This is a genomic window from Bacillus sp. Au-Bac7 (assembly GCF_021341655.1).
GTDB lineage: Bacteria > Bacillota > Bacilli > Bacillales > Cytobacillaceae > Niallia.
Genome location: NZ_JAJTTG010000001.1, coordinates 57,672 through 115,342 on the forward strand (window position 1 = coordinate 57,672; position 57,671 = coordinate 115,342).

The following is a 57,671-nucleotide window of genomic DNA, read 5'->3' on the forward strand; positions in this document are numbered from 1 at the left end:
AACTCGTTAATCAGCCAGAAAACAATGTCTATAATGGAGATATGGGAGAAATTGTATCCATCTTTTATGCAAAGGAAAATACAGAAAAACAAGACATGGTTATTGTCTCCTTCGATGGAATTGAAGCAACTTATACTAGGCAGGATTTAAATCAAATTACCCATGCTTATTGCTGTTCTGTTCATAAGTCCCAAGGTAGTGAATTTCCAATTGTTATTATGCCGATTGTAAAAAGCTACTATAGGATGCTGCGGAGAAACTTAATATATACCGGCATTACAAGAAGTAAACAATTTTTAATATTGCTTGGCGAAGTGGATGCGATGGAAATAGGGGTAGGCCGAAATGATGAGCTGAACCGCCAAACTTCCCTGCAGGAAAAGCTGAAAGAAGTCTTTTCGCAAAGTGATGCAGATATCGAGGCAGCAGAAGAAGATGTTTCCTTGTTTTACAGTGATCGGATAATGGAAATTGATCCGCTTATCGGAATGGAGAATGTCACTCCATATGATTTTATGCCAGCTCAAGAAAGCTGACACAATAAACGATTAGTGGAAATGTTTGTATCACATTGTTTTTATATAAAGAAGCAAGCTATAGATGTCATTCTAAAGGAATGGCATCTGTTTTTTTTTTGAGAAGAAAACAGCATTAAAAAGCCGGCTCCTATAAAAAAAGCAATGAGATGTTTATTTATGGTATGAATTGGACACACTGGAAACACCAGTGACAACCATTTTGAGAAATGGCTGTCTATAAACTTATTGTTAGAGGTGTTTTCAGATGTTAGTCTGTCCAAATTGCCAAAGCAAAGATATCGGGAAAATTGGAATCAGCCAGTATTATTGCTGGAACTGTTTTATTGAGCTGTCATTAGTAAAAGGGGTTATCCATACACATCAAGTGGAAGAGGATGGAAGCCTTAGTTCATTAGATGACTTGTTCGAGGAAGACAATCGCAGATACAGTTAAGAAATCAGGAGGCGTGTAATTCGCCTCCTTTATTTGTATAAATTACCTCCTTTTCACACAAATTATGGGTGGGAGGAGTGTAGAATGGAAATAAGAGTCAAGTGGTATTATCGCTTAGCATTTACACTATTGCTGTTTATTGTAGTTTTTATCTTTTTTAAATTATCTCCAATTTGGACTCCAATCTTGCAGCTGTTGATGAAGGTGATATTTCCTTTCGTCCTTGGTGCATTTATTACCTATTTGCTTCATCCGATTGTTGAAAAAATCCACGAAATGGGACTGCATCGCGGCCTTGCTGTGGCATTTATATATATCCTCTTTTTTGGAGGAGTCGGCTATGGACTTTATAAGTGCATTCCGATTTTCATTGAGCAGATGAGAGAGCTGACAGAAAATGCGCCAGAGCTTGCAAACCAGTACAGAAGCTGGATTGACTATATACAAGAGCGAACAAGGGCATGGCCTGATAATTTGCAGACGAAGGTTGATAAAGGGATTGAATCTTTTGAAGTTAAGCTGGATGGATTGCTGACAAAGCTTATTAAAGGTATCATGGGTTTTGTTAATTCATTCGTAATTATGATGTTAATACCGTTTATTTCTTTTTACATGTTAAAGGATATTGAAGCAGTAAAAAGAGCGGCCTTGCTTTTAACTCCTAACAAATGGCGTGAAAGCAGTGTTTTATTTTTGAAGGATGTAAATCAGTCTTTGGGCAGCTATATAAGAGGACAGCTGCTAGTTTGTTTTATCATTGGCAGTCTATCATCGATTTCCTTTTATTTTTTTGATTTAAAGTACCCGCTAGTATTAGGAATAATCATCGGAATTACCAATGTTATTCCTTACTTCGGACCCATAATAGGGGCAATTCCAGCCGTTATAATTGCAAGTACAATGTCTGTTAAAATGCTGATCATTGTTGTTATCATCATTGTAGTGCTGCAGTTTTTGGAAGGTAACATCCTTTCGCCCTTTATTGTTGGGAAAAGCTTGCATATGCATCCTCTATTTATTATGTTTGCCCTGCTCCTTGGTGGAGAGGTAGGCGGTATTGTCGGAATGGTAGTAGCAGTTCCTGTCCTTTCTATTTTGAAAGTAGCAATCATGCATTTGCACGTTCATTTTGGAAAAACCACTAATCCTTAGCATTCTTAAGTGATTCACATGTTGACAATTGCAGAGAAAAATCAGTATAATTCGAGAGAAGAACATAGTGACAAAATGATGATAGAATCAAGTAGATTATAGTCCACTTTAGGCGTATGCTAAATAGAGAGGTGTTCCCGTGGCTGAAAGGAACATAAGTGAAGGATAGTCGAAAGCTAATTCTTGAATGCAGTTAATACCTGCCGTCCATCCGCGTTAAGGAGATTTGAGAAATGGCAGTGTTTTGCCATAAATCAGGGTGGTACCACGAGCATACTTTCGTCCCTGTCCAGGGATGGGGGTTTTTTTTATGCTTTAAAATTATTACTCCTAATCAATATTTAAGGAGTCATACATAGAAGGAGGCAAACTTTTTATGAAAGTATTAACAGGGGCAGAAATTAGAAGAAAGTTCCTTGATTTTTTCCAAGAAAAAGGGCATAGTGTGGAACCTAGTGCATCATTAGTTCCTCATGAAGATCCTTCTTTGCTTTGGATCAACAGCGGTGTTGCAACATTGAAAAAATATTTCGATGGCCGTGTAATCCCGGAAAATCCGCGAATTACAAATGCACAAAAATCAATTCGCACAAATGATATTGAGAATGTCGGAAAAACCGCAAGGCACCAAACATTCTTTGAAATGCTTGGAAACTTCTCAATTGGAGATTATTTCAAAGAGGAAGCAATTGATTGGGCTTGGGAGTTTTTAACAGACGACAAGTGGATTGGTTTTGACAAAGAGAAACTATCTGTCACAGTGCATCCTGAGGATGAAGAAGCATATGCGTTATGGCGCGACAAAATAGGGATTCCTGAAAGCCGCATTATTCGTTTAGAAGGAAACTTTTGGGATATCGGGGAAGGTCCAAGTGGGCCGAATACAGAGATTTTCTATGATCGTGGTCCAGAATACGGAAATGATTTAAATGACCCAGAACTATATCCAGGCGGCGAAAATGACCGTTATTTAGAAGTATGGAATCTTGTTTTCTCTGAATTTAACCATAATCCAGATGGAACATACACACCACTTCCAAAGAAAAATATTGATACAGGGATGGGACTTGAGCGCATGGCTTCTGTTGTGCAAAATGTTCCAACCAATTTTGATACAGATCTTTTTACACCAATTATTGCGGCAACAGCACAAATTGCTGATGTGAAATATGGTGCAGATAAGGAAACAGATGAAGCATTTAAGGTAATTGCTGACCATATTCGTACAGTTGCATTCGCAGTAGGTGACGGAGCATTGCCTTCTAATGAGGGCAGAGGATATGTTTTAAGAAGATTGCTGCGCAGAGCTGTCCGCTATGCGAAAAAGATCAATATCCACCGCCCGTTCATGTTTGAGCTAGTACCTGTTGTTGGTGAAATCATGTTTGATTACTATCCGACAGTGAAAGAGAAAGCCGACTTTATTCAAAAAGTAATGAAGAGCGAAGAAGAGCGCTTCCATGAGACGTTGAATGAAGGTCTCTCCATTCTTGGGGAAGTAATGGAAAAGGCGAAGAAGTCTAACAGCTTGGTTATTTCAGGTGAAGATGTATTCCGTCTTTATGACACATATGGTTTCCCTGTAGAATTGACAGAGGAATATGCAGAAGAGCAAGGCATGAAAATTGACCATGAAGGCTTTGAGAAAGAAATGGAAAGCCAGCGTGACCGAGCTCGTAAGGCACGTCAAGAAGTGGGAAGCATGCAAGTTCAATCGAGTGTTCTTGGGGAAATCAAAGTGGAAAGTGAATTCGTTGGCTATCAATCTCTAACTGCTTCTGCTGTTGTATCTGCTTTGCTAGTAGATGGAGAGGTAGTAGAGAAAGCAGAAGAAGGCCAAGAAATCCAGTTCATTTTGGATAAGACACCATTCTATGCGGAAAGCGGCGGACAAATTGCAGACGCTGGAACCATTTCATCAGAAGCAGTTACTATTTTGGTCCAAGATGTTCAAAAAGCACCAAACGGACAAAACCTGCACCGAGGCATCGTGCAATCAGGTGTTATAACAGTTAATGACGAAGTGGAAGCTGCTGTTGACAGAAGCAACCGTTCAAAAATCGTTAAAAACCATACGGCAACACATTTGCTTCATCAAGCATTAAAGGATGTGCTTGGAACGCATGTTAACCAAGCAGGTTCTCTAGTACAAACAGACCGTTTGCGTTTTGACTTCTCTCATTTCGGGCAAATTACAGCAGAAGAGCTTGAAAAAATTGAAAAAATCGTTAATGAAAAAATTTGGGAAAGTATTGCTGTTCAAATTGATTATAAAGATATCGAGGAAGCAAAAGCGATGGGAGCAATGGCTTTATTCGGCGAAAAATACGGAAAAGTTGTTCGTGTTGTTCAAGTTGGCGATTACAGCCTTGAGCTATGCGGTGGGTGTCATGTTGATAACACATCCACAATCGGTTTGTTCAAAATAATTTCAGAAGCTGGTATTGGTGCAGGTACAAGAAGGATCGAAGCTGTAACAGGACAAGCCGCTTACCAGCAGTTGACAGATCAGCTTAACATCTTGAAGGATGCAGCAAGCAAGCTGAAAACAAACCCGAAAGATGTCGGCACTAGAATTGAGACAATTCAAGCAGAGCTGAAACAGCTTCAGCGTGAAAACGAGTCGCTTGCAGCAAAACTAAGCAACATTGAAGCAGGCAACCTAGTTGACCAAGTAAAAGACGTTAATGGAGTTAATGTTCTTACAGCAAGCATTAAAGGTGTGGACATGAACAACTTGCGCACAATGGCTGATGACTTGAAGCAAAAGCTTGATTCTGGAATCATTGTTCTTGGCAGCGTAAATGAAGATAAAGTAAACTTAATTGCTGCTGTTACGAAAGACTTGATGGACAAAGGTTACCATGCTGGTAAGATCATCAAAGAAGTGGCAACACGCTGCGGCGGTGGCGGCGGAGGACGTCCGGACATGGCTCAAGCTGGCGGAAAAGACCCTCAAAAATTGCAAGAAGCGCTAAACTATGTTGAGGAATATATCAAATCCATTTGATAATGTGGGCAAGTAGTGTAAAATGTAGGTATCAATTAACAGAATCTGTCTGAAAATAGGGGTGTTGTAAATGAGCTCATTCGACAAAACAATGAGATTCAATTTTCCTGAAGAACCATATGAACATGACGTAAAAGAAGTGTTGAATCAAGTATATGATGCTCTTCAAGAAAAAGGCTATAACCCAATTAATCAAATTGTCGGTTATCTACTTTCAGGAGACCCTGCATACATCCCGCGCCATATGGATGCACGAAATATTATGCGCAAACTAGAGCGTGACGAGATTATTGAAGAGCTTGTTAAGTTCTACTTAAAACAGCAGCGAGAGGATTAAAGAAATGCGAACAATGGGCTTGGATGTAGGCTCAAAAACGGTAGGGGTTTCAATTAGTGATGCTTTTGGGTGGACAGCCCAAGGCATTGAAACTGTAAAAATCGACGAAGAGAAACAAGAATTCGGATTAGACCGTTTAGGAGTATTGATTGTTGAGCATGATGTAAGTAAAATAGTGGTTGGCCTTCCAAAAAACATGAATGGCAGCATCGGCTTTCGCGGTGAAGCAAGCCAACATTTCGGCAAGCTTCTTGAAGAAAGATTCGGTCTACCAGTTGTATTTTGGGATGAGCGACTGACGACGATGGCTGCTGAAAGAGTCCTTCTTGAAGCAGATGTCAGCAGAAAAAAAAGGAAAAAAGTAATTGATAAGATGGCAGCATCTATGATATTACAAGGCTATTTAGATAGCCAGAAATGATGAGGTGAAAGTAATGGAACACGGAGAAACTAATACAATTACAGTAGTGGACGAGCAAGGAAACGAACAATTATGCGAAATTTTGTTCACATTTGAATCAGATGAATTTGGAAAATCATATGTTCTTTATTACCCAATCGGGGAAGATGACGGTGAAGACGACGAAATCGACATTCATGCATCTTCATTTATCCCGAACGAAGAAACTGGCGATGGTGAGCTATCTCCTATCGAAACAGATGAAGAGTGGGATTTAGTAGAGGAAATGCTTAACACATTCCTTGCTAACGAAGAAGAAGAATAAGAAACAGATGGGGGACAGCAATGGTGCTGTCCCTTTTTTTATGCTTGAAAACGGTCGTGGACAATGGCATAAATATGGAGGGTTTTGTTTGTGGATATTATTTCCAAACACTATTCTCCGATAGTAAAATAGACTTCATTCGCTATTTTTTTCACTTTCTTTGTTAGAATATAGTATAATTAGTCGAGATATGGTTTTATTATAGGTAATACATACCCGGTTTTAGGAGGGAAAGATAATTGTCAATAAAAGAGGGGAATAATGAAGGAAAAAATAAAAAAGAAATGTTTTTTGAGAAGATAGCGGAAAGACGAAATGAAGCAAAAACAATCAGGAGATTCGTTGGCTTAACCATTCTCGTACTTGCTGTCGTAATTGCAGCTGTGTCACTAACCAGTTATTTTTATATTAAATCAAGCTTAGAACCAGTGGACCCTGGCAGCAAAAAAGAAATCATTGTTGATATTCCAATCGGTTCAAGTGTCTCCTATATAGCTCAGACGTTAGAGGACAGCGGACTTGTTAAAAACGCGCGAGTATTTAAATACTATGTAAAGTTTAAAAACGAATCAGAGTTCATGGCAGGGGAGTATCATATGAATCCCTCGATGACTTTCCAGGAAATCATCGAAAGCTTAAAGACTGGTAGAATCATGCAGGAGCCGGTATTTACTATGACGATACCGGAGGGTAAACAGCTTGACGAGATAGCAGCTGTGATAGCTGATAAGACAAAGCAGCCTGAGAAGGAAGTTTTCAAAAGTTTAAATGATGAAAAGTTCATTCAGTCATTAATGGAAAAGTATCCGTCCATTTTGACAACAGAGGTTTGGGCTAAAGATATTAAGTATCCATTAGAAGGATATCTTTTCCCTGCTACGTATGCTTTCTACAAAAAGGACCCTAGCCTCGATGAGATTGTTTCTACCATGCTTGATAAGACGCAAAGCGTTGTGGAGAAGTACAGGCAGGATATTGAAAGAGAAGATATGACTGTTCATCAATTCTTGACTATGTCATCCTTGATTGAAGAGGAAGCAACAGAAAAGGCAGACAGAGATAAAATTGCGAGTGTGTTTTATAACCGCATAGATGAAGGAATGCCGCTGCAAACAGATCCGACGGTCCTGTATGCACAAGGCAAACATAAAGCAAGAGTCACATACAAGGATTTAGAAGTAGATTCTCCGTATAATACGTATAAAAATAAAGGGTTGACGCCAGGGCCTATCTCCAATTCAGGTACGATGTCCATGGAAGCAGCGCTTCATCCAGCTGATACCGACTTTTTATACTTCCTGGCATCCAGTGATGGAACTGTATATTTTTCGAGCACACTTGATGAGCATAACTCATTAAAGGCAAAATATATTACAAATAATTAAAACGATGTGGGGAGAGCATGATTAATTAGCTTTCCCCAGCGTTTTATGTTAAAATAGTACAAGTGTTTTTAAACAGGAACAAGTTATACGTAATTAACAAATTTGGCATACACCGCAAAGTTAGGTTCTTAATAAAAGAAGCTAACATTTTTCAGGTGGAGGGAAACAATTCCTGAAAATTTAGCCAATTAAAAAGAGACATTCAGTAACGTCTGGCAAATGTAAATAGAGGTGAATTCTGTTGCAGAATGAAGAACAAGTGCTGAAATATATCGAGAATTTAATTCCAGATAGAAGTGAAGCCTTTTTAGGTATTGAAAAGTATGCTGAGGAAAATGAAGTCCCAATTATGGAGCTTGTAGGCATTGAAACATTGCTTCAGCTGTTAAGAATGCAGCAGCCCAAAAAAATTCTCGAAATTGGGACAGCGATAGGATATTCTGCACTGCGGATGGCAGACGCTTTGCCAGAATGCAAGATTGTATCCATTGAGCGTGATGAGGACCGATATAATGTGGCCTTATCCAATGTGGAGACATTGAACAAAAGCTCACAAGTTCACTTCATTAAGGGTGATGCGTTAGAAGTGGAGAATCTTGTGCAGGAGCACGGTCCTTTTGATGCCTTATTCATAGATGCTGCAAAAAGCCAATATCGGAAGTTTTTTGATATATACTCCAAGATGCTTTCCCCTGAAGGCGTGATTTTTACGGATAATATCTTATTCCACGGGCTTGTTGTGGAGGAAAATATAGACAGCCGGAATGTAAGGCAGCTTGTCCGAAAAATTAAGGATTTTAATCAATGGCTAATGCAGCATCCAGATTACCATACAGCAATACTGCCTGTTGGTGATGGATTAGCAATTAGCAAAAAGAGGAGATAAAAAATGAAAAAACCTGAATTGCTCGTTACACCAATTACGGTTGAAGACATTATTCCACTGATCGAAAGCGGAGCAGATGCCTTTGTGATCGGTGAACAGAAATTTGGATTGCGTTTAGCAGGAGAATTTAAGCGCGATGATGTAAAAAAAGCGATTGAACTTGCCCATGGACGAAACAAGAAGGTATATGTAGCTGTCAACGGTCTTTTTCACAATGAAAAAATAGATGACCTTTATGATTATATTGCTTTCTTAAGAGATGTGAATGCGGACAGCATTATTTTTGGTGATCCGGCAGTTCTTATGGTGGCGCGTGAAGTTGCCCCAGACATGAAACTGCATTGGAACACAGAAACCACTGGAACTAACTGGTATACTTGCAATTACTGGGGGAAAAAAGGTGCTAAACGAGCGGTGCTCGCACGGGAACTGAGCATGGATGCAATCATTGAGATGAAAGAGAATGCAGAAGTCGAATTGGAAATCCAAGTTCACGGCATGACGACAATGTTCCAATCAAAGCGTACCCTTTTAGGGCATTACTTCCAACATCAGGGCAAAGAGCAAGATATGGCCGATAAACAGAAAGACAGGGATTACTTCCTCCATGATAAAGAGAGAGAGAACAAGTATCCGATCTTTGAAGACGAAAACGGCACACATATTATGAGTCCTAATGATATTTGCATTGTTGATGAATTGCAGGAATTGATAGAAGCAGGCATCGATTCTTTTAAGATAGACGGTATTTTAAAGGATTCTGCTTATATTCAAAAAGTGACGAGCATTTATCATCGAGCAATAACGATGTTTGTAAATAATCCTGATCAGTACGATGAGGAAAAGGATAATCTACTAGCAGAAATTGAACAGATACAGCCGGCAAATAGACCGTTGGACACAGGATTTTTCTTTAAAGAAACAGTGTATTAATAATTAGGAGGAGTACAGACGATGACAGCAGTGAAAACACCTATCTCTGAAATTCGAGACGGTAAAAGAATCATTGTCAAAAAGCCGGAGCTTTTGGCGCCTGCAGGCAATCTTGAAAAATTGAAGATAGCCGTTGCTTATGGAGCTGATGCGGTTTTTATCGGAGGCCAAGAATATGGACTCCGTTCTAACGCTGGAAATTTCACTTTCGAGGAAATGAAAGAGGGAGTGGAATTTGCAAAAAACTATGATGCGAAAATATATGTAACAACAAATATTTTTGCGCATAATGAAAATATCGACGGACTGGAAGAATATCTGCTTGGATTAAAAGAAGCAGGCATTCACGGCATTATTGTTGCTGATCCGCTCATTATTGAAACATGCCGCAGAGTAGCACCTGAAATAGAAGTACACTTAAGCACACAGCAGTCTCTTTCCAACTGGAAAGCTGTTCAGTACTGGAAGGAAGAGGGCTTAGAAAGAGTTGTGCTTGCCCGTGAAACCAGTGCAGAAGAAATCCAGGAAATGAAAGAAAAAGTTGATATTGAAATCGAGACATTCATTCATGGAGCAATGTGTATTGCGTATTCTGGAAGATGCACACTAAGCAATCATATGACAGCAAGGGATTCTAACAGAGGCGGATGCTGTCAATCATGCCGTTGGGATTATGATCTGTACAGACTGGAAAACACAGAAGAAAAGCCGCTTTTCTCTGAAGAGGATGCACCTTTTGCGATGAGTCCTAAAGACCTTAAGCTCATTGAATCGATTCCCCGCATGATTGAACTGGGCATTGACAGTCTGAAAATTGAAGGTCGTATGAAATCTATTCACTACGTGGCAACAGTTGTCAGCGTGTACCGTAAAGTAATTGATGCTTACTGTGCTGATCCTGATAATTTTGTTATTGACGAAGAATGGCTGAAAGAGCTGGATAAATGTGCAAACAGAGAAACAGCACCAGCATTCTTTGAAGGGCAGCCAGGGTATAAAGAGCAAATGTTTGGTAATCATAGCAAAAAGACAACTTTTGATTTTGTTGGACTTGTTCTTGATTATGACAAAGAGGAAAAGATTGTAACGCTGCAGCAGCGCAACTTCTTTAAACCAGGACAGGAAGTAGAATTCTTCGGTCCAGAAATATCTAATTTTACGACAGTTATTGATACGATATGGGATGAAAAAGGCAATGAGCTTGATGCAGCCCGCCATCCGCTGCAAATTGTTAAATTTAAAGTGGATCACCCTGTATTTCCAAATAACATGATGAGAAAGGAGCTCTAAAGCATGCAGCGCAAACCAGTTGTAATTGGTGTCGCAGGTGGCTCCGGATCAGGAAAAACAAGCGTGACCAAAGCTATTTTTGAGCATTTTCAAGGACATTCCATCCTGATGATTGAACAGGATTATTATTATAAAGATCAATCACATCTTCCATTTGAAGAAAGACTAAAAACAAATTATGATCATCCGTTGGCATTTGATACAGAATTATTAATTGAACATATCCAAACATTGCTTAAGTATGAAAAAATCGATAAACCTGTATATAATTACGCCATGCATACGAGATCAGATGAGACAATACTTGTCGAACCTCGTGATGTTATTATTGTGGAAGGCATTCTTATTTTAGAGGATGAAAGACTTCGCAATCTAATGGACATGAAGCTGTACGTGGATACAGATGCAGATTTGCGCATTATTAGAAGGCTTGTTAGGGATATTCAAGACAGAGGTAGAACAATGGACTCTGTTATTGATCAGTATGTGAGTGTTGTAAGACCGATGCATAATCAATTTATTGAGCCGACAAAACGCTATGCTGATATCATCATTCCAGAAGGCGGTCAAAATCACGTTGCTATCGACTTAATGGTAACGAAGATACAGACGATTCTTGAGCAAAAATCGTTATTATAAGCTCTGTAATTTATTTTTTCCCGAGAGAAATGATAAGGTTTTTTAAAATCTTTGATTTTACCTTTTAACCCCTTTTATATAAAGGATTAGAGGCATTATTATTTCCCTAAAATAATGCATTTTAGGGAATAATTATTCTTTTTTTGAAAGAAAATGCTTTCTTTTTTTCGGAATACGTATTAAACTCATCCTATTAGTAATTTAGCTTGAGTTTACATCATCAACTTTAATACATACCATAAACCAACAATCAAAATATATAGATTGTGCTGGATACTTTAAGGAGTGAACATTTTGGCTATCGAAAAAGAATTTCCAATGACATTGGCTGGTAAAGAGAAACTGGAACAAGAACTAGAACAATTAAAAACGGTTAAACGTAAAGAAGTCGTTGAACGTATTAAAATAGCGCGCAGCTTCGGAGACTTATCAGAGAATTCGGAATATGATTCTGCGAAAGAAGAGCAAGCGTTTGTAGAAGGACGCATCACTACAATTGAAAACATGATCCGCAATGCGAAGATCATCTCAGAAGATGAATTAGATCGTGACACTGTTTCACTAGGTAGTTCTGTTACTTTCATTGAGCTTCCTGATGGTGACGAAGAAACATACACAATTGTGGGCAGTGCAGAAGCTGATCCGTTCGAAGGTAAAATCTCCAATGATTCACCGATCGCAAAAAGCCTAATCGGCAAAAAAGTCGGCGATAAAGTAGTTGTTCAAACACCTGGTGGAGAAATGAATGTAGAAATCGTTACAATTAAATAACAATTTCACGGTAATTGTTTGAAAAAAGGACACCTCGTCAACACTCTTGATGAGGTGTTTTTTTATGTGGAGAAAGAGAGCAATATTTATCGGTGTATTTTTTATTTGTATGCTTGTTGTGCTGCTTGCAAGACTTGTGCAAATACAGCTTGTGGAAACCGAACATTTTACTAAACATAATATTAACTTAGTGGAAGCTAGTGTGAAGCAACGATCACAGGAGATGGTACTGGATAACGGCCGCGGGGGATTTTTGGACAGAAATGGGGAGTCGCTGACACAGCAAACGAAAACAGTTCTTATTCTATTTCCGTTTTTAAAAAATATGGAATGGGACAGTAGAAAAATTGCGGATATTATTGGGACAACTGAATATACTTTAACGAAAACGATAGCGGAGGCAAAAGAGCCTGTAGTCCTTGGTGGCAGCAAGCCGGTAGAGCTTTCCGCAAAACAAATGACCGATATTAATAATTTGAAAATTCCCGGTGTATTTGCCGTTAATAAAAAATTCAGGGTCCAAAATGAGTTAGCTGAACAACTGTTAGGGATTACCGGTCAAAATGAAGCAGAGCTTGAAATAAGATACCCTGACAAAAAACTGTCTTATGACACATTAATCGGGTTAACGGGACTAGAAAAAAGCTTTGATGAGTTTCTTCTCCCAGATGGAGAATCTAAGCTTGTCTATCATGTCGATGCCACAGGAGGTCCGTTGTTTGGAACGAACGTTAAATATGTGGAGCCTGGCAATCCATTTTATCCTGTAAATATTAAAACGACCATTGATAAAGAATTACAAGAAGTGGCAGAAGAGCTGGTGGACAAGCATAATATCAAAAAAGGCGGACTTGTGCTTTTAGATATAGAGACAAATTCAGTTGCCGCTATGGTATCTCGTCCTATTATTGATAAAAATCCTTATGAAACAGATGGTATTAATAATTTTATGCTTAAACAGCAGATAGTCGGTTCTGTTTTCAAAACCGTAGTGGCAGCAGCTGCGATAGATAATAAATTGAATAATGATGATGCCATTTATAACTGCAGCCAAAAAATAAATGGAGATCCAGACCCTGTTTATCAGCATGGTATGCTTAATTTCACAAACAGCTTTGCTGTCAGCTGCAATAATACTTTCGCAACAATTGCCAAAGAGTTAAAGGATATTGACAAAAATATCTTAGAAGATTACGCAAAGAAGCTGTCTTTAACAACAACGACAGGCTGGGAAGGGACTATTTTTCATTCAAGCGACTTTAAGCAAATACAAGATGAAGAAAAAGGCAGAGTGTTCCTTTCAGAGGATGCAAAAAAGGATAAGAATTATGTAGCATTGACAGGCATTGGTCAGAATGAAGTCAGGGTTACACCAATAGCTGTTGCCAACATGATGGCTACAATCGCCAGAGGCGGGGAAAAGCAGGCAGTCAGAGTGGCCTCTGAGATAGAATATAAAAATGGCAGTACATTGTTGAAATTCGATCAGAAAAAGCTAGATGGTGAAACGATTTCGCCATATACAGCACAAGAACTTCAGAAGCTCTTAAGAGAAGTTGTTGAGAACAAAGAAGGTACAGGAAGATGGTTTCAAGACTTGCCGTATGAAGTTGCCGGTAAATCCGGTACGGCAGAGACTGGCATCTATAAGGGAGAGGAACAGCTTCATAATAAGTGGTTTGCAGGCTATTTTCCATATGATAAACCCAAATATGCCTTAGTTGCAGTCAACCTTGAGGTATTCGCAGATGAAGGAGGAGTCAATCCGCTATTTGCTGATATGGTAAAGGCGGTTTATGACCATGAAGAGAGTCATGCTCAATAGAAAATACCCATTTTCCTTTTCACTATTCAAAAGTCATGATAGAATATGTACAGCCTTTGTTGGCTTAAATACAGATATTAATTAAAAGTAAATACAAATGTATGAACAATAGGGAGGAGAAACAAGTTGAGCACAGACACTAACGATAATGTTCGAAGCAGATCTGAACAGCGTTCAAAGAGGAAAAAAACGAATATTATTCTTAATGCCTTAATCATTCTTGTGATAGCATTAATTGTTTTTGTCTCTTATTCCATTTTCAGTGATGGTGATAATAAGACAGATAACCAGGAAAATAAGAAAACTGCCCAAACAGAGAGTACAAAAGACGAGCAAGCTTCCGCTCAAGCAGATAATGATGCTGCAAAAAGTACAGACGACTCTGAAAGTGATGAAGAGCAGGAAACACAAAAAGATGGAGAGGCTATTATCACCGAAGGCGGAAGTGATTCAAACGTCATTAAAACCATCGAGAATCCTTCATGGGAGCCTGTTGGAACAACGCAGTCAGGTGAACATACAGCTTCCTACTCAGCAGGTGTTGATTGGGATGAACAGTTAAAAGCTTTGGCATACGGAACAGGAATAGATGAAGGCAATATGGTTGTTTGGTTTTTAGGGAACAATAATAAAGATCAGAATAAATCAATCGGCACTGTTTCTACAAAGGATAAAAGCGAAAAATATCGCGTTTATATTGAGTGGGTGGACGGCAGCGGCTGGAAACCGACAAAAGTAGAGGAAATCAATGATTTAAATATACGTTAAATGAGTGAAACTGCTTATAATCTTATAAGCAGTTTCTTTTTTGTTATTTTTTTATTTTAAAATGAACCATAACCGTATGATAAGGTCTGCCGTTTTCTTGGAGTGTTGTTTGGTGATTGACAGAATGGACCTCAAGCAGGATTGCTTTGTTAATTTCAATTTGTTCTGTAATTTTTTTTTCGATAGTACTTAAAGAATCACCTTCAAAGAACTCTACTTTATCCTTTATAATATCTAGCTGGAAATTCATCCTTTACTTCCTTTCAATAAATAAAATAGTCTCTTTTCCTATTTTATCATATGTCATGAAACAAGGAGACATTGTCTTCAACACAATTATTGAAAAAGGCATAGGGGATGTGGTAAATTATGAACATGACTCTTGTCTAATTCATAGTATGTATATTGGAATTGTTTGCTATGAAAGGGGCATGAGAAATGGGTAAAGAATTTATGGAGATCTTTGAAAAATGGGCTGACACTTATGATGAAAGTTTAACAAAAGATATAGAATACAAAGAAGTGTTCCGAAACTACGAACAGATATTAGATGAAGTGGCAAACCGGGCTTACGGCACAGTAGTCGAATTTGGCCCAGGCACTGGGAACTTGACTTTAAAGCTTGCAGATAAAGGATTGTTTGTTACAGGTATAGAGCCTTCCAAAGCTATGCGGAAATTAGCAGAGGAGAAGCTGAATGAAAAAGCAGTGGTGAAGGATGGAGATTTTCTTAACTTCTCAACAGAGAGTGCGCCAGATGTTTTCGTGAGCACCTATGCTTTTCATCATTTAACAGATGAAGAAAAAGCAGAAGCAATTACTCTTTATAGTAATTTACTGCCTTCATCTGGTAAAATAGTTTTTGCGGATACGATGTTTCGTTCCGAAGAAGACTATGAAAAAGCAAAAGATGCCGCTGCAAAAAGTGGTTTCCATAACCTGGCTGAAGACTTAGCTCGTGAATACTATTCCACTATTCCCGTATTACAGAGGATGTTAGAGGAAGCAGGCTTTACTGCCGCATTCACCCGCTTAAATGAGTTTGTTTGGATCATGGAAGGAACAAAAGTGTAGCTTAGAAAGAGGGAAGTACATGAAAATAGCAATAATCGGTGCAATGGAAGAAGAAGTTGCCATACTCAGAGAACAAATGGACAATAAAAAAGAGCAGACAATTGCCGGATTTCAATTTATTGAAGGTAATCTTGCTGGGAAGGATGTTGTTCTGCTTCGCTCAGGCATAGGCAAAGTTAATGCTGCGATGAGCACGACTATTCTGCTGCAAACGTTCAAACCGGACTATTTAATCAATACAGGCTCTGCTGGAGGATTAAACCCTGACTTGAATGTCGGCGATGTTGTCATCTCAGACGAAGTGAGACATCATGATGTGGATGCGACTATATTTGGTTATGAATACGGTCAAGTACCGCAAATGCCTGCGAGTTTTGCAGCAGATAATGGTCTAATCCAGATAGCTGAATCAAGCGCGAAGGAAATAGGGGAGTATGCTGTTGTCAGAGGCCTTATTACAACAGGTGATTCCTTTATTAATGATCCGGAAAGGGCAGCCTTCATCAAGACGAAATTCACTGGATTACAGGCTGTAGAAATGGAAGCAGCTGCAATAGCTCAAGTTGCCTATCAGCATGAAATTCCATTTGTTATCATTCGTTCTCTATCGGATATAGCTGGAAAAGAATCACATCTTTCCTTTGATCAATACTTAGAAAAGGCAGCAGTCCATTCGGCGAACTTAGTAGTGGGAATCGTTCAAAAAATGAACTGATTATAGCGGGGAGTCCTAATAATAGGAACTTCCCCGATTCTAGCATTTAATTCTGACTATTCAAATAGGAATAGCTGTGATAAGCGGTAATCGGTATAAATTGCAAACAGAGTTAGAAGCAAAACAGGCAATGATATATAGAAGGAGGGAAATGATCATGAGAGTTTACAACAATGTGCATCAGCTTATTGGCAATACACCAATGGTTGAGATTACCCATTTTCCTTTGCCCAATGAAGTTCGTATATTTGCAAAGCTTGAGTATTATAATCCAGGAGGAAGTATTAAAGACAGACTGGGAATCAAGTTGATCCAAGATGCTTTTGAGACAGGGAAGCTGAAGAAAGGCGGAACGGTTATTGAACCGACTGCAGGGAATACAGGAATCGGCTTGGCTCTTGCAGCATTAAATCAAGATGTGAAAGTAATCGTCTGTGTGCCAGAAAAATTCAGCGTGGAAAAACAGCAAGTTATGAAGGCATTAGGAGCAGAAATTGTCCATACCCCAACAGCAAAAGGAATGGCTGGTGCGATTGAAAAGGCGAAAGAGCTGCAAAAAAGCATTCCCGATTCCTTTATTCCAGGCCAATTCGAAAACGAAGCAAACCCAGACACCTATTACAAGACACTTGGACCGGAGATTTGGGAACAGCTCGAAGGCAATATTGACGTTTTTATTGCAGGTGCAGGTACGGGCGGGACATTTATGGGTACCGCCCGATATTTGAAAGAACAAAAACATTCAATAAAAACGGTTATTGTCGAGCCAGAAGGATCGATCCTAAATGGCGGGAAGTCTGGCCCTCATAAAACAGAAGGGATTGGGATGGAGTTTCTGCCACCTTATATGGACCCAGCTTACTTCGATAAAATTTATACAGTCAGTGATAGCGATGCCTTTTTAAAGGTGAATGAGGCAGCGCTTAAGGAAGGCCTGCTTGTGGGAAGCTCCTCAGGGGCAGCCCTATATGCCGCCTTGGCAGAAGCGAAACTAGCTGCACCAGGCACCAATATAGTTGTAATCCTACCGGACAGCAGCGACCGCTATATTAGTAAAAAGATTTTTGAAGGAGGAATTTAAATGAAACGCAAAACGATGCTCATTCACGGAGGAATACCAGGAGATCCGCATACAGGTGCTGTCAATGTTCCAATTTATCAAGTCAGCACTTATAAGCAAGAAGGAGTAGGCAATCATAAAGGGTTTGAATATTCACGAACAGGCAATCCTACCCGCCACGCCCTGGAGGAGCTTATAAAGGATTTAGAGCACGGAACTAGGGGATTTGCATTTAGCTCCGGAATGGCAGCTATTACGGCGGTTATAATGCTATTTAAACAAGGCGATCATATTTTAATAACAGATGATGTTTATGGTGGCACATTTCGGGTAATAACAAAGGTGCTTAATAAATTTGGAATAGAAGCTACCTTTATTGATACGAGCGATATCGACAATATAAAAGAAGCAGTAAAAGAAAATACCGTGGCACTTTATATCGAAACACCGACAAATCCGTTGCTGAAAATCACTGATATTCAAGAAGCTTCCTTTGCAGCGAAGGAGCTTGGATTAGTAACGATTGTTGATAATACCTTCTCCACACCATATTGGCAAACACCATTAACACTCGGTGCAGATATCGTCTTACACAGTGCTACAAAGTACTTAGGCGGCCATAGCGATGTTGTCTCAGGTCTTGTTGCAGTTAAGAATGAGAAACTAGGAGAAGATTTGCATTTTATTCAGAATTCCACTGGAGGAGTGCTTGGACCGCATGATTCATGGCTGTTAATCCGCGGAATGAAAACGTTAGGTATTCGAATGGAGGAACATGAAAAAAGCGCCAGCGAAATCGTCGCATTCCTTGAAAAGCATCCTGCTGTATCTAAAGTGTACTATCCAGGACTGGAAACACACCCAAATCATGAAATCAGTAAAAAACAAGCGTCAGGTTTTGGCGGAATGATCAGCTTTGATGTTGGCAGTGCAGAAAATGCCGATAAGCTTCTTAGCAAAGTAAAGTATTTTACTTTAGCAGAAAGTCTTGGGGCAGTGGAAAGTCTAATATCTGTACCAGCAAAAATGACGCATGCATCTATTCCAGCAGAAAGAAGAGCAGAACTTGGCATTACCGATGGACTTGTCCGCATTTCAGTAGGTTTAGAAGACGTAGAGGACTTGTTAGAGGATTTAGAACAAGGCTTAAAATAAGAAGAAAACTGCCTTTTATAGAAGGCAGTTTTTTTCTTGTTATTATTTTCCTAACATGCTATCAATTGCTAAAGAAAAGACGACCATGCTTATGGTACAGTAGAGTTATAGAAAAGTAGAAAGCAGGGATAAAAATGGAGAAAACGTTGAAGGACTTGTCGGGGAAATTGGCAGACTACAAACGATTTGCCATTGTTTTGCTAGCTGTTGGAGTCTTTTTTTATTTAGGGGTTATCGTTCCGGCTGTTCATGAAGTGAAATGGCATGATGAAGCGATGGCAATTACTTCAGTCTTAACATTAGGTACATCTATTTTCTTTTTCGCTAAAGTAAAGAAATACAAAAAAATGATCAGTGATATGACAGATAACGATATGTAATAAAATATATATGCTACAAAGAGGATGAGAAAATCATGCTCTTTTTTTTATGCCCTTTAAATACAAGCATTAAACCTATTATTCAAAAACTTTAATATAAAAAACCCATATCTGGAAAAAGGGGTTTACAAAACTGGAAATCGAGGATATAATTGCCAATGTAAAAACTATTTCAAAAGGAGGTTGAATGATATGCAAAACGTATTTATCGGAGCAGCAGGCAAAATGACAACTCAATATATTTATGCACGAATTCAACCAGTGATAATTTGGAATAGCTAATTCATTATAATAGCCTATCCAACCGCAGGTGAATTCTGTCCCTGCGGTTTTTTATATGCCTTTTTTTAAAAAGTGCCGCAGGAGCCTAGATTAACTGCGGTTTTTTTGCGCCTTTTTAATTAAAAATTAACATTTTAGTTAAATAATGGTAATGGCAACGTGAAGGGGGTGAGCAAATGACACTGAATATTCTATTTATGTCGATAACGATTAAAAAAAATCAAAAATCGCATGAGCAACATATGCATGATTTGCTAATGGAGCAATTAATAGAAGAAAACAACCAAAAGCAATTGCTGCTAGGTGATTTTCCCAGAAATATGTTTTAAGTAAGAAAAGTACGACTAAGAAGGAGGTGGTATAAATGACACTGAATCTATTGTTTTTTACCCTCATTATTCGCAAGCGGAAAGTAAGTACAGAGGAACATTTGCATCAAGCAAGAATTGAAAAGTTAATGGAAGAGCAGAAAGACAAACATATGTCACATCATCGATATTTATAATGTTTAATAATAGAAAAGAGAAAGGGTGAACAATATGATTATCATTTTGCAAAGGCGTCAATCAATCCTGTGGGTGGAGAAGGACTCCACCTAACGAAACTTAAAAGGAGAAGGCTATATGCATATATTTATTTTGTTGCTTTCGGCAGAATTTAAGTGGTGGTTAGAAAGAATCGGCAAGAAATCTCAATGAAAAAAGCTCATGCATCATAGTGATGCATGAGCTTCTAATTATCTCACTTTGTACCTGTATTCGAGAAGATGCTGGAGGTCGTCTCTTTGCTCGAGCAATTTCTCTCCTATGTTTGTTTCCATAACTCGTTTTCGCTTCAGCTCTCGGTCTACAACTCTTTTGACAGAAAGGACGTCTGTTCCTGTCTGGAGAACATCTTCTTTGCTAATAAAACGTTTATGTGCCACTAGCTGCATGCCATATGAGTTGTAAAGAAGGGTGTAGCCTGCTATCCCTGTTTTAGATTGATATGCTTTGGAAAAGCCGCCGTCAATAACAATCATCCTTCCATTAGCCTTAATCGGATTTTCTCCGTTTATTTCTTCAACAGGCGTATGCCCGTTGATAATATGGCCGTGATCAGGATTCATGTTGAATTCCTCAAGGATTCTTCTGCAAGTTGCTTCTTCTTCCCTTAACTGATAGTAAGGATTTTTCTGCTCTTTATGTATCGCTTTTTCCTTGATGAAATAGCGCTCAAAGGTAGTCATGTCTTTCTTTCCAAACAGCGAGGAATTTTCGCCTGTCCATAAATACCAAATCATATCTGTTGCCAGGTCATCCGTTATTTCAGGATGAGAGAAACTTTCGCGCAAGTATTTCTCAAACACATCAAGCAGCTTTTTGCCGCTGTAATCTTTGCCGTTTAGCTCCATTGTTTTCATACTGCCATCTTGATTTAACGGAATACAGCCATGGATCAGTAAGTTGCCGTTGTATTTTAAATAAAGGCTGCCTTTTTTCATTAAGAAAGTCATATGTCTTGCAAGCTTCTCAGAATGTTGAATCGAAAAAAGCAGCTTTTCTAAAACTTGTTCTTCTTCAGGCAAAAGCTTTGCCGGATCAGATGGATCAATGGTTGAAAAACAAGTGTTTTCAAGTTGATAGGTATTACCATGCAAAACAATCGTATTTGATTTGAAATCGATTTTATCTAAAAGGAGACGGTGCTCCATCTTAAAATCTGGTCTTCTTTTAATAATCGGCTGCTCTAATTTAAATTGTATCATGCTGATAGCCTGGTGGATTTTAGTGATTTGCAGGATATTCTCTTCGCCAATTTCTTCCCTTTTAGCATTCAGCTTCGGACGGAAGGCTTGGTTATCTTCATAATATTTCTCTGCAAGATTTAACAATGGTCTTAAATTAATGCCATAAGCATCTTCAATAATATCAAGGTTGTCATAGCGTGCACATATGCGGATAATATTGGCAAGGCATACTTTAGAGCCGGCAAATGCACCAATCCATAAAACATCATGATTTCCCCACTGAATGTCAACAGAATGATAGTCCATTAAGGTTTCCATAATTTTATCAGGATGAGGGCCTCTGTCGTATATATCGCCAACTACATGCAAATGGTCCACTACCAGTCTTTGAATCGTATATGCTAACCCTGTAATAAGCTTGCTTGCTTGACCAAGGGAGATGATTCTTTGGAGGATTTTTGAGTAGTATTCTTTTTTATTGTCGAGTTCGTCTTTTTTATACAGCAGCTCTTCAATAATATACACGAATTGCTTCGGCAGCTCCTTGCGAACCTTAGAACGAGTATATTTGGAAGAAGCATAGGAAACTAGGCGAACCATCTTTTCAATCGTTTCCACATACCATTCGTACAATAATTGGTCTGACTCGAATGAGTTGATAACAAGCTGGAGCTTTTCCTCAGGATAGTAAACAAGTGTAGCAAACTCGTCCATCTCTTTTTTGGAAAGCTCTTCATGAAACAATTCTTTAATCTTTTCCTTTACATTTCCAGAGCCGTTTCTCAAGACGTGCTGGAACGCATGGAATTCCCCATGCAGGTCACTGACAAAATGCTCAGTCCCTTTTGGCAGGTTTAAAATGGCATCCAAATTTATTATTTCTGTCACTACTTTTTCTTCACTATCGTATTTTTCTGTTAGCAGGTCTAAATATTTTGTATCCATCTGCACCTCTCCTATCGAAAAGTTGTCCAATTATTGTTAAAAAAACGCATAAGCCCATTTTATTCCTATTTTCCAGCCAAGGAAAGAAAAATCCTCTTTTAATTTACCTTTTTTCTAAAAATATAATTCCGCTTTAATGACTGCTTATACTTTTTTAGGATGTCCTTTATACCCTGCGGCAGATTATCGTAAACATAATTAATGGATATTTTCCTATTAATATTCGAGCGAGGACATGCAAGACATCCTCGACCTTTACATAGTAATGGAGTATAGGCAAAAGTGGAGGTGGAAATATGTCTGGGATAATTTATTCACTCGGGCTTTTAGTAAAAGAACTGTTATTTCTTGTGTCCTATGTAAAAAATAACGCCTTTCCCCAGCCGTTGTCTGCATCAGATGAAAAGAAGTACTTAAGACTGATGGCAGAGGGAGATTCACATGCACGGAATATGTTGATAGAACATAATTTGCGGCTTGTTGCACATATTGTGAAGAAGTTTGAAAACACAGGCGAGGATTCGGAAGACTTAATCTCTATCGGAACAATTGGGTTGATAAAGGGAATAGAAAGCTTTTCGGAAGGGAAAGGAACGAAGCTTGCCACATATGCAGCAAGATGTATTGAGAACGAAATACTTATGCATTTAAGAGCACTGAAAAAAACAAAAAAAGATGTATCCTTGCATGATCCGATTGGTCAGGATAAGGAAGGAAATGAAATCAGCTTAATCGATGTATTAAAGTCGGAATCCGAAGATGTAGTGAATACGATTCAATTGAATATGGAGCTGGAAAAGGTGAAAGAGTATATCGATGTGTTGGATGAACGGGAAAAAGAAGTTATTGTCGGCAGATTCGGGCTAGACTTAAAAAAGGAAAAAACCCAAAGGGAAATTGCTAAAGAGCTTGGTATTTCAAGAAGCTATGTTTCCCGTATTGAAAAAAGAGCGCTAATGAAGATGTTCCATGAATTTTACAGGGCGGAAAAGGAAAAACGGAGAAAGGGGCAGGATTAGCCTCTAAACAAAGGGCTGTCTTTCGTGCAGCCCTCTTTTTTGTCACAACGAAACTTCTATTGCTTGTATCTTAAATATTCCCGATTAGAAGTAGGAACATTTTTAACAACTTCACCCTCACGATTCTTATAAATCTCGTATTCTCTGTATGTTTCTACAACAAATCCATCCTCTACCTGCGTATCTTCTAATTTATATTCTAATTCTGGCGCTCCATACACCTCCGAAGACGTGCTTGCCGGTTCACTTTCCGTTGTCTCACCATAAAAATAAACATAATCCTCATTAATCTTCGCAGTAGGTGTCTCCACATATGCAATAAAGGCAAGCAGAACAATTACAACGATTGCTGCAAGGCGTTTCTTCATTTTCTCTCCTCCTTCCTTACATATTTATGCATGTCCTTCCTACATATTCTTACTATGTGGCAGGAATGGTAGGATAGTTTGATGAAAAGGAAAATATTATCATTTATTGGTTCGTAAACACATATTCTTTAAAAAGTACATGCCCTACACTTCAGCGGATTTTCCCTCCTGAAAAAAAATTGTAATTTGTAAATAAAATATAATAATAGTAATGTTTTTGAAATATAAATAAGCGTATAAGCGGATATGTAAGAACTACCCAGTAGGAGGATGAAGACTAAATGCTATTGAAACAGCTGCTTTTTTTATCCGTGTTAATTACTGCCATCATCTCGCCTTTACAGGAGGCGAAAGACGTGAAGTCAGGCATTGAGGATACATGTGAACGCAGTGATAATGAGTGGAAAGCAACACTGAAAAACCTTCATAATAAAGCTGATATAGAGGCGTTGCAGTTAGGGGATTACAAGTCAATGACAGACGCTATGAATGGAAATGAAGTGTGGCGTTTTGATTTGTGTACAGTCAACCATTACAGCTATCCAGCCGAAATGGATGCTGTCGATATAAATGGTCTTACGGAAGATTCAGTTGAAAGAATTATTTTTATAAGCTTCTCAGAGAGTAACATCATTAGAAAATCAATGTACTACAAAGCGGATGACGGAAGTATTAGGGAAACCGTTCTGTTTAGTGACAAGATGGAAAAGGATCTTGTTTTAATTACAAATTAGTCATACGTACAAGCAATGATTCACCGCCTTTCTATAATAATAGTAAGGTGGTGAATTATAATGGCGAAAATATTTATTGATCCAGGACATGGCGGCTCTGATCCAGGAGCTGTGGGAAATGGAATTCAGGAGAAGGATATCACATTGCGAATTGCGACAATGATTAGAGATATGCTTGTCAGTGAATACGAAGATGTAACAGTAAGGATGAGCAGAACCTCTGATGAAACGGTCAGCCTTTCAGAAAGATCTAATGCTGCCAACGCATGGGGTGCTGACTATTTTGTATCTGTTCATGTAAATGCAGGCGGAGGGATAGGATTTGAAAGCTATGTTTACACTGGAGTTGGTGCTCCAACAACGACATACCAGACGGCAATTCATAATCGTATAATCAACCTATCTAACTGGAGCGATCGCGGTAAGAAAAAGGCGAATTTCCATGTGCTAAGAGAAACTAATATGCCGGCTATCTTGACAGAAAACGGATTTATTGACAATGCAACGGATGCAAATAAACTGAAAAGCGCTTCTTTCCTTTCCACATTGGCAAGAGGACATGCAGAAGGCATAGCCGATGCCTTTAACCTAAACAAAAAAGATACAGGCGGCGGCGGTTCTGGAGATCTATATAAGGTGCAAATCGGAGCCTTCAGGAATAAAGAAAATGCAGACAGCTTAGCAGAACAAGCAAGACGAGATGGGCTTGAGGCAGCAGTATTGTTTAGGGACAATCTGTATAAAGTCCAAATCGGAGCTTTTGCAAATCGTGCAAATGCGGAAGCGATGGAAGACAGAGCCAAGGATGCAGGCTATGCAACCATCATTTTGACAGAATCATAAAACTACAGTGCTTGGGTCTTTTATAAAGACTCAAGTTTTTTATGAGCATAGAAAATCAATAAAAAGTAGGACTGGCGCCTAACCCACCAGGCTATCTGCCGAATAGGTTAATAGGGAGGGGAGGTTTCATTATGACAGCATTCGGCTACCCATATCAATCCGTGCCAGGGGCACCGTTTTTAGCTGGTGGCTACCCGCCTCAAGCTGGATACGGCTATGGTGCACAGCAAGGATACGGAGCATGGTATGCATTATTGATTGTTCTGTTTATTATCATTATTTTGTTTTGGGGAATTTGGGCATTTGGCAACTGTTTCTATTAAGCGTGATTATTCATCATTTGCCATCCTTTAGGCAAATGATTTTTTTTGCTGAAAACATATTTTGGTTAGTATCGTTTTTGCTTTCTTCTATTATAATAGATAGAAATTTTTTAATAATAAAACTATAATAATATAAGAAGTAATAAAGGGGGCGCATAACTTTGACAAACAAAACGTTTTCTGATGTATGGGATTTGGATGTTTTTTTTCCTGGAGGAAGCAGTTCGCAAGCATTTGTACAACATCTTGATGAAACTGGAAGTAATATAGAAGAATTTGCAAGGGCTGTAGGTAAATATGTTCCAATGGATGGAGCAGCCGAAAGGGAGACGGTGCGGCATATTATTTTCCTGTTTGAAGGAACTGTCAAAAAAATCCGTCAAGCAGGCGCATTCGTCAGCTGTCTGCAGGCGCAAAACATGAATGATAAAGAGGCAGATGCCCTAAGGGGGAAGGTAACGGAGCTTAGTGCCAAGTTTCAGAATGTTTTAACCATATTTGACGGAAAATTATCGCAATATGAGGAAAAGCAATGGGCGATTCTTCTTAAAGATGAAGAGCTGAAAGAACTGTCTTTCGTTCTTACAGAAAGAAGAACAAATGCCAGGCAGAAGCTCTCCGAAAAAGAAGAAATGCTAATCAATAAGCTTAGTATTGACGGCTATCACGGCTGGGGACAAATGTATGATACAGTTGTGGGCAGTATACAAATCCCATTTGAAGAAAATGGTGAAGTAACGTTTCTGTCTGTAGGGCAGGCAGCGAATAAATTCTCCAATCCAGATCGAAAAGTGCGCAAGAAGGTTTTTGCTGAATGGGAAAAGGCTTGGGATGAGAAAGGTGCTGTATTGGCGAAGACATTAAACCATCTTGCTGGATTCCGGTTAAATACATATGAAATGAGAAATTGGGATAATGTGCTCAAAGAGCCTCTTGAATATAACAGAATGGAAGAAAAAACGCTTGAAGCAATGTGGAGGGTAATCAGCAATAATAAGAAGCCTTTCGTTGAATTCCTAAATAGGAAAGCCCAGATGCTCGGCATAGATAAGCTGACTTGGTATGATGTTGATGCTCCGATTGGCAAGACTGAATCAAAGATGAGTTATCAGGAGGGTGCAGAATTCATTCTCAATCACTTTGAGAAGTTTGGGGAGGAAATGACTGGTTTTGCTAAGAAGGCTTTTGAGAACGCATGGATTGAAGCAGAAGACAGACACGGAAAAAGACCAGGAGGCTTCCATACTTACTTTCCTGAAAGCGGGCAATCAAGAATTTTTATGACATACTCTGGGACGCCGTCTAACGTATCCACATTAGCACATGAGCTGGGGCACGGCTTCCATACATATGCAATGAGGGATATGCATACACTGAACCGCAATTATGCGATGAATGTGGCAGAAACAGCTTCTACGCTTGCTGAGATGATTGTCGCAGATGCTGCTGTGAAAAACGCTAAGACTAAAGAAGAGAAAATCAGTCTGTTAGAGGATAAAATTCAGCGGTCTGTTGCCTTGTTAATGAATATACATGCACGCTTTCTCTTTGAGACCAGATTTTATGAGGAAAGACGCAAAGGGCTTGTAAGCAAGGAAAGACTAAATGAGCTTATGACAGATGCGCAAAAAGAAGCTTTCGGAGATGCATTGGCAGAATATCATCCGTCCTTCTGGGGCTCTAAGCTGCATTTTTATATCACAGGAGTTCCTTTTTATAACTTCCCATATACATTCGGCTATTTATTTTCTCTTGGCATATACGCCAAAGCCATTCAAGAAGGAAAAGGATATGAAAGGAAATATATCGCCCTATTGAAAGACACGGCAAGCATGTCTGTTGAGGAGCTTGCGAAAAAGCATTTAAATGTGGATTTAACAGATGATGCTTTTTGGGAAAGCGCCATAAAAGTATGCATAGAAGATGTGGAAGAATTTATGGAGTTAACTAGGTAAATGGAAAAAGGATGCCTGCAGGCATCCTTTTATATTTTTCTCCATTTGAAATTAGCGATCATTAAAACAGATAAAATCAGAAGAAGAAACAAATACATTTGAGGCGGAACATAGTTTATACCCAGGCTGAAGAAGGTGATGATGCACCCAGCTGCTGTAATCGGCAAACCAGTGAAAAAGCCGTTGTTTTCTGTAATGTTGAATCGCGCCAAACGAAATGCGCCACAGCAAATATACAAGACGGCAAAGAAAGAACCGACTGCATTAAATTCAAACAATACTGCCTGGTAAATCAACAATGCTGGAGCAACTCCAAAAGAAATGATATCGCTCATAGAATCCAGCTGCTTTCCTAATTCTGATTCGATTTGGAACTTGCGTGCAGCCATTCCGTCCAACCTGTCTGCTAATGCAGCGATAAATATTAATAAAAGACTAAGCTGAATTTGGCCCTTTAAGCTGAAAATAATGGAAAACCCGCCAAGACCTAGATTTGTCAGGGTAAGGAAATTGGCAATCTGTGCCTTTAGCTTTTTTGCGGTTTGTTCTATCACTTCATGTAGAAACATCCCATTCACTCCTCGTATGAAATTTATTTCATACAAACTTTATTTTTTATATAATAATATTTAATTTTAATGTAATATATGATTGTTCGTAAAGAAAAATTTACAATTTACTGGAGGATTCTTCGTTGAAACAGTTTTTTTACCGATTATTAATAGAACTGACTAACAGCAGGTGGAGTTCTATGCTGATAAAAAAATGCTCATTCAAAAATCAGCACCAAGGTGATCCCTTCCTTTTCCAAAGTATACCAAATAAACCTTGGGGAAGCGGAAGAAAGTGTTGAATCATTTTCGAATCTTCATGAATTTTTTGTTAGAAAGTTAAAATCTGGCGTCAGGGCAATACATAACAAGCATAATGGTGTAATAAGTCCTGTTGATGCTGTTATTGAAGACATCGGCAAAATTAAAAAAGACAAAACAATTACAGTGAAAGGCAAGATATACTCCATTGAAGAGATGCTGGACAAAGACGACACAATAGGAGATTATGAGGACGGTACTTATTTGATCTTCTATTTGAGCCCAAGTGATTATCATCGCATTCATAGTCCTGTTGCCGGAGAAATAGTTAAGCAATGGACTGCAGGAGAAAAATCATACCCTGTTAATAAATATGGCTTAAAATACGGAAAAAATCCTCTTTCTAAAAACTACCGAACAATTTCGGAAGTGAAAACAAATAGTAGCCATAATGTTGCGGTCGTTAAGGTAGGAGCAATGTTCATCAACTCTATTATTTTAAGTCATCAGCAAAATATGGTTGATGTGGGTGAGGAAATTGCTTATTTTTCTTTTGGATCAACCGTTATTCTGTTGTTTGAAAAAGATGCATTTCAACTTCGGGAAGATATAAAAGCACCTTTCCAAGTTAAAATGGGAGAGCTTATCGGCGAATTAAAAAGCTAAATGCACAGAATAAAAAAAACCCACGATAGGCGGGTTAGGAGGAAACTTTTATCTTATTGCTTAATGAACGTCGGTGGATTTCTGTTTCAATGAGACGTATAAATTCAGGGCTTAAATCCAATTCCCTAGCCTTATGATATGACTCAATCAACAATTCATCTGACAGTTTGCGCATGTCAGGAAATCACCTCCAATCCATATTTTGTAAATTCTGTAAACGGTTAGTGAATATATTATCTAGTAACCTAACTTTAACAAAAATAAACATTTAGAACAACTGTTCTCTTATCCACAATCTATGGTGGATAACCTGTGGTTAAGTTGTTTGTAAGTATAAAGATGTTTATTATAACAAAGGGTATAATGTGAATAAGGTTATCCACAAATGCGGAATTTTGCGATTTTTGTCGAAAAATATTTTTAGAATATAAAAAAAAACAGACATAAACTTCTTTTCACGGGTAGAAAAAGGTATAATATTACTTTCATTAAAATTGTTTTTCGGATGGAAAATAATCAGTGTGACATACATACAACGTGAAAAACCTTAAATGCAAATAATTTCTGATCAACTAGTAGATAAAAGAGGTGTCAATCATTGTTAAATAATTTTTTGCCTGATCAGTTTGTCAAAAATATATTCGAAATAACACCAGAACTTCTGAAAGAAAAGGGAGTAAAGGGAATTATTACAGATCTTGACAACACGCTTGTTGAATGGGACCGCCCTTTGGCGACACCAAAGATAATAGAGTGGTTCGAAGATATGAAGAAAAACAATATAAAAGTTACAATCGTATCAAATAATAAGGAAGGAAGAGTAAAGTCTTTTTCTGATCCTTTAAACATTCCTTTTATCTTTGCGGCCAGAAAACCGATGGGGAAAGCCTTTCGCAGAGCGCTTTTAGAAATGAAGTTAAGTAAAGAAGAAGCAGTCGTAATAGGAGATCAGCTTCTTACAGATGTTCTTGGCGGGAACCGCAGCGGCTTTCATACTATTCTCGTTGTGCCTGTTGCCCAAACAGATGGTTTTGCGACAAGGATAAACAGAAAAATTGAAAGAAGAATATTGAATTGGTTCCGGAGAAAAGGAAAATTGACATGGGAGGATTAATAAGTGACTGAAAGAATACATTGCTTTGGATGCGGAGTTGCCATTCAAACAGAAAATAAAGAAGAACTTGGGTATGCACCTGCCTCTTCTTTGCAGAAAGAGACGGTTATTTGCCAGCGCTGTTTCCGCTTAAAGCATTATAATGAAGTTCAGGATGTATCATTAACAGATGATGATTTCTTGAAAATTTTAAACGAAATTGGCAGAAGCGACAGCCTGATTGTAAAGATTGTTGATATCTTTGATTTTAATGGAAGCTGGCTTCCAGGACTTCATCGATTTACAGGAAAGAATAAAGTATTATTAATAGGGAACAAGGTTGATTTACTTCCAAAGTCTGTTAACAAGCAAAAAGTGATCAACTGGATGAAAAAAGAAGCAAAAGATCTGGGGTTAAGACCTGCGGATGTCTTTTTAGTAAGCGCACAAAAAGGGCAAAGTATTAAAGAGGTACTGGAAGCTATTGAATCTCATCGCGAAGGAAAAGACGTTTACGTGGTGGGCTGTACGAATGTCGGCAAATCTACGTTTATAAACTCTGTTCTGAAAGAGGTGTCAGGAGAAGAAAATGTTATCACAACATCCCATTTTCCAGGGACAACTCTCGATATTATCGAGATTCCTTTAGCAGACGGCAAGGCGCTGGTTGATACTCCTGGGATTATCAACCATCACCAAATGGCCCATTTTGTCGATAAGCGGGACTTAAAAGTCATTACACCGAAAAAAGAAATAAAATCAAAAGTATTTCAGCTTAATGAAGGACAAACTTTGTTTTTTGGCGGTTTGGCGCGCTTTGATTTCACAAGCGGAGATCGGAATTCATTTGTTTGTTATTTCTCTAATGAGCTTGACATACACCGCACAAAGACGGAAAATGCAGATGCTCTCTATGAAAAACATGCCGGTGAAATGCTGACACCGCCGAAGCGAGACGAAATGGACCATTTTCCTAAGCTTGTGAAGCATGATTTCACTATTAGGGAAGCAAAAACAGATATCGTATTTTCTGGCTTAGGCTGGATCACTGTCAACGAACCAAACATTAAAGTTTCCGTGCATGTTCCCCAAGGTGTACATGCAATGATTAGAAAGTCGCTTATTTAAATAAAGAGAAGAGAAAATACGGGAGAGAGTGGATATGAAGAGGTTTGCGGTTATTGGTGATCCAATTAAACATTCCATGTCACCATTTATGCATAACGACTTGTTCCAGCACTATCAAATCGATGCCCAATATGATAGGGTTCATATAGAAAAGGGAAAGCTTGAAAAAGGGCTTGAACTGCTTAAGAAAGACGGTGTCTCAGGTTTTAACGTGACCGTTCCCCATAAGACGGATATCCTCCCTTTTTTGGATGAACTCGACCCACTTTGTAAAGCAATTGGTGCTGTTAACACGGTTGTGAACGAGCAGGGGAGATGGATTGGTTATAATACAGACGGATCTGGATATCTTACTGGTATTCTTAAGGTCATGCCTGACATTAAGGATAAAAAAACATTGATGATAGGAGCTGGCGGTGCAGCAAGAGCCATTTATTTTACGCTGGCCCATTATGGAGTAGAAACGATTGATATCACAAATCGGACTGTTGGAAATGCGCAAAGCTTGAAAAGCTCTTGTCCGTTTCCGGTTAAGACAGCAATACTTGAACGGGAAGAAGCAGAAAGGCAGCTTGGTGAATACGACTTAATTATCCAGACAACTTCTATCGGCATGTCTCCAAATGTTGATGAAACCCCGTTAAATGTTGAAAACATAAAAGAAAATGCTCTTATAAGTGATATAATATATAACCCTCTAGAGCCTAAGATTCTGACAGAAGGCAGTAGGCGCGGGGCAATTGTTCAAAATGGAATTGAGATGTTTGTATATCAAGGAGCATTAGCCTTTGAGAAGTGGATCGGTCTTATGCCGGACACAGACAGAATGAGAAAAAATGTATGGAAACAACTAGGAGGCAATTAAATGCTAAAAGGAAAACAAAAAAGATATCTACGTGCAATGGCACATCACTTGAATCCAATTTTTCAAGTTGGAAAAGGCGGAGTCAATGAAAACATGATTAAACAAATCGCAGAGGCGCTTGAGGTAAGAGAGCTTCTTAAGGTGAGTGTCCTTCAAAACTGTGAAGAAGATAAGAATGTTGTGGCAAGTGAGCTTGCAGAAGGAACTGGGGCTGAGCTTGTTCAGCTGATTGGTTCAACAATTGTTCTTTACAAGGAATCAAAAGAGAACAAAACCATTAACTTACCATCATAATGGGTTAGAAGAGGCGATAATCTTGAAAAAAAAGATTGGAATATTGGGAGGCACTTTTGATCCTCCCCATATTGGTCATCTTATCATTGCAAATGAAGTCATGCATCATGAAAGTTTAGATGAGATATGGTTTATGCCAAATCATGAGCCTCCGCATAAACTGAAATCAGGGAGCGTATCAAATGAAGACCGTCTTAAGATGCTTGAGCTGGCTATTCAAGACAAGGAAGGTTTCCATGTCCAGACGATCGAGATGGACAGGGAAGGCAAGTCCTATACATTTGATACGATGACGATATTAAAAGAGATGTATCCGGATTTTGACTTTCATTTTATTATCGGAGCAGATATGGTTGAATATTTGCCAAAATGGTATATGATAGAAGAATTGCTTAAACTGGTTAGATTTATAAGTGTGAACAGACCGAATTACAGTAATGATACAAATTATCCTGTCACTTATGTAGCTGTACCGGATGTCAACATTTCCTCTAAACTAATCAGAGGCCGCCTTTTACAGGGAGAAACAATATCGTTTCTAGTTAAGGATGAAGTGGAACGATACATTAAGGAGAATAGATTATATGAATCGTGAACAAGCGCTTCTTATTGTGAAGGAACAATTGACGGAACAGCGTTATGTACACACAATGGGTGTTATGGGAACAGCGATTGAGCTGGCTAACCGGTATGATGAAGATACGGCCAAGGCAGAATTAGCCGCTATTTTTCATGACTATGCGAAATTTCGCCCTAAAGAAGAAATGAAACAAATCATTTTAGAGCAGAATATGGATAATCGATTGCTTTCCTTCCATTCAGAGCTGTGGCATGCACCTGTTGGAGCTTATTTAGTGGAAAAGGAAGCGGGCATAAAAGATGAAGCAGTGCTTAATGCGATTAAGTACCATACTTCTGGAAGACCTGGAATGAACAAGCTTGAAAAAATCATTTACTTAGCTGATTATATCGAACCGGGAAGAGTTTTTCCAGGAGTGGATGAAGTAAGGGAATTAGCGATGATTAGCTTGGATGAGGCTTTTTTGAAATCAGTAACCAACACAATAGCATTTTTAATGAGCCGCAGACAGCCGGTTTTTCCTGCGACATTCGAGATGTATAATAGTATTGTAATGAAAACGGAGGTTGAATAAATGGATGAACGCAATTTGCTTCTGACTGCAGTTAAAGCAGCAGATGATAAAAGAGCAGAAAATATAGTGGCATTAAATATGAAAGGTATCTCTCTTGTTTCGGATTATTTCGTGATTTGCCATGGTAATTCCGATAAGCAGGTACAAGCAATTGCCAGCGAAATTAAAGATAAATGTGAAGAAATCGGTGTTCCTGTAAAACGACTAGAAGGATACCAAGAAGCAAAATGGATTCTTGTAGATCTTGGGGATATTGTTGTCCATGTGTTCCACCGTGATGAAAGAACATATTATAACTTGGAAAGATTATGGGGCGATGCGCCGGCTGAAAATATTCAAAGCGAGATCGGACAATGAGTTATCAGAAATTCGCTTATCTATATGACAGGTTGATGGATGACGTTCCATACGATAAGTGGGTTGAGATTCTGATAGCTGCAAAAGAGGAATACCAAATTGAAGGCAGCAAGCTTCTGGACCTAGCGTGCGGAACAGGGGAGCTGTCTGTCAGGCTGGCGGAAAAGGGCTTTACGGTAACAGGAGCAGATCTCTCTTCTGATATGCTCAGTGTTGCCCAAAACAAAGCTGCAGAACAAGGACTTTCCGTGTTTTTTATGGAGCAGGATATGTCTGAGCTTGAAGACCTGCCTTTATTTGATATTATCGGTATATTTTGCGACTCATTGAACTATTTGCAAACAGAAGAACAAGTAGTAAACACCTTTAAAGGGGTGTATGAGCATTTAGATGAAGGCGGGTTATTTTTGTTCGATGTTCATTCTTTATATAAAATGAACCATTTGTTCAAAAACCAAACATACGCACTAAATGATGAAGATGTCAGTCTCATCTGGTTGTGTTATGAAGGGGAGTATCCTGACAGTGTGGAACATGATTTATCTTTTTTCCAGCTTGACGAGGCTTCCCAAAAATATGATCGTTATGATGAACTGCATTTTCAGCGGACTTATTCTGTTGAGCAATATAGCAGTTGGCTAATAAATGCCGGCTTTTCTATTTTGAAGGTAACAGCAGATTTCCATGATGGAGAATTAGGGGAAGATGCGGAAAGAATCTTCTTTTATTGCCGGAAGTAAGCGGAAAACACACCTAAAAGTTAATAGGTGTGTTTTCTTATGTACATCTAAGTGTGAAGAAGCCATGAAGTATAAATCCATGGCTGGAAAAAAACAAAAAAAAGCAGGAAAATCCTTTTATATCTCGAAAATACAAACTAAGAAACTATCGGTGTTTATTGATCAATAACGAATTTTTCACCATCTTTAAATCCTCTTCGAACTTATGTTGTGTCGCCTGAAACAACTGGTTAAACGTATCTCCGAGTTCTCTCTCTAACACATTGATGCCTTCTCCCGTAACTCCGCCTTTTACACTTACTTTCGCCTGCAGTGTCGGCAAGGTGTAATAGCCTTTATTTAACAGCTGACCGAGTCCAATTAACATTTCACTTGCTAGCTTTGTGGCAGTTTCCGCATCGATATCTGTTTCCTCGACAGCTCCGTCTATAAAACGCTGTGTCAAGTAGCTGAAGAAAGCAGGTCCGCAGCTTACGATATCGGATGCAACTCTTGTAATATTCTCCTCAATCTCAATTGGAGTGGAAAAGTGACTAAACAGTGTATTTAATCCTTGCTTCCATTCTTGTGTGCACTTGCTTCCGTATGAAAATAACGCCACACCACATTGCGCCCTGTTGGTGATGCTCGGAATAATCCGGGCAACAGAGCATGGCAGCATATATTCAAGCTGCTCTGTGTTGATAGGACTAGTAATCGAAACAACACATTTATCGGATGAAATATGTGGAGTAATTTCTGCTGCTACACTAAAGATGTCATGCGGTTTGACGCATAAAAAAATAAGATCAGCACTTTCCGCAATTTTTTTGGCAGTTTTTAAAACTGTGACAGCCGGATATGCCTCTTTGATCTGAAATGCTTTTGCGAGTGTCCGGTTTTGAATCAGCATATCTTCAGGAGAAATAGCCTTACTGTCAAGCAATGCTTCAATAAGAATCTTCCCCATATTACCTGTTCCAATCATTCCTATTTTCACGGTTTATTTCCCCCCTATAATGAGCGGTTTCTCATATAACGATATGACAGTTGCAAATAGAATATACCTGTAAAGGAGGATTAATGAAATGAAATGGATTACAGAACATAAACTTGTTCTGCTGCTTAGTGCAGCAATTATCGCACTGCTAGTATTTCACTTTATCACTTCAGCCAATAAGACAGAAAACTTAGGAATAGCAGCAAAGGAGTTGCCTGTATCAGATGTGGAGGATAAGGAGAAATCGGGGGATGAGACAGAAATTTTTGTCGATGTAAAGGGTGCTGTAAATAACCCAGGTCTGTATGAAGCGCAACTTGGGGAACGGGTGATGGATATTATTGCAAGGGCAAACGGGTTCGCGGAGAATGCAGAAAGTGATGCTGTAAATCTTGCAGAGCGATTGAAAGATGAAATGGTCGTTTACGTTCCGACAGAAGGGGAAGAGCAGCTTCACACTCCAGCTGGTGGGGGAAACGAGCAAGGCGGCTTGATAAACATCAATGAGGCGTCAGCCATGGAGTTAATGACATTGCCTGGGATCGGAGAAGCAAAGGCTGCAGCCATTATTGAATACAGAGAGCAAAATGGCGGCTTTAAGGAGAAGGAGGAATTAAAGGAAATAAGCGGCATTGGAGAAAAGACGTTGGAGAAGTTATTGGATTTAATAAGAGTGAACTAGTATGATAGGTGAAATTGACGCCATGGTTTCTTGCATATAAACTAATAAGGATACTTTTTAAACTTTTACTAGGAGTGAATGTATTAAATGGATAGATTATCATGGAATGAATATTTTATGGCACAGAGCGAATTGCTTGCCTTAAGAAGCACATGCACAAGGCTTGCTGTTGGTGCAACGATTGTAAGAGATAAGCGGATTATCGCCGGGGGCTATAATGGCAGCATTGCCGGAGGCGTGCACTGTATTGATGAAGGCTGTTATGTCATTGATCATCATTGTGTTCGCACCATTCACGCAGAAATGAATGCGATATTACAATGCGCTAAATTCGGTGTGGCGACATCCATGGCAGATATTTATGTTACGCATTTTCCGTGCCTGCAATGCTGTAAGGCAATTGTACAGGCTGGCATAAAAACTGTTTATTATGCTCATGACTATAAAAATCATCCATATGCGCTAGAGTTGTTTCAACAGGCAAATGTGCATGTTGAAAAGGTAGAAGCACAGCAGGTTATTTTTGATGAGAAGCATAAGGAAAAGAAACTGCTTGTAAAGCAATTGCTGAATCAGTTGAAAGAGAGCGGGGAAGACAGCGAGGGAATCGAGGAATTAGAAAAGCAAGCAGAAGAACTGTTCTCCATCATACCTACAGAAACTTCTTCTGTTTAAAGAAGAAGTTTCTCCCTAAATAATCATGAATTTTCTTTATAATAATATCCTCTATTTTGCCGTAGCCGCACTTCTGGCTGTTCTTTTAGCGAATTTCTCCTCTCTTATCTTCCTTCTTGCTTTAATTGTGTTCATATTCTTCCTGATTATTGTAAAGAAATGGACAATCCCCTTATTATTATTACTAGTTTTTATAGGTGCTATCTTTTTTTACAGGGCCCATTTAGATGTCAAAAATAATTTCTCCTCCTTAAAAAGTACCCAAACAAACTTTTCACTGACAATAATGGAAACAACTAAAATCGATGGTGACAAGTGGACAGCCGTTGCAAAAGACAATCAGTCTGATGAGAAGCTGCTGCTTCATTACCAATTAAACACTTTTCAAGAGAAGCTAGATGTTACGGAACAGTCTTTCCTTGGAAATACATGTGTGGTATCAGGGCAATTAGCGCAGCCGGCAGCAGCTGCCAATGAAGGAATGTTTGATTATCAGCTTTATTTAAAAAGGCAGTCCATTCATTGGGTATTACAAGTGAAGGATATCACCTCCTGCAAAGAGCTTAGCTTCGATTTGCTGTCTGCCATTAAAGTATTACGAGAGCAGGGAATCGCTTGGATTGAAGCCGTTTTTTCCGAAAATACGGCACCAGTTGCCATTGCTTTATTGTTTGGTGACAGGGATTATATAGCAAGTGCTATTCAAAACGCCTATCAAAAATTAGGGATTGTACATTTGCTGGCCATCTCAGGTTCTCATGTCCTGCTTTTGATTGGATTAGGTTATTATTTCCTGTTGAGAGTTGGTATGACGAAAGAGAGAAGCATCACGATAATATTGCTTATATTGCCTGCCTATACGGTTTTGACTGGTTTAAGTCCTTCTGTTATCCGAGCGGTCTCTACTGCCAGCCTAATGCTTCTCCAGAGGAGGTGGCGGCTATCGAGTTACTCCTCGATCGATTTGCTGAGTATCGCGTTCCTCGGTTATCTTTTTCTGTTTCCGAAAATTGTGACTGATATCGGCTTCCAATTGTCCTTTATCGTCAGCTTGTTTTTATTGCTGAGTACGTCTATTCTTAAAGGCGAAAAGCAGCCGGTGAAAATATATCTGCTTACTGCTTATTTTTGCGAGCTTTCTGTGCTGCCCTTTCTATTGAGTTATTTTTATGAGCTTCCTGCTTTGTCACTCTTTGCAAACCTTGTATATATCCCCCTTTTTTCGATTCTGCTCCCATACTTCATCCTTGTATTTTTTCTATCGTTCCTTTTACCTAAAGTCACCATAGCTTTTCTTTACCCCATAGACAAAATATGTCAGCTGTCAGACTGGCTTGTAACAAAAACAGCAGACATTCCCTATATTACGATTATTTTCGGTAAACCGAACAATCTTGAATTGATACTGTATTTTTGTTTCATACCAGTGTTTTTCTGCCTTTATGAAGCATTGCCCCATTTGAGAAAACGTGCATTTTTAATCCCCTTTTGCTTGCTCTTATTTCAATACACAGGAGAATTTTGGAGTAAATATGGGGAAGTTACTTTTATTAATGTTGGACAAGGAGATAGTATTCTTATTAATGAGCCGTTCAATAGGGGGACATATATAATTGATACAGGCGGTACAATGGAATATCAAAAAGAAGAATGGCAGGAAAGAGAGAATAGTTATGAGGTCGGTGAAGATACTCTAGTTCCGTACTTAAAAAGCAAAGGAATTACCAAAATTGACAAGCTAGTTCTTACCCATGGTGATATGGATCATATTGGCGGAAGTGTTGCGCTAATAAAGAGCATTCCAGTTAAACAGATTCTTATGCCTAAATCTAGTAACCAACCAAATGATAAGGAAAAGGAAATATGGGAGCTGGCAAGGCAGAAAAATATTCCTGTCTTTTTTGTAGGAGAGGGAGATGGCTGGACAAATGGAAATTCCGTTTTTCAAATTATTGCACCAGGTAGGAATACTGTGAACAGCAGTGGTGAGAACGATGGATCAATTGTCATTTCTGCACAAATTGGAGGGCTGTCATGGCTGTTTACAGGGGATATAGAAGAAAATGGGGAGGAAATGCTCCTTGCCGCACAATCCAATCTAGAAACAGATGTACTTAAAGTAGCCCATCATGGCAGCAAAACCTCCACTACAGAAGCATTTCTGGAAGAAGTGAATCCTGATATTGCCATTATCTCAGCAGGAAAAAACAACCGTTACGGCCATCCGGATAAGGGGGTGCTTAAACGTTTACAAGCAAAAAAGATAACTGTGTGGAGAACAGATGTGAATGGAACCATTTCTTTTAAATTTTCTCAAAAAAAAGGCACCTTTTTTTTGCAACAGCCATAACATATAACAAAACAGAGGAAATTAGCTGCAATAAATAGTGAATATCCCTAGGGCAATACTTACATTTCGATTACCATGCAAAAGCGGAAATTTTCCTGTTTTGGATTTGAGTTTCATATATAAAGCTATAGGTGAGTGTAAAAACTAACCTTAGTGTACCGGAGCATGTTAAGTATCCTAGGCCTTAATATGCTGCGTTCATTATAGATTGAAAGCGGGCAGCTGTTATAAAAGCGAATGCCTTCTTTGAAAAGCATCTTCCCAGTTTTTCAAAGAAGGCTGGAGCTTTTCGTAAAAACAGTTGTCCGCTTTTTAGTTTAACGCTTGTCAAAATAGAAATGCTTCTTTACGATATAATATAGATGCTAAAAACATGCTTGATATGTAATATCAGGCTGTCCTTGCAAGTAAAAGGACATGATCGGAGAGAAGAATTTTGATGCAAGAAATTTGGAAAAAAATTAAAAGGCAAGAATTTGCGCCTGTTTATTTAATGTATGGGCCGGAATCATTTCTAATAAATGAAACAAGAACATTATTGGTTCAAACAGCTTTAAATCCTGATGAAGAAGATTTTAACCTGTCTGTATACGACTTAGAGGAAGTCAGTATTGAACTGGCAATAGAAGATGCGGAAACAATTCCGTTTTTTGGAGACAGAAAGGTTGTTATTCTGCAGAACCCGTTTTTTCTAACAAGTGAAAAGACAAAATCGAAAGTGGAACATGATGTAAAGAGACTTGAAGCTTATTTAAAGGAGCCCTCTCCTTATACGATTGTTGTCTTTACAGGCAGTTATGAAAAGCTTGATGAGCGGAAGAAAATTACGAAAGAACTAAAAAAAACCGCAGAAATTTTAGAAGCTAAGAAATTAAATGAACAGGAATTAAAAAACTGGATGAAACAAAGAGCATCCTACAATAAAGTCGAACTGGACAATGATGCCCTTGAAGCTTTGCTCAGCATTGCTGGAACAAATTTGTTCCTTTTAACAAGTGAAGTAGATAAGATGGCGCTGTATGTACAGGATTCTAAATTGATTACCAAGGAAATAGTGGAAGAACTCGCTTCTAAATCATTGGAACAAAATATTTTTGCGCTTGTGGAAAAAATCATTAACAAACGAATTGATGAGGCATTAAGAATTTATTATGATTTATTGAAACAAAATGAAGAGCCGTTAAAAATGCTAGCAATTATCACAAACCAATTCCGACTTATTTATCAAGTTAAAGCACTATCGAAAACGGGTTACGGACAACAGCAAATTGCGTCTGTTTTAAAAGTTCACCCATTTCGTGTCAAGCTCGCTGCAGGCCAAGCTAACCGCTTTACTGATGAAGAGCTAACAAGGTGTATCAGCATGTTTGCTGAAGCCGACTACCAGATGAAGACGGGCGCTGCGAATAAAACAATGATTATTGAGATGATTCTATTTAAATTGGGACAGGCTAAATAAACCTAAAAAAACGCTGCCTTGATGGCAGCGTTTTTAATTTGCGGCAATAAAAAAGGCTACCGAATGGATAGCCAATTTTGTTTGTGCTTGTGCTTATTATGCGTTGATCGCGTTGTTTCTCTTAGCTAGACGAGATTTTTTACGAGCAGCAGCATTTTTATGGATAAGACCTTTAGCAGCAGCCTTGTCTAGGTTGCTAGCAGCTACTGCAAAGCTTTCGTTCGCAGCATTTTTATCTTCAGAAGCAATAGCAGCCTCAGCTTTTTTAACAGCAGTACGCATTGCTGATTTCACTGTAGTGTTTTGAGCGTTACGAGCATTGCTAGTTTTTACGCGTTTGATAGCAGATTTAATATTTGGCATTTACGTTCACCTCCTAAAAAGAAGCATCGAGAATCATATATAAACTCGATTTTTACATTCCTAAAAAACTTAAAGAACAAATGATATTTTATCAAACCGTTTCTAATAATGCAATACTATCCACTTAATTTGAACCGTTAACAGCTATTTTTTTGTTGTAACTGTTAAAAAACCTCCCTTTTCTGTCTGTTTCTCCATGAATTTTTTGGCTGCTGCACGGGCATGATAAGAATATATTACTTTCTATGAAGGGAGAAACTGTATGAGTGAACAGCTGGATTTAAGCAAGTATGCCGTCCGAACAGATTTGGCCATTGAAGCAACAGACATGGCGCTAGCACAGAAATCCCTTATTGAAACAGAACCAAATCAATCACAACTAGATGGTGTCATTATTAAAGAAAAAGAAGAAAAAGGGATAAAAGTTTCTTATGTGGAAGTGACGGAAAAAGGCGAGGAGCTGATTGGAAAGAAAAAAGGCAGATACTTAACTTTAGAAGTTCAAGGTATTCGCCAGCAGGATAGCAAGCTTCAAGCAGAAGTAGAAAAAGTGTTTGCTAAAGAGTTTTCTCAATTTCTTGTTACTAGCAATATTCCCGCTGATGCCTCCTGTCTTGTCGTTGGTTTAGGGAACTGGAATGTGACCCCTGATGCACTCGGTCCGCAAGTTTGCGAAAATATTCTTGTTACAAGGCATTTATTCGAATTGCAACCGCAAAATGTAGAAGAAGGCTACAGACCTGTCAGTGCACTTTCTCCTGGAGTCATGGGACTGACTGGAATTGAAACAAGTGACATTATTAGAGGAGTAGTGGAAAAGACAAATCCTGACTTTGTCCTCGTAATAGATGCACTTGCATCCAGAAGTATTGATAGAGTGAATTCTACTATTCAAATTTCTGATACAGGCATCCATCCTGGATCTGGTGTAGGAAATAAACGGAAAGAGCTAAGTGAAGATACATTAGGCAGGCCTGTAATAGCAATCGGCGTTCCGACAGTAGTTGATGCAGTTTCCATTACTAGTGACACGATAGATTATATCCTGAAGCATTTTGGCAAGGAGCTTAGAGAAGGAGACAGGCCGTCCAGAGCGCTTGCGCCTGCTGGTTTGAGCTTTGGGGAGAAAAGAGTGCTGACAGACGAAGATTTACCAGAGGAGCACCATCGGAAAACATTTTTAGGGATTATCGGCACACTGCCGGAAGAGGAGAAGCGCCGCCTTATTCATGAAGTTCTTTCGCCAATTGGCCATAATTTGATGGTCACGCCGAAAGAAGTCGATGTTTTTATTGAAGACATGTCCAATCTCATCGCAAGCGGACTGAATGCAGCACTGCACAGTGCAATCAATCAAGATAATGCCGGATTTAATACACATTAATAAGGAAAGCTTGTTCGTTTAATAGAGAAATCTAGCATTCCAATTTAAATTACTAGTTCTATCTCTCCTAGCATTTACATAGTTATTAATAGACTTGCTAGGAGAGGTGAATATGAAACCACTACGAAAAAAACCAGAAGTTTATATATGGAATGCTAATGCGCTGAACATCCTGCCAGTATTATTTATCCTTTTTATTTTAATTTTTATTTCAGTAATTGCTATTTCTTCTGTAAAGCAGGAAATGAATATGAGTTCAACCTTACTTGAGAAATCGCCTAGCGAAATAGATGGGAGCTTCTTTTTTTCTCTGCTTGGTGCAGAAAATCATCACTTTTTGTCCGTACTGTCAGAAGAACAGAAAAATACAAGCTTCAGCCAAGTGTTTATAAAACTAGCAACAAATATAAATTTGGATGATCCCCGCAGTTTATTAGGAAGAGAGCTTCCCGCCTTTTCCTTATATGACAGTGAAATACTAGTAGCTGGGGATGGAACCAATTATACGAACCTGCCTCTAGAATCAGCACCTCCTCAGCCATTTATTGAGGCTGGAAAAGAAGCGGCATTGCAGCGGACAGATGAAATTAAAAGACTGGAAGAGCAAGAGAAACAAAAACCTGCGGCCGCTCCTACAACTGGCGACAAGAAAATTGTCTATCTATACTTTTCCCATAACCGAGAATCATTTTTGCCGTACCTCAAAGGAGTCACAGATCCTAACTTAGCTCAGCATTCTAAAATTAACATTACAAAATTAGGGGATGTCATCAAGGAAGAACTGGAAATGAAGGGGATTGGCACAACAGTCGAAAAACAGGATATTCAAAAACTGCTAGATAAAAAAGGCTGGACTTATACTCAATCCTATCAAGGTTCAAGAGAAGTAGTAACAGCGGCGATGACTGACAATAAGGATTTAAGCTACCTAATAGATGTGCACCGTGATTCCCAGAGACGAAAAAACACAACGACGACAATAGACGGAAAAGATTATGCGAAAATCGCCTTCGTCATCGGCGGAAACAATAATAATTTTGAAAAAAATCAGCAGCTCGCTGAAGAGCTCCACTCTATTTTAAAGAAAAAATATAAATCTCTGTCTCGAGGAGTCATTCTAAAAAAAGGTGCTTATACAAACGGAAAATTTAATCAGGATTTATCAGAGAACAGCATGTTGGTCGAAATCGGCGGTGTTGATAATACATTTGAAGAATTAAATCGAACATCGAAGGCGTTAGCTGATGCTTTCAGTGAGTACTATTGGAAAGCAGAAAGTGTGAACGGCGGCTAAACTTGCGTTTTAGAAAGAGGTGTTAATACGTGAAGATGTTTACTTTGCGGGCAGTTGGGATTGCGCTATTAATGTTTGCGTGTGTGTTATTCGGCATGCAGCAGGCAAATGGGGGGATCCTAAGCTTGAAAGGATATGAAGATAAAAACTTTAACAGTGCACTATCAATCAGCAATGAGCAGGGCGGGTTAGAGGCGTCGATACTAGGGACGGATGTAACAAGCCATGATCTGCAAAAGAAGAAAGAGCAGATGGAGGAGATGAAAACCTTTAATCTTCTTTCAGGGATTGGGAAGGGCGTCGCTGACGGTGTTTCTTCCCTTGCGCAAAAAGGGGTTGATTTGGTGGGCGGTTTTATGAATAAGGGCCAAGACAGCGGTGAACAGCCATAATAGCAGGTGCGAAAAATCCATTGAATGCTGACAAAGTGTCTATGAATGCTTTTTCTTGCAGATAATTTCATTGAATCTTACCCATCACACTGCTATAATCAGAAATAGTGTATATGCGCGATTATTGTAGGAGTGAACTAGATGAACAGAGAAGAAATGCTTAAAAGACAATCAAAAATCCGTAATTTTTCCATCATCGCTCATATTGATCATGGAAAATCTACCTTAGCAGATAGAATATTAGAAAAGACAAATGCGCTGACAGCCCGTGAAATGAAGGACCAGCTCCTTGATTCGATGGATTTAGAAAGAGAGCGCGGAATTACAATCAAGCTGAATTCTGTCCAGCTTAAATATAAAGCAAAAGACGGTGAAATTTATACACTGCACTTGATTGACACACCGGGACATGTCGATTTCACCTATGAAGTATCCCGCAGTTTAGCAGCTTGTGAAGGAGCTGTGCTAGTTGTCGATGCTGCTCAAGGAATTGAAGCACAAACACTTGCGAATGTATATTTAGCAATTGACAATGACTTGGAGATCGTTCCTGTTATTAACAAAATTGATTTGCCAAGTGCAGATCCAGAACGTGTCCGCAATGAAATTGAAGATGTTATTGGATTAGACGCTTCTGAAGCAGTCCTAGCTTCTGCGAAAGCTGGTATTGGAATTGAAGATATCCTTGAACAAGTGGTTGAAAAGGTTCCTGCTCCTCAAGGAGATCCGGAAGCGCCGCTTAAAGCGCTTATTTTTGACAGCCTTTATGATGCTTATAGAGGTGTTGTTACTTATATTCGTGTAGTCGAAGGTACAGTTAAACCTGGGGATAAGATTAAAATGATGGCAACAGGCAAAGAGTTTGAAGTAATTGAGGTCGGTGTATTCACGCCAAAGGCTGTCAATACAGATCAGCTGTCTGTTGGTGATGTTGGATACCTTACAGCAGCAATTAAAAACGTTGGCGATACACGTGTCGGGGACACAATTACAAATGCGAAGAACGGAGCGGTAGAAGCGCTGCCTGGATACCGCAAGCTGAATCCGATGGTATATTGCGGATTGTATCCAATCGACAGTGCGAAATTCAATGACCTTCGCGAAGCATTAGAAAAATTAGAGCTGAACGATTCTGCCCTTCAATTTGAACCAGAGACGTCGCAGGCGTTAGGGTTTGGTTTCCGCTGTGGTTTCTTAGGACTTCTGCACATGGAAATTATCCAAGAGAGAATTGAAAGAGAGTTCAAAATCGATTTAATCACGACAGCTCCAAGTGTTATTTATGATGTAATTATGACAGACGGAACGGAATTGAAAGTGGATAACCCATCGGCAATGCCAGATCCGCAAAAAATTGATCATATTGAAGAACCGTATGTAAAAGCAACAATGATGGCGCCAAACGAATATGTCGGTGCAATCATGGAGCTTTGCCAGCTAAAACGCGGTGTGTTCATTGATATGCAATATATGGACGAGACGCGCGTTAAAATAATTTATGAAATTCCGCTGTCTGAAATTGTATATGATTTCTTTGACCAGCTGAAATCAAATACAAGAGGCTATGCATCCTTTGATTATGAGCTAATCGGCTACAAAACGTCGACGCTTGTAAAAATGGATATTCTCCTTAACGCAGAAAAAGTCGATGCATTAAGCTTTATTGTCCATAAGGACTTTGCTTATGAACGAGGAAAAATCATTGTTGAAAAGCTGAAGGAACTTATTCCGCGCCAACAGTTTGAAGTGCCTATCCAAGCTGCTGTCGGCCAAAAGATTGTTGCCCGTTCAACGATTAAAGCTATGCGTAAAAACGTATTGGCAAAATGTTATGGCGGTGACATTTCCCGTAAACGTAAATTGCTTGAAAAGCAAAAAGAAGGTAAGAAGCGGATGAAGCAAGTCGGTTCCGTAGAAGTACCGCAAGAGGCGTTCATGGCTGTACTGCGCATGGATGACAATAACACGACGAAAAATAATTAATGAGCTAAAATCGGGGTTAGGCTGCAGCTTTAGAGCAGTGCTAACCTCTTTTCTTATTTTTTGCAAAGAGAAAGGACTGTGACATATTGATTAAAGCAGCATATATCCATATCCCATTTTGTGAACATATATGTCATTATTGTGATTTTAATAAAGTGTTTTTAAAAGGCCAGCCTGTGGACGAATATTTGGATGCACTGGAACAGGAAATAAAGCTGACGGCAAGTAAAAATAATGCCCCGCTTAAAACCGTTTTTGTCGGAGGCGGAACACCAACAAGCCTTAATGCTAAGCAGCTGGAGAGGTTATGTGCGATTATCAGTGAAAATCTGCACTTAGCAGAAAATGCTGAATATACATTTGAGGCAAACCCTGGAGACTTGTCTCCAGATAAACTGAAAGCCTTGTATGAAGGTGGAGTCAACCGCTTGAGCTTCGGTGTGCAATCATTTAATGATGACCTATTGCAGAGGATAGGCAGAACGCACAGAGCTAAAGATGTCTTCACATCGGTAGAGGCTGCCAAAAAGATCGGGTTTGACAATATTAGCATCGATTTAATGTACAGTCTGCCAGGTCAGACATTAGACGATTTTGCCGCTACCTTAAAGCAGGCCTTTACTTTAGATATCCAGCATTTTTCTGGTTATTCGCTGATCATTGAGCCAAAGACAGTATTTTATAATCTTCTCCGCAAGGGCAAACTGCTTACACCTGGTGAAGATGCAGAAGCAAGCATGTACCGCCTGCTTATGGAGGAGATGGCACAGCATGGTTACAAGCAGTATGAAATTAGTAATTTCGCAAAAGAGGGCTATGAAAGCATCCATAACATAACGTATTGGAATAATGAAGAATATTACGGATTTGGTGCAGGAGCACATGGTTACGTTAATGGCTACCGCCGCTCTAACTTCGGCCCATTAAAAAAATACATGGAGCCTTTGGCTGCAGGAAGTCTGCCTCTTCTCGACAATCATCAGGTTACTTTAGCAGAAATGATGGAAGAGGAGCTGTTTTTAGGGCTGAGAAAAAACAGTGGCGTCAGTCTCGCTGTGTTTAAGGAAAAGTATAAGCAAGACATTGAGACGCTGTTTGCTGCTGAACTGGAGAAATTATTGGAAAGAGGATTAATTTCCATTGAGGATGGGAATTTAAAACTCACATATAATGGCCGTTTTTTAGGAAATGAAGTATTTCAATCTTTCATCGGAATTCTTTAACAATACCTCCTCCTAAAATAGGGGGAGGTTGTCTGTTTAATTAGGAAAGAATTTCTTTTGCGAAATAAAAACCAAATTATTGACACACTCCCCTTTTATTTGATAATTTATAAGTAGAATTAGCACTCGGTGCTAATGAGTGCTAACAGAGGTGATGAATGTGTTAACAGATCGTCAATTATTGATATTGCAAGTGATTATTGATGATTTTATAGCATCTGCTCAGCCGGTTGGTTCTAGAAGCTTGTCGAAAAAACCGGAAATATCCTTTAGCTCTGCCACGATTAGAAATGAAATGGCGGATTTGGAGGAATCGGGATATCTGGAAAAGACCCATTCTTCATCTGGACGAATTCCAAGCGAAAAGGGCTATCGATTTTATGTCGATCACTTATTATTGCCGCAAAAGCTTCGTAAAGAAGAGGTGTTAACACTGAATTCTGTTTTTGCTGAGAAGATTTATGAGTTGGAGAACATCGTCCAAAAATCAGCAAAAATACTCTCAGAGTTAACGAACTATACGACAATAGTGCTGGGGCCAGCTGTAAAGGAAAACAAACTGAAAAGAATTCAGATTGTGCCATTAAATGCCCAGACAGCCATTGCCATTATCATCACAGATACTGGGCATGTCGAAAATAAAATGTTTCATTTGCCGGAATCGACAGATGCAAACGAAATTGAAAAGCTTGTGAATATTCTTAATGAAAGGCTCGCAGGAGTCTCTCTTGAGAAGCTGCACAACAAAATATATAAGGAAGTTGCCACACTCTTAAAACGTCATATTAACCATTATGATTTGTTTTTGAATTCAATCTATGATGCTGTTAAAATCGACACACATGAGAAGCTTTTCTTCGGCGGCAAGACGAATATGCTGAGTCAGCCGGAATTTCATGATGTCAGCAAAATTCGCGATTTGCTCAATATGATTGAAAAAGAGGAAGGCATCCATGACTTAATCCGTAATAACACAACAGACATCAACATTAAGATTGGGACAGAAAACAATATTACCGCAATGGATAATTGCAGTGTTATTTCCGCTTCTTATGCATTAGGGGAAAAGCAGCTAGGGTCCATTGCCATATTGGGACCAACGAGAATGGAATATTCACGGGTAGTCAGCCTGCTAAATCTGATGGCGCATGATCTCACAAAAGTGTTGACAAAGCTGTATCAAAACTAGCAGCGAAGGATATAGTTAATATGTAGTAACTCCCTATTATCAGTGATAAACGGTAGTAGGGAAACCATTTAAAAAAAATGATAGTTATTGGAAGCTTTATATAAGTTGATTATGTATAATAGTTCACTGTGAAGACTATTTACAAAGATTTAATTCATTTGAGGGAGGTGAACAAGTTGGCAGAAGATAAAACAACAATGAATGAAGAGATTCAAGAGGACAATGCTGAAGAGAATACGGAAGCGGTCTTTGAAGAAGTTCAGCAAGATGAAACAACTGCTGATGCTCAAAACACAAACTCACTTGCTGAGGATCTCGAAGCAGCAAATGCTAAAATTGCTGAGCTAGAGGCGAAAATAGAGAGTGAAACAAACCGATATTTGCGTCTGCAAGCAGACTTTGATAATTCCCGCCGCAGAGCGAAGCTTGATATGGAAGCGGCGCAAACATATAGAGCACAAAGCCTAGTTTTGGATTTGCTACCAGCTATCGATAACTTTGAGAGAGCTTTGAAGGTAGAAGCAACAGAAGAACAAGCAAAAAGCCTATATACAGGCATGGAAATGGTTTACAGAGGATTGTTGGATGCACTTGAAAAAGAGGGTGTTGAAACAATCAAGTCTGTCGGAACTGAATTTGATCCTCATCTTCATCAAGCAGTAATGCAAGTAGAAGTGGAAGATACAGAACCTAATATTGTAGTAGAAGAGTTCCAAAAAGGCTACAAATTAAAAGACAGAGTAATCAGACCAGCCATGGTTAAGGTTAGCCAGTAAGGTCTACATAAATGAATTGGAGGGAATTTTTCCATGAGTAAAATTATTGGAATCGATTTAGGTACAACAAACTCATGTGTTGCTGTATTGGAAGGCGGAGAACCAAAAGTTATCCCGAATCCAGAAGGTAACCGCACTGCTCCATCCGTAGTTGCATTTAAAAATGGAGAGCGTCAAGTTGGGGAAGTGGCAAAGCGCCAATCTATTACAAACCCTAACACAATCATGTCCATCAAACGTCATATGGGGACAGACTATAAAGTGGAAGTTGAAGGCAAAAACTATTCACCTCAAGAAGTTTCTGCGATTATCCTTCAATACTTGAAAGGCTATGCAGAAGAGTATCTTGGTGAAAAGGTAACAAAAGCTGTTATCACAGTTCCTGCTTATTTCAACGATGCTGAGCGTCAAGCAACCAAAGATGCAGGTAAAATCGCTGGACTTGAAGTAGAGCGTATCATTAACGAGCCTACTGCAGCAGCACTTGCATATGGTCTAGACAAAACAGATGAAGATCAAACAATCCTAGTATACGATCTTGGTGGCGGTACTTTCGACGTTTCCATCCTTGAATTGGGTGACGGCGTATTCGAAGTTAAATCTACAGCTGGTGACAACCGTCTTGGCGGAGATGACTTTGACCAAGTAATCATTGACTATCTAGTAGATCAATTCAAAAAAGAAAACGGAATTGACTTAAGCAAGGATAAAATGGCGCTTCAACGTTTGAAAGACGCAGCAGAAAAAGCGAAAAAAGATTTGTCTGGTGTAGCATCTACACAAATTTCGCTTCCGTTCATCACTGCTGGTGAAGCTGGACCGCTTCACTTGGAAGTAACATTGTCCCGCGCTAAATTCGAAGAAATTTCTTCTGATCTAGTTGAACGCACGATGGGTCCTACTCGTCAAGCGTTGAAAGATGCTGGTTTAAGCGCTTCTGAAATCGATAAAGTAATTCTTGTCGGTGGTTCTACTCGTATTCCTGCTGTACAAGAAGCAATCAAAAAAGAAATCGGTAAAGAGCCGCATAAAGGCGTTAACCCTGATGAAGTAGTTGCAATGGGTGCAGCTATTCAAGGTGGAGTTATCACTGGTGATGTTAAAGACGTAGTTCTTCTTGACGTAACACCACTTTCATTGGGAATTGAGACAATGGGCGGCGTATTCACAAAGCTTATTGAACGCAATACAACAATTCCGACATCTAAATCACAAGTGTTCTCTACTGCTGCTGACAGCCAAACAGCTGTTGACATTCATGTTCTTCAAGGGGAGCGCCCAATGTCTGCAGATAACAAGACATTAGGTAGATTCCAATTGACTGACATTCCGCCAGCACCACGTGGAATTCCACAAATCGAAGTTAGCTTCGATATCGATAAAAACGGTATTGTGAATGTTCGTGCGAAAGATCTTGGAACAAACAAAGAGCAAACTATCACAATCAAGTCTTCAACAGGATTATCTGATGAAGAAATCGATAAAATGGTTAGAGAAGCAGAAGAAAACGCAGAAGCTGATAAAAAGCGCAAAGAAGAAGTAGAATTGCGCAATGAAGCTGACCAATTAGTGTTCACAACAGAAAAAACACTAAAAGACTTGGAAGGCAAAGTGGACGAAAGCGAAGTTGCAAAAGCGAACGAAGCGAAAGATGCGCTTAAAGAAGCAATCGAGAAAAACGAATTAGAAGAAATTCGTGCGAAAAAAGATGCGCTTCAAGAAATCGTTCAAAACCTTTCTGCAAAGCTTTATGAAGAAGCAGCTAAACAAGCACAAGCAGCACAAGGTGCTGAAGGTCAATCTGCTGGCAAAAACGATGATGCAGTTGATGCAGAATTCGAAGAGGTTAATGACGACAACAAATAAGCACTAATTTTCGAAAAGTCAAAGTCAGGTTATCCTTGGCTTTGGCTTTTTCTTTATGAGAGCTAATTTTTAGCGTTCCTTTCTAACCTATAAAAGTAAAGGCTTTTTTTAATCGTTTAGAATAAACTATTGTACATTAGAAATGCAAAATGATACAATATCATCTATGTGAAAAGAATCGGGGAGTGGCAATCATAAATGGATAAGCGAGATTACTACGAAGTCCTTGGAGTTGCAAAAACGGCTTCCAAGGATGAAATCAAAAAAGCATATCGTAAGCTGTCAAAAAAGTATCATCCGGATATTAATAAAGACCCGGGAGCAGATGATCAGTTTAAAGAAGTAAAAGAAGCGTATGAAGTACTTAGCGATGATCAAAAACGTGCCCATTATGATCAATTTGGCCACACAGATCCTAACCAAGGCTTTGGTGGTGGAGCTGGAGACTTCGGCGGCTTTGGCTTTGAAGATATTTTTAGCAGTTTCTTTGGCGGCGGCGGACGCCGACGTGATCCGAATGCACCAAGACAAGGAGCAGACCTGCAGTACACAATGACTCTGTCCTTTGAGGAAGCAGCTTTTGGAAAAGAAACAGAAATTGAAATTCCGCGTGAGGAAACTTGTGAAACATGCAGCGGAACAGGTGCTAAGCCTGGAACAAAACCTGTAACATGTAAACATTGCAGTGGTACAGGGCAATTGAATGTGGAGCAAAATACGCCATTCGGAAAAATTGTTAACAGAAGAACTTGTCAGCATTGTAATGGTACTGGTAAAGAAATTAAACATAAATGCGGAACATGCGGCGGAACAGGTAAAGTGAAAAAACGCCGTAAGATTAAAGTGAAAATTCCTGCTGGAATTGATGACGGTCAACAGCTTCGCGTCAGCGGCCAAGGGGAACCAGGCGTTAATGGCGGACCTGCAGGGGACTTATATGTGGTGTTCCATGTTAGAACACATGAGTTCTTTGAGCGTGATGGTGAGGACGTATACTGCGAAATGCCTATTACGTTTGCACAAGCAGCCCTTGGTGATGAAGTGGAAGTACCAACACTGCACGGTAAAGTGAAATTGAAAGTGCCGGCAGGAACACAGACAGGAACGAAATTCCGTCTAAAAGGTAAAGGTATTGCCAATGTGCGCGGCTACGGTACAGGGGATCAGCATGTTATTGTCCGCTTGATTACGCCGACAAAACTATCCGATAAACAGAAACAATTGCTGCAGGAATTTGCAGAGGTAACAGGAAATGCTCCTCAAGGGGAAGAAGAAGAAAGCTTTTTTTCAAAAGTTAAAAGAGCCTTTAAAGGTGAATAAAGATTGATTGGAGTTGGTAGAAAATGAAATGGTCTGAAATCACAATTCATACAACAAATGAAGCGATTGAACCTATTTCAAACATATTGCATGAAGCAGGTGCAAGCGGGGTGGTAATTGAAGATCCCTTCGATTTGATTAAAGAAAGAGAAGACCGTTTTGGCGAAATCTACCAACTCAATCCTGACGATTATCCAGAAGAAGGCGTATTGGTAAAAGCTTATCTTCCCATCAACAGCTTTTTGGGAGAAACGGTAGAGGAAATTAAAGAGGCAATCAATAATTTGATCCTTTTTAATATTGATATTGGTTTAAATAAAGTTTCCATTATGGAAGTGAATGAAGAAGAATGGGCAACAGCATGGAAGAAATATTACCATCCTGTTAAGATTTCGGAGAAATTCACTATTGTGCCAACTTGGGAAGATTATTCACCAGTTCACAGTGATGAACTAATCATTGAATTGGATCCAGGCATGGCATTTGGTACGGGGACACATCCAACGACTGTATTATGTATCCAGGCTTTGGAGAGAATAGTAAAAAAAGGGGATGCTGTCATTGATGTCGGCACAGGTTCAGGTGTTCTGAGCATTGCAGCAGCTATGCTTAAAGCTAAATCTGTTCTTGCCCTTGATTTAGACGAAGTGGCTGTTCAGTCAGCAAAACTTAATCTTAAACTGAACAAAGTGCATGAAACGGCTCATGTTCAGCAGAATAATTTGCTTGACGGTATCAGCGAGGAGGCAGACGTCATTGTGGCGAACATCCTTGCTGAGGTGATAGTCCGCTTTACGGATGATGTTTACCGTTTATTAAAACAGGATGGCTATTTTATCGCATCAGGAATCATTCTTCAGAAAAAAGAAGAAGTGAAAGCAGCGATCATAGCATCAGGTCTTGAAATTGTTGAAACGGTTCAAATGGAAGATTGGATCAGCATCACAGCGAAAAAAGGAAAGTAAGGTAAAAAAGAAGTTTGTTTGATACACTGCAAACTTCTTTTAGCATGCTTATAATGCTTAAGTAGTGCTTTGTCAAATTATTCCTGATTATATGTAAAGGCAGGTTTTATGCATTGCAACGTTATTTTGCGGAAAATGTAGAGGACACATTCCTAATAAAAGAAGATGACTTCCATCATATTACAAGGGTCATGCGCATGAAGCCTGATGAAGAAATCTATTGTGTCAATTCAAATCAGCAAACCGCCCGCTGTAAAATTGAAAATATTACCGAAAACGAAGTAGTGGCAAAGGTGATACAATGGGTAGAGGAAGACATTGAACTCCCTGTCAAGGTAACAATAGTAAGCGGCCTGCCAAAAGGGGATAAGCTAGAATGGATTATCCAAAAAGGCACAGAATTAGGTGCGCACGAGTTTATCCCTTTTATTGCATCTCGCTCGATTGTTAAATGGGACGCAAAAAAGTCCGATAAAAAAATCAGCCGCTGGAACAAGATTGCAAAAGAAGCGGCAGAACAGTCACACCGCGCTGCGATTCCCAATGTAATAGCCCCGGTTTCGCCAAAAGAGTTAATAAAGATGGCCGCTGATTATGATGTATTAATCATTGCCTATGAGGAAGAAGCTAAGGCTTTAGAATCAGCTAATCTAGCGAGAGCGCTTTCCTCTATGAAGAAGGGGCAGTCGATTCTTGCTGTATTTGGCCCAGAAGGCGGCCTTACAGATACGGAAGTCGAGCTTCTGACAGACAACGGCTTTATTGCCTGTGGACTCGGACCAAGAATATTAAGGACGGAAACAGCACCATTGTATTTGCTTTCCGCTGTTTCCTATCATTTTGAATTAATGAATGGATGAGGTGAAATATAATGCCAACAGTTGCTTTTCACACATTAGGTTGTAAAGTAAATCATTATGAAACAGAAGCTATATGGCAATTATTTAAAGAGCAAGGATACGAAAGAGTAGATTATGAGAACATGTCTGACGTTTATGTCATTAATACATGTACGGTTACAAACACAGGAGACAAAAAAAGTCGTCAAGTAATCAGACGGGCTGTTCGCAAAAATCCCGACGCAGTCATTTGTGTTACTGGTTGCTATGCGCAAACATCGCCGGCAGAAATCATGGCTATTCCTGGTGTAGATATCGTTGTTGGAACACAGGATCGTGTGAAAATGCTTGATTACATCACGCAATATAAAGAAGAACGCCAGCCGATTAATGCAGTCGGCAATATTATGAAAAACAGAGTGTATGAGGAATTAGACGTTCCAGCTTTCACGGACAGAACGAGAGCATCTTTGAAAATCCAAGAGGGCTGTAATAATTTCTGCACATTCTGTATCATCCCATGGGCTAGAGGTTTAATGCGCTCAAGAGATCCGCAGGAAGTAATCAGACAAGCTCAACAGCTTGTACATGCAGGCTATAAGGAGATTGTTCTTACAGGTATCCACACAGGCGGTTACGGCGAGGATATGAAAGACTATAATCTTGCAAGATTGCTTCGTGATTTAGAATCACAAGTAAAAGGATTAAAGAGACTTCGTATCTCTTCCATTGAAGCAAGCCAAATTACGGACGAGGTCATTGAGGTTCTTAATGATTCGAAAATAATTGTAAATCATCTTCATATTCCGATTCAATCCGGTTCTGATACTGTATTGAAGAGAATGAGAAGAAAGTATACAATGGAGTTCTTCGCAGAAAGAATCACTCGTCTTAAAGAGGCGCTTCCTGGTCTCGCTGTCACATCTGATGTAATTGTCGGCTTCCCAGGAGAGACAGAAGAAGAATTTATGGAAACTTACAACTTCATTAAAGAGCATAAGTTTTCTGAGCTTCATGTTTTCCCTTACTCAAAAAGAACGGGTACTCCTGCAGCTAGAATGGAAGACCAGATTGATGAAGATGTGAAAAACGAACGAGTTCATCGACTGATTGCCCTTTCAGACCAGCTTGCTAAAGAATATGCTTCTAATTACGAAGGCGAAGTCGTGGAAGTGATTCCAGAGGAAGTATATAAGGAATCTGGAAACGGCGATTTGTATGTCGGCTATACAGATAACTATCTGAAAGTAGTATTTCCGGCAACAGAAGAGATGGTTGGCCAAATCGTAAAAGTGAAAATTACTAAAGCAGGCTATCCAGTTAACGAAGGTCAATTCGTCCGATTATTGGAAGAATATACAGAAACAGAAAAAGCGATTGTATAATTAGCAGCAGTACAACAGTTTCAAAGAGTGGAAAAGCATCTGAAGCGATGCTTTTCTAATGACAAATATCATACATACCATGTAAAAGGAGCCATTAATGATGAGCAGCCAAATTGCAAAAATGATCGATCACACTTTATTGAAAGCAGACGCAACAAAAGAACAGGTTAAAACATTATGTGAGGAAGCAAAACAATACAGCTTTGCTTCAGTATGCGTAAACCCAACTTGGGTTCAATATGCTAGTGAGCTATTGGCAGGCACGGAAGTAAAAGTGTGCACTGTTATCGGTTTCCCATTAGGCGCAACTACTTCTGCAACAAAAGCGTTTGAAACAACGAATGCTATTGAAAATGGAGCAACGGAAGTTGATATGGTTATTAATATTGGTGCACTTAAAGACAAGAACTATGACCTTGTGAAAGAAGACATTAAAGCAGTAGTGGATGCAGCAAAAGGCAAAGCACTTACAAAGGTAATTATTGAAACTAGTCTGCTGACTGATGAAGAGAAAGAAAAAGCATGTGTTTTAGCAGTCGAAGCAGGAACTGACTTTGTGAAAACATCTACTGGATTTTCAACAGGTGGAGCAACGGTTGAAGATATTGCTCTTATGAGAAAAACAGTTGGACCAGATATCGGTGTTAAGGCTTCCGGTGGTGTAAGAAGCAGTGAAGATACGGAGAAAATGATTGCTGCTGGAGCTACTCGCATTGGCGCAAGTTCTGGTGTTGCGATTGTTAACGGACTAACAAGCAACAGCGACTACTAAGAAGAAGGATGGTACCCATTAGGGTCCATCCTTTTTTTATTGCGTCTAAACCTTATGCAGCTTCATAATCCATTTCCCGAACTGTTCAGCAAACGGCAGGACAAGGATAGAGGACAGCACATTGAATAAAAGGCTTGCATGTGCAAGCTGAACGTCCTTAGCACTCGTCATATATTCCACAGCATCTGTTAATTGGCCAATGAACGGGTAGAACAGAAGCACCCCGCCGACATTAAGCCAAATATGAGCATATGCACAAAGCTTTGCCTGCTTTTCGGCACCGATAGATGCAAGATAGGAGGTTATACAGGTGCCGATATTAGAGCCAAGCATAATTGCAATTCCGGCTTCAATACTCAGCATATCAGCAGTCAAAAAGCCCATGATAATTCCGATTGTTGCGGTGCTTGACTGAATTAATGCTGTCAGGAGAATTCCGACAGCTAAAGCCAAAATAATCCGGTCAGATAAATGAGCGAGGAAGGTCTGCATAAAAGGGTTGTCTTGAATGATGGACGCAAAATGTTTAAATCCTTTCATTGCCGTAAAGACAATCGCTATCCCGAATAATACAAACCCGATACTTCTTAGTTTATGTTTGTTGACTAGTATGAAAACAGCTCCGATTATTGCTAATGGAAGCAAAAAGTCACTAATATCATAGGTGATAAATTCCGTCGTAAAGGTCGTGCCGATATTTGTTCCGAGAATGATGCCGATTGACTGAGGAAAGGTCAATACCCGTGCAGCAATTAATCCGATTGTCAGCACCATAACAGCAGAGCTGCTTTGCAGGACAGCAGTGATGATTATTGCAGCAACCATGCCCTTCCAAGGCTTATTGGTAAGCTTCTCTAATAAGGCTTTAAGTGAATGGGAAGAGAGGTTGAAAAGGCCTGTCCGCAGCAACGTCATTCCATAAATAAATAACAATATCATGATGATAAATAGTCCAATATAAAGCATGAATGTTCACTCCTTCAAAAAAATATATGAAAGAAAGGAAATGGACATGCTAAAAATGCAAAATGATAGAAATATACAAGATTTAAAGTTCTATTTTGTGGTAATATATAAGTGTGAGGATGGACAATGAGGGATACTTGTTTAGAAATCACAAAAAAAATGAAAACAATTTTCGGTACAAGGCTAAATACAGTTGACCTTGCTTCCTTGATATATTATAATGTCAAGGTACATGGAATCCATGTTGATGTTAGTGTGTTGTGTTTCGGAGGGAGGGAAAGAGAATGTCTAAAACCGTCGTTCGTAAAAACGAATCGCTTGAAGATGCTCTTCGTCGCTTCAAACGTTCAGTATCAAAAACTGGTACTTTGCAGGAAGCTAGAAAGCGCGAATTCTATGAAAAGCCTAGTGTTAAACGTAAGAAG

Annotated in this window: 61 protein-coding genes and 1 pseudogene (2 of these 62 cut by a window edge); 54 read left to right on the top strand and 8 right to left on the bottom strand. The window is 39.2% G+C overall.

Features of this window, described 5'->3' with window-relative positions; genetic code table 11:
• The 15 genes from recD2 to LXM54_RS00365 all read left to right on the top strand — a co-directional run.
• Window positions 1-536 carry the 3' portion of an SF1B family DNA helicase RecD2 gene (gene recD2, locus LXM54_RS00295; protein WP_233313055.1) on the top strand. 1,879 nt of this gene lie to the left of the window's left edge, so only the last 536 of its 2,415 coding nucleotides appear in the window; its start codon lies beyond the left edge, outside the window; the stop codon is at window positions 534-536.
• Between the two features lie 247 nt (window positions 537-783).
• Window positions 784-972, top strand: coding sequence for a hypothetical protein (locus tag LXM54_RS00300; protein WP_233313056.1), 189 nt, complete (start codon window positions 784-786; stop codon window positions 970-972).
• 84 nt (window positions 973-1,056) lie between these two features.
• On the top strand, window positions 1,057-2,124 hold the full coding sequence (locus tag LXM54_RS00305; protein ID WP_233313057.1) for an AI-2E family transporter: 1,068 nt from the start codon (window positions 1,057-1,059) through the stop codon (window positions 2,122-2,124).
• A gap of 376 nt (window positions 2,125-2,500) precedes the next feature.
• Window positions 2,501-5,134 carry an alanine--tRNA ligase gene (gene alaS, locus LXM54_RS00310; RefSeq protein WP_233313058.1) on the top strand — a complete coding sequence of 878 codons (2,634 nt, stop codon included), beginning with the start codon at window positions 2,501-2,503 and terminating at the stop codon, window positions 5,132-5,134.
• A 70-nt stretch (window positions 5,135-5,204) separates the two neighbouring features.
• The gene (locus LXM54_RS00315) at window positions 5,205-5,471 is read left to right on the top strand and encodes an IreB family regulatory phosphoprotein (protein ID WP_127737353.1); all 267 of its coding nucleotides are present in this window, start codon (window positions 5,205-5,207) and stop codon (window positions 5,469-5,471) included.
• Window positions 5,472-5,475: 4 nt separating this feature from the next.
• Entirely contained in the window at window positions 5,476-5,892 is a 417-nt protein-coding gene (gene ruvX, locus LXM54_RS00320; RefSeq protein ID WP_233313059.1) for a Holliday junction resolvase RuvX, read from the top strand.
• Window positions 5,893-5,905: 13 nt separating this feature from the next.
• Window positions 5,906-6,196, top strand: a complete 291-nt coding sequence (locus tag LXM54_RS00325) for a DUF1292 domain-containing protein (protein WP_233313060.1) — start codon at window positions 5,906-5,908, stop codon at window positions 6,194-6,196.
• A 284-nt stretch (window positions 6,197-6,480) separates the two neighbouring features.
• Window positions 6,481-7,581: an endolytic transglycosylase MltG gene (gene mltG / locus LXM54_RS00330; protein WP_233314699.1), complete on the top strand. Its 1,101-nt coding sequence runs from the start codon at window positions 6,481-6,483 to the stop codon at window positions 7,579-7,581.
• 238 nt (window positions 7,582-7,819) lie between these two features.
• Window positions 7,820-8,467, top strand: coding sequence for an O-methyltransferase (locus LXM54_RS00335; protein ID WP_442780423.1), 648 nt, complete (start codon window positions 7,820-7,822; stop codon window positions 8,465-8,467).
• A gap of 3 nt (window positions 8,468-8,470) precedes the next feature.
• On the top strand, window positions 8,471-9,400 hold the full coding sequence (locus LXM54_RS00340; RefSeq protein WP_233313062.1) for a peptidase U32 family protein: 930 nt from the start codon (window positions 8,471-8,473) through the stop codon (window positions 9,398-9,400).
• Window positions 9,401-9,421: 21 nt separating this feature from the next.
• On the top strand, window positions 9,422-10,690 hold the full coding sequence (locus LXM54_RS00345; RefSeq protein WP_233313063.1) for a peptidase U32 family protein: 1,269 nt from the start codon (window positions 9,422-9,424) through the stop codon (window positions 10,688-10,690).
• Between the two features lie 3 nt (window positions 10,691-10,693).
• Entirely contained in the window at window positions 10,694-11,329 is a 636-nt protein-coding gene (udk, locus tag LXM54_RS00350; RefSeq protein ID WP_233313064.1) for a uridine kinase, read from the top strand.
• A 294-nt stretch (window positions 11,330-11,623) separates the two neighbouring features.
• Window positions 11,624-12,100, top strand: a complete 477-nt coding sequence (greA, locus tag LXM54_RS00355; protein ID WP_233313065.1) for a transcription elongation factor GreA — start codon at window positions 11,624-11,626, stop codon at window positions 12,098-12,100.
• Window positions 12,101-12,164: 64 nt separating this feature from the next.
• Window positions 12,165-13,925: a peptidoglycan D,D-transpeptidase FtsI family protein gene (locus tag LXM54_RS00360; protein WP_233313066.1), complete on the top strand. Its 1,761-nt coding sequence runs from the start codon at window positions 12,165-12,167 to the stop codon at window positions 13,923-13,925.
• Between the two features lie 126 nt (window positions 13,926-14,051).
• Window positions 14,052-14,693, top strand: a complete 642-nt coding sequence (locus LXM54_RS00365; RefSeq protein WP_233313067.1) for a YrrS family protein — start codon at window positions 14,052-14,054, stop codon at window positions 14,691-14,693.
• Window positions 14,694-14,736: 43 nt separating this feature from the next.
• Here the strand turns inward: LXM54_RS00365 and LXM54_RS00370 are convergent, their stop codons facing one another.
• The gene (locus LXM54_RS00370) at window positions 14,737-14,943 is read right to left on the bottom strand and encodes a DUF2536 family protein (RefSeq protein ID WP_233313068.1); all 207 of its coding nucleotides are present in this window, start codon (window positions 14,941-14,943) and stop codon (window positions 14,737-14,739) included.
• A gap of 188 nt (window positions 14,944-15,131) precedes the next feature.
• On the opposite strand from LXM54_RS00370, the gene LXM54_RS00375 reads away from it, so the two are divergent.
• From LXM54_RS00375 to LXM54_RS00405, 7 genes are all read left to right on the top strand, one after another.
• Complete coding sequence (locus LXM54_RS00375) at window positions 15,132-15,767, top strand: class I SAM-dependent DNA methyltransferase (RefSeq protein ID WP_233313069.1); 636 nt, start codon at window positions 15,132-15,134, stop codon at window positions 15,765-15,767.
• A 19-nt stretch (window positions 15,768-15,786) separates the two neighbouring features.
• Window positions 15,787-16,482, top strand: a complete 696-nt coding sequence (gene mtnN, locus LXM54_RS00380; protein ID WP_233313070.1) for a 5'-methylthioadenosine/S-adenosylhomocysteine nucleosidase — start codon at window positions 15,787-15,789, stop codon at window positions 16,480-16,482.
• A 157-nt stretch (window positions 16,483-16,639) separates the two neighbouring features.
• Window positions 16,640-17,563, top strand: a complete 924-nt coding sequence (locus tag LXM54_RS00385) for a PLP-dependent cysteine synthase family protein (protein WP_233313071.1) — start codon at window positions 16,640-16,642, stop codon at window positions 17,561-17,563.
• Complete coding sequence (locus tag LXM54_RS00390) at window positions 17,564-18,697, top strand: bifunctional cystathionine gamma-lyase/homocysteine desulfhydrase (protein WP_233313072.1); 1,134 nt, start codon at window positions 17,564-17,566, stop codon at window positions 18,695-18,697.
• Between the two features lie 134 nt (window positions 18,698-18,831).
• A complete protein-coding gene (locus LXM54_RS00395; protein WP_233313073.1) occupies window positions 18,832-19,077 on the top strand; it encodes a YrhC family protein in 246 nt (81 codons plus the stop codon).
• 458 nt (window positions 19,078-19,535) lie between these two features.
• Window positions 19,536-19,688, top strand: a complete 153-nt coding sequence (locus LXM54_RS00400; RefSeq protein WP_233313074.1) for a YrzI family small protein — start codon at window positions 19,536-19,538, stop codon at window positions 19,686-19,688.
• Window positions 19,689-19,723: 35 nt separating this feature from the next.
• Entirely contained in the window at window positions 19,724-19,864 is a 141-nt protein-coding gene (locus tag LXM54_RS00405; protein WP_233313075.1) for a YrzI family small protein, read from the top strand.
• Between the two features lie 231 nt (window positions 19,865-20,095).
• On the opposite strand, the gene LXM54_RS00410 is transcribed toward LXM54_RS00405, so the two are convergent.
• Window positions 20,096-22,033 (bottom strand): fructose-1,6-bisphosphatase, encoded by a 1,938-nt coding sequence (locus tag LXM54_RS00410; protein ID WP_233313076.1) that lies wholly within the window; start codon window positions 22,031-22,033, stop codon window positions 20,096-20,098.
• A 296-nt stretch (window positions 22,034-22,329) separates the two neighbouring features.
• Between LXM54_RS00410 and sigK the strand changes: the two genes are divergently transcribed.
• A complete protein-coding gene (gene sigK / locus LXM54_RS00415) occupies window positions 22,330-23,052 on the top strand; it encodes an RNA polymerase sporulation sigma factor SigK (RefSeq protein ID WP_233313077.1) in 723 nt (240 codons plus the stop codon).
• Between the two features lie 56 nt (window positions 23,053-23,108).
• Here sigK and LXM54_RS00420 read toward each other — a convergent pair whose 3' ends face one another.
• Entirely contained in the window at window positions 23,109-23,420 is a 312-nt protein-coding gene (locus LXM54_RS00420; RefSeq protein ID WP_233313078.1) for a hypothetical protein, read from the bottom strand.
• A gap of 281 nt (window positions 23,421-23,701) precedes the next feature.
• On the opposite strand from LXM54_RS00420, the gene LXM54_RS00425 reads away from it, so the two are divergent.
• The 4 genes from LXM54_RS00425 to LXM54_RS00440 all read left to right on the top strand — a co-directional run bounded on the left by LXM54_RS00425 (window position 23,702) and on the right by LXM54_RS00440 (window position 27,275).
• Window positions 23,702-24,154, top strand: a complete 453-nt coding sequence (locus LXM54_RS00425; RefSeq protein WP_233313079.1) for a hypothetical protein — start codon at window positions 23,702-23,704, stop codon at window positions 24,152-24,154.
• 60 nt (window positions 24,155-24,214) lie between these two features.
• Window positions 24,215-24,997 (top strand): N-acetylmuramoyl-L-alanine amidase, encoded by a 783-nt coding sequence (locus LXM54_RS00430; RefSeq protein ID WP_233313080.1) that lies wholly within the window; start codon window positions 24,215-24,217, stop codon window positions 24,995-24,997.
• Window positions 24,998-25,128: 131 nt separating this feature from the next.
• Window positions 25,129-25,320: a sporulation protein YjcZ gene (locus LXM54_RS00435; RefSeq protein WP_233313081.1), complete on the top strand. Its 192-nt coding sequence runs from the start codon at window positions 25,129-25,131 to the stop codon at window positions 25,318-25,320.
• A 161-nt stretch (window positions 25,321-25,481) separates the two neighbouring features.
• Window positions 25,482-27,275 carry a M3 family oligoendopeptidase gene (locus LXM54_RS00440; protein WP_233313082.1) on the top strand — a complete coding sequence of 598 codons (1,794 nt, stop codon included), beginning with the start codon at window positions 25,482-25,484 and terminating at the stop codon, window positions 27,273-27,275.
• Window positions 27,276-27,304: 29 nt separating this feature from the next.
• Here the strand turns inward: LXM54_RS00440 and pssA are convergent, their stop codons facing one another.
• Window positions 27,305-27,844 (bottom strand): CDP-diacylglycerol--serine O-phosphatidyltransferase, encoded by a 540-nt coding sequence (gene pssA / locus LXM54_RS00445; RefSeq protein ID WP_233313083.1) that lies wholly within the window; start codon window positions 27,842-27,844, stop codon window positions 27,305-27,307.
• 125 nt (window positions 27,845-27,969) lie between these two features.
• Between pssA and LXM54_RS00450 the strand changes: the two are divergent.
• A pseudogene (locus tag LXM54_RS00450) lies at window positions 27,970-28,753 on the top strand (phosphatidylserine decarboxylase).
• Window positions 28,754-28,787: 34 nt separating this feature from the next.
• Here the strand turns inward: LXM54_RS00450 and LXM54_RS00455 are convergent.
• Window positions 28,788-28,928, bottom strand: coding sequence for a sporulation histidine kinase inhibitor Sda (locus LXM54_RS00455; protein ID WP_233313084.1), 141 nt, complete (start codon window positions 28,926-28,928; stop codon window positions 28,788-28,790).
• A 423-nt stretch (window positions 28,929-29,351) separates the two neighbouring features.
• Here LXM54_RS00455 and LXM54_RS00460 point away from each other — a divergent pair, with 423 nt between their 5' ends.
• Genes LXM54_RS00460 through LXM54_RS00495 form a run of 8 tightly spaced genes read left to right on the top strand, consistent with a single transcriptional unit; the run spans window position 29,352 to window position 34,384 of the window.
• The gene (locus LXM54_RS00460; protein ID WP_233313085.1) at window positions 29,352-29,867 is read left to right on the top strand and encodes a YqeG family HAD IIIA-type phosphatase; all 516 of its coding nucleotides are present in this window, start codon (window positions 29,352-29,354) and stop codon (window positions 29,865-29,867) included.
• Between the two features lie 3 nt (window positions 29,868-29,870).
• Window positions 29,871-30,974 carry a ribosome biogenesis GTPase YqeH gene (yqeH, locus tag LXM54_RS00465; RefSeq protein WP_233313086.1) on the top strand — a complete coding sequence of 368 codons (1,104 nt, stop codon included), beginning with the start codon at window positions 29,871-29,873 and terminating at the stop codon, window positions 30,972-30,974.
• A gap of 34 nt (window positions 30,975-31,008) precedes the next feature.
• A complete protein-coding gene (aroE, locus tag LXM54_RS00470) occupies window positions 31,009-31,839 on the top strand; it encodes a shikimate dehydrogenase (protein WP_233313087.1) in 831 nt (276 codons plus the stop codon).
• Entirely contained in the window at window positions 31,840-32,133 is a 294-nt protein-coding gene (gene yhbY, locus LXM54_RS00475; RefSeq protein ID WP_233313088.1) for a ribosome assembly RNA-binding protein YhbY, read from the top strand.
• A gap of 22 nt (window positions 32,134-32,155) precedes the next feature.
• Window positions 32,156-32,728, top strand: a complete 573-nt coding sequence (locus LXM54_RS00480) for a nicotinate-nucleotide adenylyltransferase (protein ID WP_233313089.1) — start codon at window positions 32,156-32,158, stop codon at window positions 32,726-32,728.
• Window positions 32,718-33,287, top strand: coding sequence for a bis(5'-nucleosyl)-tetraphosphatase (symmetrical) YqeK (yqeK, locus tag LXM54_RS00485; protein WP_233313090.1), 570 nt, complete (start codon window positions 32,718-32,720; stop codon window positions 33,285-33,287). The genes LXM54_RS00480 and yqeK overlap by 11 nt, the downstream gene beginning before the upstream one ends.
• Window positions 33,288-33,644, top strand: coding sequence for a ribosome silencing factor (rsfS, locus tag LXM54_RS00490; protein ID WP_233313091.1), 357 nt, complete (start codon window positions 33,288-33,290; stop codon window positions 33,642-33,644). It begins immediately after the preceding gene.
• Window positions 33,641-34,384 carry a class I SAM-dependent DNA methyltransferase gene (locus tag LXM54_RS00495; RefSeq protein WP_233313092.1) on the top strand — a complete coding sequence of 248 codons (744 nt, stop codon included), beginning with the start codon at window positions 33,641-33,643 and terminating at the stop codon, window positions 34,382-34,384. Before rsfS ends, LXM54_RS00495 begins: the two co-directional genes overlap by 4 nt.
• A 145-nt stretch (window positions 34,385-34,529) precedes the next feature.
• Here LXM54_RS00495 and comER read toward each other — a convergent pair whose 3' ends face one another.
• Window positions 34,530-35,363: a late competence protein ComER gene (gene comER / locus LXM54_RS00500; RefSeq protein ID WP_233313093.1), complete on the bottom strand. Its 834-nt coding sequence runs from the start codon at window positions 35,361-35,363 to the stop codon at window positions 34,530-34,532.
• Window positions 35,364-35,451: 88 nt separating this feature from the next.
• Between comER and LXM54_RS00505 the strand changes: the two genes are divergently transcribed.
• From LXM54_RS00505 to holA, 4 genes are all read left to right on the top strand, one after another.
• On the top strand, window positions 35,452-36,045 hold the full coding sequence (locus tag LXM54_RS00505) for a helix-hairpin-helix domain-containing protein (RefSeq protein WP_233313094.1): 594 nt from the start codon (window positions 35,452-35,454) through the stop codon (window positions 36,043-36,045).
• 87 nt (window positions 36,046-36,132) lie between these two features.
• Window positions 36,133-36,720, top strand: coding sequence for a ComE operon protein 2 (locus tag LXM54_RS00510; protein WP_233313095.1), 588 nt, complete (start codon window positions 36,133-36,135; stop codon window positions 36,718-36,720).
• 25 nt (window positions 36,721-36,745) lie between these two features.
• Window positions 36,746-39,070: a DNA internalization-related competence protein ComEC/Rec2 gene (locus LXM54_RS00515; protein ID WP_233313096.1), complete on the top strand. Its 2,325-nt coding sequence runs from the start codon at window positions 36,746-36,748 to the stop codon at window positions 39,068-39,070.
• A gap of 439 nt (window positions 39,071-39,509) precedes the next feature.
• Window positions 39,510-40,529, top strand: coding sequence for a DNA polymerase III subunit delta (gene holA, locus LXM54_RS00520; protein ID WP_282581438.1), 1,020 nt, complete (start codon window positions 39,510-39,512; stop codon window positions 40,527-40,529).
• Between the two features lie 96 nt (window positions 40,530-40,625).
• Here holA and rpsT read toward each other — a convergent pair whose 3' ends face one another.
• Complete coding sequence (rpsT, locus tag LXM54_RS00525) at window positions 40,626-40,892, bottom strand: 30S ribosomal protein S20 (protein ID WP_233313098.1); 267 nt, start codon at window positions 40,890-40,892, stop codon at window positions 40,626-40,628.
• Window positions 40,893-41,154: 262 nt separating this feature from the next.
• Here rpsT and gpr point away from each other — a divergent pair, with 262 nt between their 5' ends.
• From gpr to deoC, 13 genes are all read left to right on the top strand, one after another.
• Window positions 41,155-42,276 carry a GPR endopeptidase gene (gpr, locus tag LXM54_RS00530; RefSeq protein ID WP_233313099.1) on the top strand — a complete coding sequence of 374 codons (1,122 nt, stop codon included), beginning with the start codon at window positions 41,155-41,157 and terminating at the stop codon, window positions 42,274-42,276.
• A 112-nt stretch (window positions 42,277-42,388) separates the two neighbouring features.
• Window positions 42,389-43,570: a stage II sporulation protein P gene (gene spoIIP / locus LXM54_RS00535; protein WP_233313100.1), complete on the top strand. Its 1,182-nt coding sequence runs from the start codon at window positions 42,389-42,391 to the stop codon at window positions 43,568-43,570.
• Window positions 43,571-43,605: 35 nt separating this feature from the next.
• On the top strand, window positions 43,606-43,962 hold the full coding sequence (locus tag LXM54_RS00540; RefSeq protein ID WP_233314700.1) for a DUF3679 domain-containing protein: 357 nt from the start codon (window positions 43,606-43,608) through the stop codon (window positions 43,960-43,962).
• Window positions 43,963-44,103: 141 nt separating this feature from the next.
• A complete protein-coding gene (gene lepA / locus LXM54_RS00545; protein WP_233313101.1) occupies window positions 44,104-45,945 on the top strand; it encodes a translation elongation factor 4 in 1,842 nt (613 codons plus the stop codon).
• A gap of 86 nt (window positions 45,946-46,031) precedes the next feature.
• Window positions 46,032-47,168, top strand: a complete 1,137-nt coding sequence (hemW, locus tag LXM54_RS00550; protein ID WP_233313102.1) for a radical SAM family heme chaperone HemW — start codon at window positions 46,032-46,034, stop codon at window positions 47,166-47,168.
• Between the two features lie 160 nt (window positions 47,169-47,328).
• Window positions 47,329-48,357 (top strand): heat-inducible transcriptional repressor HrcA, encoded by a 1,029-nt coding sequence (hrcA, locus tag LXM54_RS00555; protein ID WP_233313103.1) that lies wholly within the window; start codon window positions 47,329-47,331, stop codon window positions 48,355-48,357.
• A 176-nt stretch (window positions 48,358-48,533) separates the two neighbouring features.
• On the top strand, window positions 48,534-49,133 hold the full coding sequence (gene grpE / locus LXM54_RS00560) for a nucleotide exchange factor GrpE (RefSeq protein ID WP_411229262.1): 600 nt from the start codon (window positions 48,534-48,536) through the stop codon (window positions 49,131-49,133).
• 33 nt (window positions 49,134-49,166) lie between these two features.
• Window positions 49,167-50,999 carry a molecular chaperone DnaK gene (gene dnaK, locus LXM54_RS00565; RefSeq protein ID WP_233313104.1) on the top strand — a complete coding sequence of 611 codons (1,833 nt, stop codon included), beginning with the start codon at window positions 49,167-49,169 and terminating at the stop codon, window positions 50,997-50,999.
• A gap of 198 nt (window positions 51,000-51,197) precedes the next feature.
• Complete coding sequence (gene dnaJ / locus LXM54_RS00570; RefSeq protein WP_233313105.1) at window positions 51,198-52,319, top strand: molecular chaperone DnaJ; 1,122 nt, start codon at window positions 51,198-51,200, stop codon at window positions 52,317-52,319.
• A 23-nt stretch (window positions 52,320-52,342) separates the two neighbouring features.
• Window positions 52,343-53,284 (top strand): 50S ribosomal protein L11 methyltransferase, encoded by a 942-nt coding sequence (gene prmA, locus LXM54_RS00575; protein WP_233313106.1) that lies wholly within the window; start codon window positions 52,343-52,345, stop codon window positions 53,282-53,284.
• 113 nt (window positions 53,285-53,397) lie between these two features.
• Window positions 53,398-54,144: a 16S rRNA (uracil(1498)-N(3))-methyltransferase gene (locus LXM54_RS00580; protein ID WP_233313107.1), complete on the top strand. Its 747-nt coding sequence runs from the start codon at window positions 53,398-53,400 to the stop codon at window positions 54,142-54,144.
• 11 nt (window positions 54,145-54,155) lie between these two features.
• On the top strand, window positions 54,156-55,508 hold the full coding sequence (mtaB, locus tag LXM54_RS00585) for a tRNA (N(6)-L-threonylcarbamoyladenosine(37)-C(2))-methylthiotransferase MtaB (protein ID WP_233313108.1): 1,353 nt from the start codon (window positions 54,156-54,158) through the stop codon (window positions 55,506-55,508).
• A gap of 100 nt (window positions 55,509-55,608) precedes the next feature.
• Window positions 55,609-56,280: a deoxyribose-phosphate aldolase gene (gene deoC / locus LXM54_RS00590; protein WP_233314702.1), complete on the top strand. Its 672-nt coding sequence runs from the start codon at window positions 55,609-55,611 to the stop codon at window positions 56,278-56,280.
• Between the two features lie 45 nt (window positions 56,281-56,325).
• On the opposite strand, the gene LXM54_RS00595 is transcribed toward deoC, so the two are convergent.
• The gene (locus LXM54_RS00595) at window positions 56,326-57,246 is read right to left on the bottom strand and encodes a Na/Pi symporter (RefSeq protein ID WP_233313109.1); all 921 of its coding nucleotides are present in this window, start codon (window positions 57,244-57,246) and stop codon (window positions 56,326-56,328) included.
• 284 nt (window positions 57,247-57,530) lie between these two features.
• Here LXM54_RS00595 and rpsU point away from each other — a divergent pair, with 284 nt between their 5' ends.
• Window positions 57,531-57,671: the 5' portion of a 30S ribosomal protein S21 gene (gene rpsU, locus LXM54_RS00600; RefSeq protein WP_003152957.1), read on the top strand. Its footprint extends 33 nt past the window's final position; 141 of the gene's 174 nt are visible here — the first part of the coding sequence; it begins with the start codon at window positions 57,531-57,533; the stop codon falls past the right edge of the window.

Coding starts and splice junctions, on each gene's coding strand:
- LXM54_RS00300 (WP_233313056.1), top strand. CDS start 784: ATGTTAGTCTGTCCAAATTGCCAAAGCAAAGATATCGGGAAAATTGGA.
- LXM54_RS00305 (WP_233313057.1), top strand. CDS start 1,057: ATGGAAATAAGAGTCAAGTGGTATTATCGCTTAGCATTTACACTATTG.
- alaS (WP_233313058.1), top strand. CDS start 2,501: ATGAAAGTATTAACAGGGGCAGAAATTAGAAGAAAGTTCCTTGATTTT.
- LXM54_RS00315 (WP_127737353.1), top strand. CDS start 5,205: ATGAGCTCATTCGACAAAACAATGAGATTCAATTTTCCTGAAGAACCA.
- ruvX (WP_233313059.1), top strand. CDS start 5,476: ATGCGAACAATGGGCTTGGATGTAGGCTCAAAAACGGTAGGGGTTTCA.
- LXM54_RS00325 (WP_233313060.1), top strand. CDS start 5,906: ATGGAACACGGAGAAACTAATACAATTACAGTAGTGGACGAGCAAGGA.
- mltG (WP_233314699.1), top strand. CDS start 6,481: ATGTTTTTTGAGAAGATAGCGGAAAGACGAAATGAAGCAAAAACAATC.
- LXM54_RS00340 (WP_233313062.1), top strand. CDS start 8,471: ATGAAAAAACCTGAATTGCTCGTTACACCAATTACGGTTGAAGACATT.
- LXM54_RS00345 (WP_233313063.1), top strand. CDS start 9,422: ATGACAGCAGTGAAAACACCTATCTCTGAAATTCGAGACGGTAAAAGA.
- udk (WP_233313064.1), top strand. CDS start 10,694: ATGCAGCGCAAACCAGTTGTAATTGGTGTCGCAGGTGGCTCCGGATCA.
- LXM54_RS00360 (WP_233313066.1), top strand. CDS start 12,165: ATGTGGAGAAAGAGAGCAATATTTATCGGTGTATTTTTTATTTGTATG.
- LXM54_RS00370 (WP_233313068.1), bottom strand. CDS start 14,943: ATGAATTTCCAGCTAGATATTATAAAGGATAAAGTAGAGTTCTTTGAA.
- LXM54_RS00375 (WP_233313069.1), top strand. CDS start 15,132: ATGGGTAAAGAATTTATGGAGATCTTTGAAAAATGGGCTGACACTTAT.
- mtnN (WP_233313070.1), top strand. CDS start 15,787: ATGAAAATAGCAATAATCGGTGCAATGGAAGAAGAAGTTGCCATACTC.
- LXM54_RS00385 (WP_233313071.1), top strand. CDS start 16,640: ATGAGAGTTTACAACAATGTGCATCAGCTTATTGGCAATACACCAATG.
- LXM54_RS00390 (WP_233313072.1), top strand. CDS start 17,564: ATGAAACGCAAAACGATGCTCATTCACGGAGGAATACCAGGAGATCCG.
- LXM54_RS00395 (WP_233313073.1), top strand. CDS start 18,832: ATGGAGAAAACGTTGAAGGACTTGTCGGGGAAATTGGCAGACTACAAA.
- LXM54_RS00400 (WP_233313074.1), top strand. CDS start 19,536: ATGACACTGAATATTCTATTTATGTCGATAACGATTAAAAAAAATCAA.
- LXM54_RS00405 (WP_233313075.1), top strand. CDS start 19,724: ATGACACTGAATCTATTGTTTTTTACCCTCATTATTCGCAAGCGGAAA.
- LXM54_RS00410 (WP_233313076.1), bottom strand. CDS start 22,033: ATGGATACAAAATATTTAGACCTGCTAACAGAAAAATACGATAGTGAA.
- sigK (WP_233313077.1), top strand. CDS start 22,330: ATGTCTGGGATAATTTATTCACTCGGGCTTTTAGTAAAAGAACTGTTA.
- LXM54_RS00420 (WP_233313078.1), bottom strand. CDS start 23,420: ATGAAGAAACGCCTTGCAGCAATCGTTGTAATTGTTCTGCTTGCCTTT.
- LXM54_RS00425 (WP_233313079.1), top strand. CDS start 23,702: ATGCTATTGAAACAGCTGCTTTTTTTATCCGTGTTAATTACTGCCATC.
- LXM54_RS00430 (WP_233313080.1), top strand. CDS start 24,215: ATGGCGAAAATATTTATTGATCCAGGACATGGCGGCTCTGATCCAGGA.
- LXM54_RS00435 (WP_233313081.1), top strand. CDS start 25,129: ATGACAGCATTCGGCTACCCATATCAATCCGTGCCAGGGGCACCGTTT.
- pssA (WP_233313083.1), bottom strand. CDS start 27,844: ATGTTTCTACATGAAGTGATAGAACAAACCGCAAAAAAGCTAAAGGCA.
- LXM54_RS00455 (WP_233313084.1), bottom strand. CDS start 28,928: ATGCGCAAACTGTCAGATGAATTGTTGATTGAGTCATATCATAAGGCT.
- aroE (WP_233313087.1), top strand. CDS start 31,009: ATGAAGAGGTTTGCGGTTATTGGTGATCCAATTAAACATTCCATGTCA.
- yhbY (WP_233313088.1), top strand. CDS start 31,840: ATGCTAAAAGGAAAACAAAAAAGATATCTACGTGCAATGGCACATCAC.
- yqeK (WP_233313090.1), top strand. CDS start 32,718: ATGAATCGTGAACAAGCGCTTCTTATTGTGAAGGAACAATTGACGGAA.
- rsfS (WP_233313091.1), top strand. CDS start 33,288: ATGGATGAACGCAATTTGCTTCTGACTGCAGTTAAAGCAGCAGATGAT.
- LXM54_RS00495 (WP_233313092.1), top strand. CDS start 33,641: ATGAGTTATCAGAAATTCGCTTATCTATATGACAGGTTGATGGATGAC.
- LXM54_RS00505 (WP_233313094.1), top strand. CDS start 35,452: ATGAAATGGATTACAGAACATAAACTTGTTCTGCTGCTTAGTGCAGCA.
- LXM54_RS00510 (WP_233313095.1), top strand. CDS start 36,133: ATGGATAGATTATCATGGAATGAATATTTTATGGCACAGAGCGAATTG.
- LXM54_RS00515 (WP_233313096.1), top strand. CDS start 36,746: ATGAATTTTCTTTATAATAATATCCTCTATTTTGCCGTAGCCGCACTT.
- holA (WP_282581438.1), top strand. CDS start 39,510: ATGCAAGAAATTTGGAAAAAAATTAAAAGGCAAGAATTTGCGCCTGTT.
- rpsT (WP_233313098.1), bottom strand. CDS start 40,892: ATGCCAAATATTAAATCTGCTATCAAACGCGTAAAAACTAGCAATGCT.
- gpr (WP_233313099.1), top strand. CDS start 41,155: ATGAGTGAACAGCTGGATTTAAGCAAGTATGCCGTCCGAACAGATTTG.
- spoIIP (WP_233313100.1), top strand. CDS start 42,389: ATGAAACCACTACGAAAAAAACCAGAAGTTTATATATGGAATGCTAAT.
- LXM54_RS00540 (WP_233314700.1), top strand. CDS start 43,606: ATGTTTACTTTGCGGGCAGTTGGGATTGCGCTATTAATGTTTGCGTGT.
- lepA (WP_233313101.1), top strand. CDS start 44,104: ATGAACAGAGAAGAAATGCTTAAAAGACAATCAAAAATCCGTAATTTT.
- dnaK (WP_233313104.1), top strand. CDS start 49,167: ATGAGTAAAATTATTGGAATCGATTTAGGTACAACAAACTCATGTGTT.
- dnaJ (WP_233313105.1), top strand. CDS start 51,198: ATGGATAAGCGAGATTACTACGAAGTCCTTGGAGTTGCAAAAACGGCT.
- prmA (WP_233313106.1), top strand. CDS start 52,343: ATGAAATGGTCTGAAATCACAATTCATACAACAAATGAAGCGATTGAA.
- mtaB (WP_233313108.1), top strand. CDS start 54,156: ATGCCAACAGTTGCTTTTCACACATTAGGTTGTAAAGTAAATCATTAT.
- deoC (WP_233314702.1), top strand. CDS start 55,609: ATGAGCAGCCAAATTGCAAAAATGATCGATCACACTTTATTGAAAGCA.
- LXM54_RS00595 (WP_233313109.1), bottom strand. CDS start 57,246: ATGCTTTATATTGGACTATTTATCATCATGATATTGTTATTTATTTAT.